General features: G+C 62.6%; 46 protein-coding genes and 1 tRNA gene (2 of these 47 running past the window's edge). 27 read left to right on the forward strand and 20 right to left on the reverse strand.

Annotated elements, in window-relative coordinates; all coding sequences use genetic code 11:
- Window positions 1–112: the beginning of an ABC transporter permease gene (locus tag BPNPMPFG_RS31990; protein ID WP_258592525.1), read on the reverse strand. Its footprint begins 680 nt before the window's first position; the window shows 112 of its 792 coding nt (coding positions 1–112); its start codon is at window positions 110–112; its stop codon lies beyond the left edge, outside the window.
- Window positions 113–528: 416 nt separating this feature from the next.
- On the opposite strand from BPNPMPFG_RS31990, the gene BPNPMPFG_RS31995 reads away from it, so the two are divergent.
- The 3 genes from BPNPMPFG_RS31995 (at window position 529) to BPNPMPFG_RS32005 (ending at window position 4183) form a co-directional block, all read left to right on the forward strand.
- Window positions 529–2517: a nucleoside-diphosphate sugar epimerase/dehydratase gene (locus tag BPNPMPFG_RS31995; RefSeq protein WP_258592526.1), complete on the forward strand. Its 1989-nt coding sequence runs from the start codon at window positions 529–531 to the stop codon at window positions 2515–2517.
- Window positions 2518–2595: 78 nt separating this feature from the next.
- A complete protein-coding gene (locus tag BPNPMPFG_RS32000; protein ID WP_258592527.1) occupies window positions 2596–3528 on the forward strand; it encodes a glycosyltransferase family 2 protein in 933 nt (310 codons plus the stop codon).
- Window positions 3529–3643: 115 nt separating this feature from the next.
- Window positions 3644–4183 (forward strand): sugar transferase, encoded by a 540-nt coding sequence (locus BPNPMPFG_RS32005; RefSeq protein WP_258592528.1) that lies wholly within the window; start codon window positions 3644–3646, stop codon window positions 4181–4183.
- Window positions 4184–4203: 20 nt separating this feature from the next.
- Here the strand turns inward: BPNPMPFG_RS32005 and BPNPMPFG_RS32010 are convergent, their stop codons facing one another.
- Window positions 4204–5178 (reverse strand): NAD-dependent epimerase/dehydratase family protein, encoded by a 975-nt coding sequence (locus BPNPMPFG_RS32010; RefSeq protein ID WP_258592529.1) that lies wholly within the window; start codon window positions 5176–5178, stop codon window positions 4204–4206.
- Entirely contained in the window at window positions 5175–6530 is a 1356-nt protein-coding gene (locus BPNPMPFG_RS32015; RefSeq protein WP_258592530.1) for an O-antigen ligase family protein, read from the reverse strand. The genes BPNPMPFG_RS32010 and BPNPMPFG_RS32015 overlap by 4 nt, the downstream gene beginning before the upstream one ends.
- A 476-nt stretch (window positions 6531–7006) precedes the next feature.
- Between BPNPMPFG_RS32015 and cysD the strand changes: the two genes are divergently transcribed.
- The 3 genes from cysD to cysQ are packed head-to-tail and all read left to right on the forward strand — an operon-like array spanning window position 7007 to window position 10693.
- A complete protein-coding gene (gene cysD, locus BPNPMPFG_RS32020; protein WP_258592531.1) occupies window positions 7007–7912 on the forward strand; it encodes a sulfate adenylyltransferase subunit CysD in 906 nt (301 codons plus the stop codon).
- Window positions 7913–7914: 2 nt separating this feature from the next.
- Window positions 7915–9852, forward strand: a complete 1938-nt coding sequence (cysN, locus tag BPNPMPFG_RS32025) for a sulfate adenylyltransferase subunit CysN (protein ID WP_258592532.1) — start codon at window positions 7915–7917, stop codon at window positions 9850–9852.
- Window positions 9853–9862: 10 nt separating this feature from the next.
- Window positions 9863–10693 (forward strand): 3'(2'),5'-bisphosphate nucleotidase CysQ, encoded by an 831-nt coding sequence (gene cysQ, locus BPNPMPFG_RS32030; RefSeq protein ID WP_258597008.1) that lies wholly within the window; start codon window positions 9863–9865, stop codon window positions 10691–10693.
- A 13-nt stretch (window positions 10694–10706) separates the two neighbouring features.
- Here cysQ and BPNPMPFG_RS32035 read toward each other — a convergent pair whose 3' ends face one another.
- The 4 genes from BPNPMPFG_RS32035 to BPNPMPFG_RS32050 all read right to left on the reverse strand — a co-directional run bounded on the left by BPNPMPFG_RS32035 (window position 10707) and on the right by BPNPMPFG_RS32050 (window position 14697).
- On the reverse strand, window positions 10707–11849 hold the full coding sequence (locus BPNPMPFG_RS32035; protein ID WP_258592533.1) for a DegT/DnrJ/EryC1/StrS family aminotransferase: 1143 nt from the start codon (window positions 11847–11849) through the stop codon (window positions 10707–10709).
- Between the two features lie 254 nt (window positions 11850–12103).
- The gene (locus BPNPMPFG_RS32040) at window positions 12104–13027 is read right to left on the reverse strand and encodes a carbohydrate kinase family protein (RefSeq protein ID WP_258592534.1); all 924 of its coding nucleotides are present in this window, start codon (window positions 13025–13027) and stop codon (window positions 12104–12106) included.
- On the reverse strand, window positions 13024–13470 hold the full coding sequence (locus BPNPMPFG_RS32045; RefSeq protein ID WP_258592535.1) for an RbsD/FucU family protein: 447 nt from the start codon (window positions 13468–13470) through the stop codon (window positions 13024–13026). Before BPNPMPFG_RS32045 ends, BPNPMPFG_RS32040 begins: the two co-directional genes overlap by 4 nt.
- Window positions 13471–14697: an ROK family transcriptional regulator gene (locus BPNPMPFG_RS32050; protein ID WP_258592536.1), complete on the reverse strand. Its 1227-nt coding sequence runs from the start codon at window positions 14695–14697 to the stop codon at window positions 13471–13473.
- A 270-nt stretch (window positions 14698–14967) separates the two neighbouring features.
- Between BPNPMPFG_RS32050 and BPNPMPFG_RS32055 the strand changes: the two genes are divergently transcribed.
- The 10 genes from BPNPMPFG_RS32055 to bglA all read left to right on the forward strand — a co-directional run bounded on the left by BPNPMPFG_RS32055 (window position 14968) and on the right by bglA (window position 31015).
- Window positions 14968–15939, forward strand: coding sequence for a sugar ABC transporter substrate-binding protein (locus BPNPMPFG_RS32055; protein ID WP_258597010.1), 972 nt, complete (start codon window positions 14968–14970; stop codon window positions 15937–15939).
- Between the two features lie 148 nt (window positions 15940–16087).
- Window positions 16088–17164 carry an ABC transporter permease gene (locus BPNPMPFG_RS32060; protein WP_258592537.1) on the forward strand — a complete coding sequence of 359 codons (1077 nt, stop codon included), beginning with the start codon at window positions 16088–16090 and terminating at the stop codon, window positions 17162–17164.
- Window positions 17161–17958 carry an ATP-binding cassette domain-containing protein gene (locus BPNPMPFG_RS32065; RefSeq protein ID WP_258592538.1) on the forward strand — a complete coding sequence of 266 codons (798 nt, stop codon included), beginning with the start codon at window positions 17161–17163 and terminating at the stop codon, window positions 17956–17958. Before BPNPMPFG_RS32060 ends, BPNPMPFG_RS32065 begins: the two co-directional genes overlap by 4 nt.
- Window positions 17959–18090: 132 nt before the next feature.
- Window positions 18091–20559: a glycogen/starch/alpha-glucan phosphorylase gene (locus tag BPNPMPFG_RS32070; protein ID WP_258592539.1), complete on the forward strand. Its 2469-nt coding sequence runs from the start codon at window positions 18091–18093 to the stop codon at window positions 20557–20559.
- A 122-nt stretch (window positions 20560–20681) separates the two neighbouring features.
- Window positions 20682–22895, forward strand: a complete 2214-nt coding sequence (gene glgB, locus BPNPMPFG_RS32075) for a 1,4-alpha-glucan branching protein GlgB (protein WP_258592540.1) — start codon at window positions 20682–20684, stop codon at window positions 22893–22895.
- Between the two features lie 100 nt (window positions 22896–22995).
- Window positions 22996–24261 (forward strand): glucose-1-phosphate adenylyltransferase, encoded by a 1266-nt coding sequence (gene glgC / locus BPNPMPFG_RS32080; RefSeq protein ID WP_258592541.1) that lies wholly within the window; start codon window positions 22996–22998, stop codon window positions 24259–24261.
- A gap of 16 nt (window positions 24262–24277) precedes the next feature.
- On the forward strand, window positions 24278–25723 hold the full coding sequence (gene glgA / locus BPNPMPFG_RS32085; RefSeq protein WP_258592542.1) for a glycogen synthase GlgA: 1446 nt from the start codon (window positions 24278–24280) through the stop codon (window positions 25721–25723).
- 3 nt (window positions 25724–25726) lie between these two features.
- The gene (locus BPNPMPFG_RS32090; protein ID WP_258592543.1) at window positions 25727–27355 is read left to right on the forward strand and encodes an alpha-D-glucose phosphate-specific phosphoglucomutase; all 1629 of its coding nucleotides are present in this window, start codon (window positions 25727–25729) and stop codon (window positions 27353–27355) included.
- 11 nt (window positions 27356–27366) lie between these two features.
- Window positions 27367–29403: a glycogen debranching protein GlgX gene (gene glgX / locus BPNPMPFG_RS32095; RefSeq protein ID WP_258592544.1), complete on the forward strand. Its 2037-nt coding sequence runs from the start codon at window positions 27367–27369 to the stop codon at window positions 29401–29403.
- Entirely contained in the window at window positions 29390–31015 is a 1626-nt protein-coding gene (gene bglA, locus BPNPMPFG_RS32100; RefSeq protein WP_258592545.1) for a beta-galactosidase BglA, read from the forward strand. The genes glgX and bglA overlap by 14 nt, the downstream gene beginning before the upstream one ends.
- An 18-nt stretch (window positions 31016–31033) precedes the next feature.
- Here bglA and BPNPMPFG_RS32105 read toward each other — a convergent pair whose 3' ends face one another.
- Window positions 31034–32788 carry a Tad domain-containing protein gene (locus BPNPMPFG_RS32105; RefSeq protein WP_258592546.1) on the reverse strand — a complete coding sequence of 585 codons (1755 nt, stop codon included), beginning with the start codon at window positions 32786–32788 and terminating at the stop codon, window positions 31034–31036.
- Window positions 32789–33235 (reverse strand): TadE/TadG family type IV pilus assembly protein, encoded by a 447-nt coding sequence (locus BPNPMPFG_RS32110; RefSeq protein WP_258597012.1) that lies wholly within the window; start codon window positions 33233–33235, stop codon window positions 32789–32791.
- Window positions 33236–33519: 284 nt separating this feature from the next.
- Here BPNPMPFG_RS32110 and BPNPMPFG_RS32115 point away from each other — a divergent pair, with 284 nt between their 5' ends.
- From BPNPMPFG_RS32115 to BPNPMPFG_RS32140, 6 genes are all read left to right on the forward strand, one after another.
- Window positions 33520–35112, forward strand: a complete 1593-nt coding sequence (locus tag BPNPMPFG_RS32115) for a peptide ABC transporter substrate-binding protein (protein WP_258592547.1) — start codon at window positions 33520–33522, stop codon at window positions 35110–35112.
- Window positions 35113–35278: 166 nt separating this feature from the next.
- The gene (locus BPNPMPFG_RS32120; protein WP_258592548.1) at window positions 35279–36202 is read left to right on the forward strand and encodes an ABC transporter permease subunit; all 924 of its coding nucleotides are present in this window, start codon (window positions 35279–35281) and stop codon (window positions 36200–36202) included.
- On the forward strand, window positions 36195–37316 hold the full coding sequence (locus BPNPMPFG_RS32125) for an ABC transporter permease (protein ID WP_258592549.1): 1122 nt from the start codon (window positions 36195–36197) through the stop codon (window positions 37314–37316). The genes BPNPMPFG_RS32120 and BPNPMPFG_RS32125 overlap by 8 nt, the downstream gene beginning before the upstream one ends.
- Before the next feature lie 17 nt (window positions 37317–37333).
- Window positions 37334–38953, forward strand: a complete 1620-nt coding sequence (locus BPNPMPFG_RS32130) for an ABC transporter ATP-binding protein (RefSeq protein WP_258592550.1) — start codon at window positions 37334–37336, stop codon at window positions 38951–38953.
- A 61-nt stretch (window positions 38954–39014) separates the two neighbouring features.
- Window positions 39015–39263: a type II toxin-antitoxin system RelE family toxin gene (locus BPNPMPFG_RS32135; protein WP_258592551.1), complete on the forward strand. Its 249-nt coding sequence runs from the start codon at window positions 39015–39017 to the stop codon at window positions 39261–39263.
- Between the two features lie 8 nt (window positions 39264–39271).
- Window positions 39272–39631, forward strand: a complete 360-nt coding sequence (locus tag BPNPMPFG_RS32140) for a helix-turn-helix transcriptional regulator (protein ID WP_258592552.1) — start codon at window positions 39272–39274, stop codon at window positions 39629–39631.
- A gap of 33 nt (window positions 39632–39664) precedes the next feature.
- Here the strand turns inward: BPNPMPFG_RS32140 and BPNPMPFG_RS32145 are convergent, their stop codons facing one another.
- From BPNPMPFG_RS32145 to BPNPMPFG_RS32155, 3 genes are all read right to left on the reverse strand, one after another.
- Window positions 39665–40006, reverse strand: coding sequence for a hypothetical protein (locus BPNPMPFG_RS32145; protein WP_258592553.1), 342 nt, complete (start codon window positions 40004–40006; stop codon window positions 39665–39667).
- Between the two features lie 269 nt (window positions 40007–40275).
- Window positions 40276–40560 (reverse strand): hypothetical protein, encoded by a 285-nt coding sequence (locus BPNPMPFG_RS32150; RefSeq protein WP_258592554.1) that lies wholly within the window; start codon window positions 40558–40560, stop codon window positions 40276–40278.
- 478 nt (window positions 40561–41038) lie between these two features.
- Window positions 41039–41115, reverse strand: a tRNA-Pro gene (locus BPNPMPFG_RS32155).
- Window positions 41116–41330: 215 nt separating this feature from the next.
- Here BPNPMPFG_RS32155 and BPNPMPFG_RS32160 point away from each other — a divergent pair.
- On the forward strand, window positions 41331–42851 hold the full coding sequence (locus BPNPMPFG_RS32160; RefSeq protein WP_258592555.1) for a phosphomannomutase/phosphoglucomutase: 1521 nt from the start codon (window positions 41331–41333) through the stop codon (window positions 42849–42851).
- On the opposite strand, the gene BPNPMPFG_RS32165 is transcribed toward BPNPMPFG_RS32160, so the two are convergent.
- Window positions 42848–43738, reverse strand: a complete 891-nt coding sequence (locus BPNPMPFG_RS32165) for an NmrA/HSCARG family protein (protein ID WP_258592556.1) — start codon at window positions 43736–43738, stop codon at window positions 42848–42850. The genes BPNPMPFG_RS32160 and BPNPMPFG_RS32165 overlap by 4 nt on opposite strands.
- A gap of 100 nt (window positions 43739–43838) precedes the next feature.
- Here BPNPMPFG_RS32165 and BPNPMPFG_RS32170 point away from each other — a divergent pair, with 100 nt between their 5' ends.
- Window positions 43839–44738: a LysR family transcriptional regulator gene (locus BPNPMPFG_RS32170; protein WP_258592557.1), complete on the forward strand. Its 900-nt coding sequence runs from the start codon at window positions 43839–43841 to the stop codon at window positions 44736–44738.
- 51 nt (window positions 44739–44789) lie between these two features.
- Complete coding sequence (locus BPNPMPFG_RS32175) at window positions 44790–47030, forward strand: AGE family epimerase/isomerase (protein ID WP_258592558.1); 2241 nt, start codon at window positions 44790–44792, stop codon at window positions 47028–47030.
- A gap of 37 nt (window positions 47031–47067) precedes the next feature.
- On the opposite strand, the gene BPNPMPFG_RS32180 is transcribed toward BPNPMPFG_RS32175, so the two are convergent.
- From BPNPMPFG_RS32180 to betI, 6 genes are all read right to left on the reverse strand, one after another.
- The gene (locus tag BPNPMPFG_RS32180; RefSeq protein ID WP_258592559.1) at window positions 47068–48162 is read right to left on the reverse strand and encodes an ISAs1 family transposase; all 1095 of its coding nucleotides are present in this window, start codon (window positions 48160–48162) and stop codon (window positions 47068–47070) included.
- Window positions 48163–48453: 291 nt separating this feature from the next.
- Window positions 48454–49917: a betaine-aldehyde dehydrogenase gene (gene betB / locus BPNPMPFG_RS32185; RefSeq protein WP_258592560.1), complete on the reverse strand. Its 1464-nt coding sequence runs from the start codon at window positions 49915–49917 to the stop codon at window positions 48454–48456.
- Between the two features lie 52 nt (window positions 49918–49969).
- A complete protein-coding gene (gene betA, locus BPNPMPFG_RS32190; protein ID WP_258592561.1) occupies window positions 49970–51622 on the reverse strand; it encodes a choline dehydrogenase in 1653 nt (550 codons plus the stop codon).
- Between the two features lie 3 nt (window positions 51623–51625).
- Complete coding sequence (locus BPNPMPFG_RS32195) at window positions 51626–52636, reverse strand: threonine/serine dehydratase family protein (protein WP_258592562.1); 1011 nt, start codon at window positions 52634–52636, stop codon at window positions 51626–51628.
- Window positions 52633–54162: a choline-sulfatase gene (betC, locus tag BPNPMPFG_RS32200; RefSeq protein WP_258592563.1), complete on the reverse strand. Its 1530-nt coding sequence runs from the start codon at window positions 54160–54162 to the stop codon at window positions 52633–52635. The genes BPNPMPFG_RS32195 and betC overlap by 4 nt, the downstream gene beginning before the upstream one ends.
- Complete coding sequence (gene betI, locus BPNPMPFG_RS32205) at window positions 54159–54749, reverse strand: choline-binding transcriptional repressor BetI (protein WP_258592564.1); 591 nt, start codon at window positions 54747–54749, stop codon at window positions 54159–54161. Before betI ends, betC begins: the two co-directional genes overlap by 4 nt.
- A gap of 200 nt (window positions 54750–54949) precedes the next feature.
- On the opposite strand from betI, the gene BPNPMPFG_RS32210 reads away from it, so the two are divergent.
- Both BPNPMPFG_RS32210 and BPNPMPFG_RS32215 read left to right on the forward strand, forming a co-directional pair.
- On the forward strand, window positions 54950–56116 hold the full coding sequence (locus tag BPNPMPFG_RS32210; RefSeq protein WP_258592565.1) for an acetyl-CoA acetyltransferase: 1167 nt from the start codon (window positions 54950–54952) through the stop codon (window positions 56114–56116).
- A gap of 123 nt (window positions 56117–56239) precedes the next feature.
- Window positions 56240–57244 carry an asparaginase gene (locus tag BPNPMPFG_RS32215; protein WP_258592566.1) on the forward strand — a complete coding sequence of 335 codons (1005 nt, stop codon included), beginning with the start codon at window positions 56240–56242 and terminating at the stop codon, window positions 57242–57244.
- A gap of 10 nt (window positions 57245–57254) precedes the next feature.
- On the opposite strand, the gene BPNPMPFG_RS32220 is transcribed toward BPNPMPFG_RS32215, so the two are convergent.
- Window positions 57255–57671, reverse strand: the final stretch of a protein-coding gene (locus BPNPMPFG_RS32220; protein ID WP_258592567.1) for a TIGR03808 family TAT-translocated repetitive protein. 960 nt of this gene lie beyond the right edge of the window; only the last 417 of its 1377 coding nucleotides appear in the window; its start codon lies off the right edge, out of view — the gene reads right to left on this strand; its stop codon occupies window positions 57255–57257.

Here is a 57671-nt window from a genome sequence, read left to right on the forward strand (position 1 = left end):
TCGTGCGTCTGTGCTGGTCGCCGATGTCCTCATGGGCAAGCGCAACCCAGACCCGGTGCAGCCGCATGGCATTGGAGATGTCGTCAAGGGCGCCGTTTAATGCCGCAATCATCAGGAGTGTCACATCTTTGTTTTGTGCGTCATGTCCAGACGGCTCTGATGAACCGTCAAAGACCTGTTCACAGTCATTGTGATGATCATATGGCAACACACTGCGTCACAATGGCGTTGAAAACGGAGCTTCTCACGGCAGGGTTGAATACCGCCCCTGTATCCTGCTGACCTGTCCCTTGCAAGGGGGCGGTTCCTAAGGAACTGGCATCATTCACGAATTAGCGGTAAACATAAGCGGCGGCTTAACTAACCGCCGTTTGGAAAAAACATCTGGCTATGACCTCAAGCCCGCAGTATGCGATACAGGGCGGGGGCCAGGGATGGCACTTTGAAAAGGTGATCGGCCACGAAGTATCTTTGTGTTCGCACTTTGGTGATATCCACGTCAGCGAGCCTGGAGTCTAGTGCCGTCCAATGAATTCTTACCTCGAAGCTGTATTCGGACTCAGGCCGGAAACACGGCGCGCCTTGATCATGGTCCAGGACGTGGTCATGGTCCTGGTAGCGGTGGCGCTCAGCCTTGTGCTTTCGCGTTCGAATCTTTCGTTCGACCCGCTCTCCAACCAGGGTTTGGCAACCTGGGCGGGCATTGTTGTCATCAGCCATTTCCTGTTCAGATATTGTGGTCTCTACAAGACCGTCTGGCGCTTCGCCTCGACGCCCGACTTTTTCAATATCCTGAAGAGTTGCGCGATTTTGACGGTCGCTCTGTATGCCGCTTCGATGCTGGTTCGTTCTTTCCAGCCTGTGCAGGGGCTCAACGAGCGTCAGTTCATCGTCTTCTTCCTCGTCTCCTTCACGATCATATCGGCGCCCCGGCTGTTCTACCGCTTCCTGCGTGACGGTGCGAGTTGGGGCATTCTAAGCAACAAGGCCAACAGGACACTGGCCAAGCGCGCGTTGTTCGTTGGCCGGCTCGGCGAAGCCGACCTGATCATTCGCTTCACGCGCACGGCGGAGCCTGCGGACTATTCGATCGCCGGGATCATGGCCACCGAGCGTGGCGTACCATTGGGCACGCGGATACAAGGTGTCCCCGTGGTGGCGACGGCGTCGCGGCTGATCGACGTCCTGGAAGACTATACGACCGGCACCAAAAGCCTGGACTTGCTGATTTTCGGCAGTGGCGCCGAGCACGAGATCGAGGAGTATTCGGAACTCGTCCGCGTCGCCAGGCACGGCGACATAACGGTCGTGCAGTTCTCCGGTCTTTCGGAATTGGAGCGGCAGGGAAAGCTGGTTCTCGACGCCGTCGAGATGGAAACGATCCTGCGCCGCCCGACAGTCCCGTCCGATCTCGAGCGTATCGGTGCCTTTGTCGGCGGCAAGCGTGTTCTGGTGACGGGTGGCGCGGGATCGATCGGCCGAACGCTGGTCAAACGTTCGCTGGAACTGGGGGCAGTGGCGGTGCTGGTCGCCGACAACTCCGAGTTCGGCATTTTCCAGTTGAGCCAATACATTGACGAGAAGGACCATGACCGTCTCAAGGTCCGCATCGTCGATGTCGCGGACCGGCGCCAGATAACGCGTGTCGTCACGGAATTCGGGCCGGACATCGTCTTTCATGCCGCCGCGCTCAAGCACGTTCCACTGCTCGAGGAAAACTGGGATTCGGCCATCCAGACCAATATTTTCGGAACGCTTGTCTGTGCCGAGGTCGCCGCCAAATGCGGGGTCGCGCAGTTTGTCCTGATATCGAGCGACAAGGCGGTGGATCCGTCATCGGTGCTTGGCGTGACAAAGCGGGCCGCCGAACAGATCGTCAGCGCCTTGCATGGGACGCCCGCGAGCGAGCCGGGCGCGCGTCGATCGGTTACCAAGTTCGTCGCCGTCCGGTTCGGCAATGTCTTTGGCAGCAACGGTTCGGTGGCGACCATATTCCAGGCGCAGATCGAAGCCGGGGGGCCTGTCACCATCACGGACCAGCGCATGACACGCTATTTCATGACAGTGGCCGAAGCCGTCGATCTCGTCATCATGTCGGCGGCCGATGCCTCATCGCGACAAAGCGGGCAAGATCATGCCGTCTATATGCTCGACATGGGCAAGCCGGTGCCGATCCTTCAAGTGGCCGAAACGATGATCCGCCTGTCCGGCAAGATCCCACACACGGACATTCCTATCCGGTTCACCGGTATAAGGCCGGGCGAGAAACTCCACGAAACGTTGCACGGCGAGGATGAGGAAGTCGTCGAACTCGGCATTTCGAAGATCTTTGGCCTGAGCACGGATGTCGTGGAATGGTCGGATGTTCAGGCCGCGCTCACGGCGCTGCAGCAGGCGGTGAAGAACCAGGACAAGACTGCCGCGCTCGCCGTGCTGGCAGGCCTCGACCGCGCCAAGAAGGCCAGGGGGAGCATTCATCAGGACGCGATCCCGAAAACGGCCAGGCAGGCGACCTAACCAAATTCAGAAGGCGATCTTGATCGTGGATCGGACAATTCAAGCCATTCCCAGGCTTTTGCAGGGTATTTGAAGCTCGTGAGCAAAGAAGATCCGCGCATTGCAGTCCTGATGGGCACGAGAGACGGCGCCGCCTTCATCGATGAGCAGCTGCAATCCCTGCTCGTACAGTCGCACCCTCTGGTCGACCTGTGGATCTCGGACGATGGCTCCGTCGATGGCACGATCGCCATTATCGAGACATGGAAATCCCGCTGGCCCAAGGGTCGAATGACCCTGGTGGAGGGGCCGCGGCAAGGGTTCGCTGCCAATTTCCGGTCGATGATCGTTGATCGGCGCATCGATGCGGACTGCTATGCCTTCTGCGATCAGGACGATATCTGGGAGTCTGACAGGCTGGAAAGCGCCATTGGCTGGATGCAGGCTCATGATGCAAAAACCCCGCTGATGTTTTGCTCGCGAACCGCGACTATGACCGAAGCCGGAAGCCTTGTCGGCCATTCGCCGCTGTTTCGCCGGCCGCCATCCTTTCGCAATGCGCTTGTGCAAAGCATCGCCGGCGGCAACACCATCCTGCTCAACGCCGCCGCACGCGATCTGCTGGCCAGGGCTTCCGCGCGGAGCGGGTTCGTCAGCCACGACTGGTGGGCCTATCTCATCGTGACCGCCACCGGCGGCGTCGTCCACTACGATCCGCGGCCGCTGGTGCGCTACCGGCAGCATGCGGCAAACCTGGTTGGCGCCAACGCGTCGTGGAGGGCAAGGTTTTCCCGGCTTGGCCGTTTGTTCAAGGGCGATTTTGCCGACTGGACCGATCTCAATCTTGACGGCCTCGCCGTCAATCGAGACCTGCTCACATCAGATGCGGCGGCATGCCTCGACCTGTTCACAAACGGACGACGGGGCAATCTTTTCCAGCGTTTGGGTGCCTTGCGCAAAAGCGGCGTCTATCGGCAGACCCTTCCCGGGACCCTGGGGCTCTATCTGGCATTCACGCTGGGACGCATCTGAGCATCGAACGGCTGCATGGCGCGCTTGGTCAAGGGACGGCCTCATGCTACCGGAATGACGGCTTCGTCCGCGGCGTTGCCGCGGGAGCTTTGGCAGGGAGCACTATCGGCCGTTCATGAAGATAGCCAAGCAAATCTTCGACTTTGCCGGCGCGGCTCTGCTGCTGGTGGTCACATCGCCTGTTCTGATGCTCGCCTTCCTTGCCGTTCGGGCATCGTCGCCCGGTCCGGCTATTTTTTCGCAAACGCGGGTCGGCCGCGACGGCCTGCTTTTTCGCTGTCACAAGTTGCGTACGATGTATCAGGGAACACCGTCATTACCCACGCATGAGGCGCCGGCGAGTTCCGTGACATCGGTTGGCAAGGTGCTGCGGAAGTTCAAGCTCGATGAGCTGCCGCAGTTCTGGAACGTCCTGAAGGGCGAGATGAGCCTGGTCGGGCCGCGCCCTTGTCTGCCCACTCAAGCGGAATTGATCGAGTGTCGCAGGCGGCTGGGGGTCTTGGCGGCACTTCCGGGCATAACCGGCCTGGCTCAGATCAGGGGCATCGACATGTCGAACCCGGAGCTTTTGGCCGAAACGGATGCCGCCTATCTCAGGACGGCATCCTTCTGGCTCGACCTTCGGATCCTGTTTGGAACGCTCTATCGAAGCTGAGCAGGCCAAGATCCCAGACTTTAAAGCGCGTCGCCCGAATCCGTTTCAACGCGATGCGCTTTAGGTTCGCGGAGCCGCGCCAGCTCGGCCAGCCGCTCCAGCGTGGCGGTTTCAGGTGCCCACCCCTGCGATATCAGCAGGGAAGGGTCGCATATCTGTGTCGCGGTCATGCTGTCCCAAAACGCCCGCCTGCCCAACACGGCCGCGGCCGGCCGCATCAGGCCGGCCGGTACGGCGATCAGGCGCATCGGCCGTCCGAAACCCCTGCGAAACGCGGCGAGGATGGCCGCGACGGCGACCGGCGGCACATCGGCGCCAACATAGATCGGGCGAAGTGGCCCCGAATGGCTCAACAGGTGCGACACCGCTCGCGCGGCGGCCCCGGCGGACATCAGCGAGCGGATTCCGCTCAGGGCGCCCGTTGGCAGTGGCAGTGCCGTATCGGCCAGGCGCATCAGGGTCGCCAGGTTTCCCTTCATGCCGCGTCCATAGACCGGAGGCAGGCGCAGTACGGCGGCATCGGAACGGCCGTGCGATGCATAAGCATCCAGAACCTTGATCTCGCCTTCGAGCTTTGAGCGCCCATAAATGCATTGCGGGGCAGGACGCGTGTTCTCGTCGATCGTTGCGCTGACGCGCGCGCCGATCACGGCCCGGATCGAGGAGAGATGGATGAAACGTCCGCTTGCCTGCGTGGCCGCTGCAAGCGCCAGCCGCGCGCTCAACTCCACATTGGCCGCCCGATAATCGGCTTCGGTGGCGTCGCCCCGATCGTTGTTGAGGCCGGCACAATGGACGACATGGGTCACATCCCTGGTGAGGTCCAGGAAGGCCGTGGCCGGCGCGTCGAAACCGGGCATCCGCACAGCCTCGTTTCCCGAACCAAGCCGCTCCGGGTGACGGGAGGCGAGGCGAAGCTCGGCACCGGCCTCGCGAAGCTGGTGCACGACATGACGCCCGATGAAACCCGTCGCGCCTGTCACCAAGACTTTCATTTGCCTTGCCCCACAACTGTTATTGGGCGGGCTGGTCGAAGTGCCTGCACTTCCATCACTGATGGAAGTGCTTGCTTTTCCATCGCTGATGGAGGTGCTTGCTCTCCCGTCAACGGAACCTGACGTCCAGAAGCAAGATATGTTCCACACACCAGGAAGACCATCAGGACCGAGTCCAGAATGTCATGGCCGATCAGGATGCCGGTCATTCCGGCCGTGAGATAGGTGATCACCACGATGACGATCATGGTGGCGCCAAACCGCTCGACCGGATCGTTGCTGTTTCGCAAGACCCGGGCGGCATTTCCGGCCGCAACGACAAAGATTGCCGCCAGCGTCACGGCGCCCAGAATTCCGGCTTGCACCAAGGCGGTCAGGAAGCCGTTGTGGAAATGGTTGAAGCCCGCGTCCATTGCGAACTGATCATGGAAGCCCTGCTTGATCAGAAGCTGGGTCGCACCCACACCATGCCCGAACACTGGCATGTCATCGAATGCCCTGAGGCCGATCTCCCAGAGTGCGACACGAAATCCCAACGAGTTGTCGTAGTTGCCGTGAGTCCCAAGCGCATCCCAGTCGGAGTGCAGGAAGTCGACGCGCCCGGATATCGCCTGGAAGCCGAAAGCAGCGATCACGATGCCGACTGCCACCAGCAGCCACAGCAGGCGAACGGCATTCCTGCCTCTGAGCCTCCGTTGGTTGATCAGCAGAACAGCGATGCCGGCAATCAGCAGCGCCAGCCAGACAATACGCGAACCGGAATAGATGATGGCGATCGTACCGGCCAATGCGGCGTAGAAGAGGGGGCTGCGGGCTCGCTCTATGCCTGACAAGGCGCCGGCTACACTGACCACCACGGCAAGGCAGAGGACCTCCGCGAACACGATCGCATTGCCGGCCCCGCCCTTGGCTCTCATCCCCAGCCAATATTGCTGAAAGATCGCCAGCATCAGTGCGACAAAACAGGCCGCTATGCTGCTGAGCACGATGATGCGGGCAAGCGTGCTTTTCTGCGTGATGCTCCAGGTGGAATAGGAGATCGGGAAAAGCAGGAAGGTGACGAGTGGGATAAGGTGTGGCGCATCTCTGATGAACGAGTTGTTGACGATGGAAGCCACGAGATTGGCCGCGCAGTAGGCATAGATCGCGGCCGTCAGCCAGATCATGGGCCGGTCGGCGTTGAAGCGCCTTTTCCCCTTGGCAATCAGCACGGCGGACCAAAGGCCGCCGCCATTGAAAACAAAACTGACCAGCGATCCCAGAACCGGTGGAAAAAAGAAGCAGAGGATGGAGAAGTAGATATTCGCCCGCGAGGGTGTGAACTGCTGTCTCAGGGATGAAAACCGGTTCAATGCTCTAGGTCACAATTCTATGGGAGCGATAGGTGTCACTGGCGGAAACGGATGTGACCGCGTCGAAATAGCACGTGTTCCATTCTGCGTCGTGCTCGTCTTCAACGGCCGGTATAGCGGCTGAGGTCTTTTTTCGATAGTGCGGCCAGGCGGGGTTGCCATCAGAAATCGACGGCCACCGGCGGCCGCCTGGCGAAGGCATGCGGATGGCAATTTATGTGTTAATCTGGGCATATTTTTCCCGACTTTTCTTGTCGGCTCGCCATGTGAGCAGGAATTTGCGCATTTTGCAGCGCACATGGAAAATTCATTCCCGAACCGTGCGCCGCCGGGCCAGTCTTGCATTGTTCTCGACAATGGCGATCTGCTAGAAGGCCGACACGAAAGAGATTGTCCAGAAGCAAGGCTTGAATCGGGCCCAAAAGGCTCGATGATCTGGTCTTCTGTCGGAAGGCACGAGAGAACGCCCAAAGTCCATGACAACAGCGCTTACGCATCTTCAGCGGCTTGAAGCCGAGTCCATCCATATCTTCCGCGAAGTTGCGGCCGCCTTCGCCAAGCCGGTCATGCTTTATTCGGTCGGCAAGGATTCGTCCGTGCTGCTGCATCTGGCGATGAAGGCGTTTTATCCGGCCAAGCCGCCGTTCCCCTTTCTTCACGTCGACACGACGTGGAAATTCCGCGAGATGATCGCCTTTCGCGACCAGATGGCGCAGAAACTCGGCTTCGATCTGCTGGTCCATGTCAACGAAGACGGCGTGCGCGACAACATCAATCCGTTCGATCATGGTTCGAACACCCACACCCACGTGATGAAGACCGTGGCACTGCGCCAGGCGCTCGACAAATACGGTTTCGACGCCGCCTTTGGCGGTGCCCGTCGGGACGAGGAGAAATCACGCGCCAAGGAACGCATTTTCTCCTTCCGCAACGCTCAGCATGTGTGGGATCCCAAGAACCAGCGCCCCGAGATGTGGAAGATATTCAACACCCGCATCGCGTCGGGTGAATCGATCCGCGTCTTTCCGCTGTCGAATTGGACCGAACTCGACATCTGGCAGTACATTCTTCAGGAGAACATTCCAATCGTGCCGCTCTATTTCGCCAAGCAGCGGCCGGTGGTCGAGCGCGACGGCATGCTGATCCTGCGGGATGACGAGCGCATGAAACTGCGCCCGGGTGAGGTCGTGGAAGATCGGCTTGTGCGGTTTCGCACGCTGGGCTGCTATCCGCTGACCGGCGCCATTGAATCGGATGCCGACACGCTGGAAGCCATCGTCGGCGAAATGCTGACCGCGCGCACCTCCGAACGGCAAGGTCGCCTGATCGACCGCGATGAAGCCGGCTCGATGGAAAAGAAGAAGCGCGAGGGGTACTTTTGACCATGCGCCACATCATGGCAAAGAGCCTCGCGCCCACCGACGGCGTCCGCGATTATCTGGCGGCGCAGGAGAAGAAGTCGCTGCTGCGCTTCCTGACCTGCGGTTCGGTCGATGATGGCAAGTCGACGCTGATCGGGCGCCTGCTGTCTGACACCAAGCAGATTTTCGAGGATCAGCTCGCCGCGCTCGAACGCGATTCGCGCAAACACGGCACGACCGGCGACGACATCGATTTCGCTTTGCTGGTCGACGGCCTGGAGGCCGAGCGCGAGCAAGGCATCACCATCGACGTCGCTTACCGCTTCTTCGCCACGCCGAAGCGCAAGTTCATCGTCGCCGACACGCCCGGCCACGAACAATACACCCGCAACATGGCCACCGGCGCCTCGACCGCTGACCTGGCCATCGTGCTGATCGACGCCCGGCAAGGGGTATTGCCGCAGACCAGACGCCATTCGATCATCGCCTCGCTGCTCGGCATCCGGCACGTAGTGCTGGCCGTCAACAAGATCGATCTCGTCGGGTTCGACCAGGCGGTCTTCGAACGCATCACCGAGTCCTACCGGCAATTCTCGCGCGATCTCGGCTTCCAGACCATCGTGCCGATCCCGATGTCCGCCCGCTACGGCGACAACGTCACCAGCCGCTCGGAAAGCATGGATTGGTATTCCGGCCCGACGCTGATCGAGCATCTTGAAACCGTGTCGGTCGACGAAGCAGTGGTCGAACTGCCGTTCCGTTTCCCGGTCCAGTATGTCAATCGCCCCAATCTCGATTTTCGCGGCTTTGCCGGCACGATCGCGTCCGGTTCGGTGGCGCCCGGCGACGAGGTGGTTGTAGCCAAGTCCGGCAAATCCTCGCGCGTCAAGCGGATCGTCTTCCATGGCGGCGACCTGGCCCAAGCTGCGGCCGGCCAGGCTGTCACGCTCGTCCTTGACGACGAGGTCGAGATATCACGCGGCAACATGCTGGTTTCGCCGGCCGCACGGCCGCAGGTCGCCGACCAGTTCGCCGCCAACATCGTCTGGTTCGACGAGCACGCGCTGCTGCCCGGCCGTTCCTATATCCTGCGCACCGAGACCGATCAGAGCAGCGCCACCATCACCGACCTGAAATACCGGATCAACGTTAACGACTTCGCCCATGAGGCGGCCAAGTCGCTCGAAATGAACGAAGTCGGCATCTGCAACATCTCAACCCGGACGCCGATCGCCTTCGATCCCTTCGCCGAAAACCGCACCACCGGCGCCTTCATCCTGATTGACCGCATCAGCAACGCCACGGTCGGCGCCGGCATGATCCTGCATTCGCTGCGCCGGGCCGAAAACATCCATTGGCAATCGCTCGATGTCGGCAAGCGCGTCCGCGCCGACATGAAGAACCAGCGGCCCGCCGTATTCTGGTTCACCGGGCTGTCGGGCTCCGGCAAGTCGACCATCGCCAACCTGTTCGAAAAGAAACTTTTCGCCACCGGCCGGCATACTTATATCCTGGACGGCGACAACGTCCGTCACGGTCTCAACCGCGATCTGGGTTTCACCGACGCCGATCGCGTCGAGAACATCCGGCGCGTCGCCGAAGTGGCGCGCTTGATGGCCGATGCCGGACTGATCGTCATTGTTTCGTTCATTTCGCCGTTCAGCGCCGAGCGGCGCATGGCGCGCGAATTGATGGCCGACGGCGAATTCATCGAGGTGTTTGTCGATACCCCCTTCGAGGAATGCGCCAGGCGTGACCCGAAGGGCCTCTATGCCCGGGCGCTGAATGGCGAGATCAAGAATTTCACCGGCGTCGATTCGCCTTACGAAGCGCCGGAGAAACCCGAAATCCATCTGAAGACGCTCGGCAAATCGGCCGAGGAGATGGTAGACGCCCTGGAACACTGGCTGAACGAGCGCGACATTGCCGAAGACCAATACGACAACGGCGGCGGCATCTGACGACAGGCTGATGCTCGAAATCTTCGAGCGGCTGGCCCTGGCGGCCGGCCGCGAGGTGATGCGTGTCTTCCACGCCGGCTGTGCGGTCGACCGCAAGTCCGATGCCTCGCCGGTGACCGAGGCGGACCGCGAGAGCGAGAAGATCATTCTCGCCGGACTGCGTGCCGCATTTCCCGACATTCCCTGCGTCGCCGAGGAGGAAGCGTCCGCCGGCATCGTGCCGCCCGATCTGGATGGCGCCTTCTTTCTCATCGATCCGCTCGACGGCACCAAGGAATTCGTCAACCGCCGCACCGATTTCACCGTCAACATCGCGCTTGTCCGTCATGGCGTGCCGGAAGTCGGCGTTGTCTTCGCGCCCTGCAGCGGCCGATTTTTTTCGGGCCGGCCGGGCAGGGCGGAAGCGCTCGAGATCGATGGCGACTACCAGGTCACAGGCCGCCGGCCGATCTCGGTCAGAACAGCCGTTGCGCCGCTGGCGGTGGTTGCCAGCCGCTCCCACAACACACCGGAAACCGAGGCCTATATTCGCGATCTCGGTGCCGCCGAAATCGTTTCGGTCGGTTCGTCCTTGAAATTCTGTCTTCTCGCCAGCGCCGAAGCGGATGTCTATCCGCGCTTCGGCCGCACCATGGAGTGGGATACCGCAGCGGGCGATGCCGTGCTGCGCGCGGCCGGCGGCATGACGCGCACGCTGGATGGCCAACCCTTGCTCTATGGCAAGCGCCAGCAGAGCGACGACGAGGATTTTGCCAACCCGCATTTCATTGCCAGCGGGAAGGGCGGGGCCAGCGGCAAGAGCGGGACCAGCGGCAAGGCAGGCGAGGCGAGCCCCGCCTGAGACGGGCCGAAATCTACTCGGCTGCCGCCTGCGCCGAATTCGAGCCGATATAGTTGCGGATCGTTTCGATGATGCGATCCTGGTCGGCTTCGCCGAGATACGGGTGCATTGGCAGGCACAGGATCCGCTTCGGCAGGTCCTCCGACACGGCAAGGCCGGTCGGCGTGCGCGGATAGTCGCGATAAGCGACCTGGGCGTGCAACGGCTTCACATAGTAGATGACCGACGGAATGCCCTTTTCGCCGAGATGTGCCTTCAGCCCGTCGCGCTTCGGCGTCTCGATTGCGTACTGTGCCCAGGCTGAACGGCTGCCGTCCAGATTGCGGGCCGCCGTGACAATGTCGCCAAGCCCTTCGGCGTAGCGGTTGGCCACCACCTGGCGGGCCACCATCTCTTCTTCCAGGATGGCGAGCTTCTCGATCAGGATCGCCGCCTGAATCGTGTCGAGCCGCGAATTGATGCCGACCCGGACATTGTCGTACTGCGTCTCACCCTTGCCGTGGAAGGCGAACGATCTGAGCTGCTCGGCCAGCGCATCGTCATTGGTGAACATCGCGCCGCCGTCGCCGTAGCAGCCAAGCGGCTTTGCCGGGTAGAAGCTGGTCGAGCCCACGGCACCGAACGAGCCGCACATCTTGCCGTCGCTTGAGCCGCCCATCGACTGGGCGGCATCTTCGATCACCATCAGCCCCTCGCGGTTGGCGATCGCCATGATCGAATCGTAGTCGGCGGCGAGGCCGAACAGATCGACGGGAATGATTGCCTTGGGCTGCAGCCGGCCTTCCTTCTTGATCATGGCGATGGCCGCCTCGAGGCTGGCAATGTCGATGTTGTAGCTATGCGGATCGACATCGACGAACACCGGCTCTGCCTTGGCCAGTGCCACCACTTCGGCGGTCGCGGCGAACGTGAAGCTCGGCACGAACACCGCGTCGCCCGGACCGACACCGGCCGCAAACAGCGGCAACAGCAGCGCGTCGGTGCCGTTGGCGCAGGCCACGACATGCTTAGTGCCGATATAGGCGGCGAGCTTGTTTTCGAATTCGGTGACTTGCGGGCCGAGGATATAGCGGCCTTCTTCGACGACACGGTCGATCGCGGCCTTCAGCCGGTCGCGGATTCGTTCGCGCTGCGCGCCAAGATCGATGAACTGCATGTCGGCCTCAAACGGGTTAGCCAGATAACCGGCCGCTGGTATCAGAGTTGCGCCAGCCGAGAAAGCCGCCGGAGCAAAACCGCGAATTGCGCAAGTGTCGCAGTCTGTTACCTCGAATTTCCGGCTCAATCGTGCGAGATGCCTGAAATCCGGGCTTCGGCAGCTGCCGCCTGCGGATTATACAAAATCCGCGCGGTCAGGCGAAACATAAAGTGATCGACGATCCCGGCGCTTTCCAGGCGGTTTGCCGTCTGTCAGGCAATCTCATGCCGCCAGGGCGGATTGGCGCCCGCCCGCGACACGGTCACGGCCGCTGCCTTGGCGCCAAGCGCCAGCGCCTTGCCGATGGCGTCCTGCGAAAGGCCGGCGATCGCCGTCTTCGTCAGCAGGCCTTGCTCGTGTAACGAGGCGAGGATGCCGGCGTTGAACGTGTCGCCGGCGCCGACCGTGTCGACCACCTTGACCTTCTCCGGCATCACCGTGACGGCATGTTCCCTGGTGTAGCCGACGGCGCCTTCGCTGCCATGCGTGACGACGATCAGCTTGGGGCCGCGGTCGAGCCAGTTGCGGATGACGTCCTCGTGCGAACCGGCTTCGCCGAACCAGTTCAGGTCTTCATCCGACAGTTTCACGATGTCGGCCATCGCCATCATGGCGCGGATACGCCTGAGATGCTTTGCCTTGTCCGGGATGAAGTTAGGCCGGATGTTGGGATCGATCATCATGACGCGGCTTTCATGCTCGCGCTTCATGAATTCCTCATAGGCACTGCCGGCGGGCTCGGAGATCAGGCTGATGGCGCCGAACAGCATGGCCTCGATCTCGTTGCCGAGTTCCGGCAGGTCGTCGATGGTCAGCATGCGGCCGGCGGTGTTCTCGTCGTAGAATGTGTAGGTCGCCTGGCCATTGTCCAGCTTGACGAAGGCAAGCGTCGTCGGCCTTGGCGAGGTGTGTGCATAGGTGGAACTGACCTTGCTGGCCCCAAGCGCGTCCCGGAACTGGCCGCCGAACAGATCCGACGACAGGCCCGAAAAGAAACCTGCCGGCGCGCCCAGCCGCCCAAGCGCGATCGCCGTGTTGAAGACGGCGCCGCCGACATAGGGGGCAAAGGCCGGCTCGCCGTTGGTCGTCGTGCGCGGCAGCATGTCGATCAGGGCTTCGCCGCAGCAGAGGATCATGGCTTCTTGGTCTCCGGCGGATAGATCACGCCCTTGCGGATGATGATGTTGGCGTAGAGCCGCGGCTCGCTTGTCGCGACGATGGCATGCGCCGATTTGACCCGTGCATAGAAGTCGGCTCCGGCCAGCGCAACCACCTTGCGGCCGGGAGCGCGTTTTGCACACAGCGCCTCGATCTCATGATGCACGGGATCGGCAAGCGAGGGGTCGCCCCTGACCGAGGCGCGAAACAGCGCCTCCGGCACGGCATCGTCGACCGGCAGCACGCTCAAGATCGCATCGAGCACCGGCAGGAGATGATGACCATCGGCTCGGATGAGCCGGTTGGCCTGTTCCTCGGCCGGGTAGTTTCCGTCGACAAGGGCGATCTCGTCGCCATGGCCCATGGCGCGCAACGTCGCCAGAAGCTCCGGACCAAGCAGCGCCGGGATGCCGATCAGCATTCAGGCGCTCCTGGAAATCGTCGTCGAACCGATCAGGAAGCGTTCGGAAAGCGGCAGGCTGGCGCCGCCGAGCGCCCGGGCATGAATGCCGACGGTTCCCTCGCGGACGGCGGGAAGCTTCAGGCCCTCGCCGTCGACCGTGGCGATGGCCGCGATGACGGCATCAACCAGCCGGCGGCGCACGGCCTTCGGCATCCATCCGTCGATCACCGCCGCCTCGAAATCGATAACCGAGGATGCGGCGACGATGGCATAGGCGAGCGCCTGGGAGGCGCTGGCGATCCAGTCATCGAGTTCGGGGCCGATCTCGCCCCAGTCTTCCGGCGATGTCCACAGATGCGAAGCCTCGACGCCGCGCGCATTGAGCGCTTTTTCGAGCATGGCGATGGACGCCACGTCGATCAATTGAGCCGGCTTGCCGTCCGGCCCGGGCACGGGCATGGATCCGAGCGCACCGGCATTGCCGGTTGGGCCACCAAAAAGCCGGCCATTCAGCACGATGCCGCCGCCGGCGAAGGCGCCGATGTAGAAATAGACGAAATCACGCGCGGCACCGGTCTGGCCAAAGACGAGTTCGGCGCCGCAGGCCGAAGTGGCATCGTTCTGCAGATAGACCGGAAAATCGCATTGCGCCTGGATGTCGGCCCTGATGTCGCGGTGACGCCATTCGTCCATGACGTCGCGCGGGGCGCCGGCGGTATCGGCCCAGTTCCACAATTCGAACGGCATGGCGATGCCCAGGCCGGCGATGTGCTTGTCCTGTACGGGCGTCAGTTCGCCGCGCATCTGCCGCATGCCGTTGGTGACGAAATCCACCGTCTCGCGCGGCGCCGGGTAACGATAGGAATGCTGCAGCATCGAGCGGACATGGCCAAGGAAATCGATCAGCACCAGTTCAGCGCTGCGGCGGCCGATCTTCAGGCCGATGAAGAAGGCGCCTTCGGCATTGAGCGCCATCGGGATGGAGGGTTGGCCGATCTTGCCGCGCAGCGGCGCCTGGCGCAGCAGAAGCCCTTCTTCCTCCAGTTCGCGCATGATGACCGACACCGTCTGCGCCGAAAGCCCGGTCATGCGGGCAATGTCGGATTTCGCCAGGCTGCCGTGCTGGCGCACCAGCGAGAGCACGAGCCGCTCGTTGTGATCCCGCATGCCGCTCTGGTTGGTGCCACGGTGAATGAGGCTGTCATTCGCCTCGGGCGAGCCGTGCCTCGCAATGGCGGTCTCCACCCTGTTCCTCCCGTCGTTTCCCCGCAATGCTTTTGGGCCAGAATGGGTGAATGAAGCGAGGCTGTCAATAATAAATAAGAGTGATTTAATTATTGACAGAGACTTCGCTCTGGTGTCTGTTTGGAGCAAGCGTCCACGCTGGGAAGAGCTTGTTCGGATGCTTGTGCGGATGCCGGTTGGCCGGCTTCCGATATGGTCTACTGGGAGGAAGTCATGGGTAAATGGACTGTTCTGAAGGCGGCCGTTGCCGGCCTTGCCTTTTATGGCGCGATGGTCTCGGCCTCGCATGCGGCTGACATTGTCGGCCTGATCACCAAGACCGAAGGCAATCCGTTCTTCGTCAAGATGCGCGAGGGTGCGCAGGCCAAGGCGAAGGAACTCGGCCTTACGCTGCAGACCTTCGCCGGCAAGTTCGACGGCGACAATGACAGCCAGGTGGCTGCCATCGAGAACCTGATTTCGGCTGGTGCGAAGGGTTTTGCGATCGTGCCAAGCGATTCCAGCGCCATCGTGCCGACGATCAAGAAGGCGCGCGATGCCGGCCTGCTGGTCATCGTGCTCGACACGCCGCTTGATCCGATCGGCGCCGCCGACGCGACGTTTGCGACCGACAATTTCAAGGCCGGCGAGCTGATCGGCCAGTGGGCCAAGGGTACGCTGGGTGACAAGGCTTCGAGCGCCAAGATCGCCTTCCTCGACCTCGCCACCAATCAGCCGACGGTCGACTATCTTCGCGATCAGGGCTTCATGCAGGGCTTCGGCATCGACATCAAGGATCCGAAGAAATATGGCGACGAGACTGATGCGCGTATCTGCGGACACGAGATGACTGGCGGCGCCGAGGACGGCGGTCGCACCGCGATGGAAACGCTGCTGCAGAAGTGCCCCGATGTGAACGTCATGTACACGATCAACGAACCGGCGGCGGCGGGTGGTTATCAGGCCCTCAAGGCGGCCGGCAAGGATGATGGCTCGGTGCTGGTGGTGTCGATCGACGGCGGCTGCCCGGGCGTCAAGAACGTCGCGGCCGGCGTCATCGGCGCGACCTCGCAGCAATATCCGCTGAAGATGGCGGCCATGGCGATGGAAGCGATCGAGAAATTCGCCAAGACCGGCGAAAAGCCGAAGCCCACGCCCGGCAAGGAGTTCTTCGACACTGGCGCGACGCTGATCACCAACAAGCCGGTCAAGGGCGTCGAATCCATCGACACCAAGAAGGGCCTCGAGCTGTGCTGGGGCTGATGCCTTCCTAGAGCAATGGAACGGTTCGGCGTTTCCGTGAAACGATGGACCGTTCCAACACCCGTCAGAAGGGTTTAAACTCCAACGGAAAGGGCGGCGCTGGCCGCTCTTTCCCGAAACACGGGATCCTTGGGAGGGGATATTAGAGATGAGCGACGACACAACCGGTTCGGCCGTTGCCGAACGCGGCCTCCAGGGCAGCGATCAGTCGGTGGCGAGTTTCGAGGAAGATCGCCGTTCCGGGCTGAAGAGCCTCCAGAGATTTCTGCACGAATATCCCACCGCAATCCCTTTCATCGTGCTCGTCGTCGGCGTCCTGATTTTTTCGGTGGCCGCCGGAGGCCGGTTCTTTGCGCCGTTCAATCTGTCGCTCGTCCTCCAGCAGGTCACCATCATTGCCTTTCTGGGCATCGCCCAGACTCTCGTCATCCTGACTGCCGGCATTGACCTGTCGGTCGGCGCGATGATGGTGCTGTCATCCATCGTCATGGGTCGGTTGACTGTCACCTTCGGTGTCCCGGTCGAAATCGCCTTTATTCTGGGAATGCTTACGGGCCTGCTCTGCGGTCTCATCAATGGCGTCCTCGTTGCCATCATCAAACTGCCGCCCTTTATCGTGACGCTGGGGACTTGGAGCGTTTACGGCGCCATGGTCATCTATGTCTCGCACTCCGAGACGGTGAGGGCGCAGGACATCGAGACGATGGGGCCGCTGCTGCAGTGGCTCGGCCATACGATCAGGCTGGGCGGCGGAGCCGTGCTGACCTATGGCACCATCGCCATGATCCTGACGGCGATCATCATCTGGTATGCGCTCAATCGGACGGCTTTCGGGCGGCACGTCTATGCGACGGGCGACGACGCGGAGTCGGCAAGGCTTGCCGGCATCAACACGCGCGGCACGCTGATTGCCGTTTACACACTGGCCGGCGTCATTTGCGCCATCGCCAGCTGGGCGCTGATCGGCCGTATCGGGGCCGCCAGTCCGCTCGGCAACCAGACCGCGAATCTCGATGCGATCACGGCCGTGGTCATTGGCGGGACGTCGCTGTTCGGCGGCCGCGGCTCGATCGTCGGAACGCTGTTCGGTGCGTTGATCGTCGGCGTGTTCCGCAACGGCCTCGCTTTGGCCGGCGTCGACTCGCTCTGGCAGGAATTCACTGTTGGTATCCTCATCATCCTCGCCGTCACCATCGACCAGTGGATCAGGAAGATCTCGGCATGAGCACCCAGCCCATTCCCCAAACCCCAATCCTTCAGGCAAAAAGCCTCAACAAGCGCTACGGCAGGGTTGTGGCGCTCGACAATGCCGATTTTGACCTGATGCATGGCGAGATACTCGCCGTGATCGGCGACAACGGCGCCGGCAAATCGACCCTGGTCAAGGCGTTGTGCGGCGCGGTGATACCCGATTCCGGCACCATCGAACTCGACGGCAAGGCGGTCCATTTCCGCTCGCCGATCGAGGCGCGGCTGGCCGGGATCGAAACCGTGTACCAGAATCTGGCGCTGTCGCCGGCGCTTTCCATCGCCGACAACATGTTCCTCGGACGCGAAATCCGCAAACCGGGCTTTGTCGGACAATGGCTGCGCATGCTCGACCGTTCGGCGATGCAAAGGAAAGCCCGCGAAAAACTGTCCGAACTTGGCCTGATGACCATCCAGAACATCAACCAGTCGGTCGAAACGCTGTCAGGCGGCCAGCGCCAGGGTGTTGCGGTGGCGCGCGCCGCCGCATTCGGCAGCCGCGTGGTGATCATGGACGAACCGACGGCGGCGCTTGGCGTCAAGGAGAGCCGCCGCGTGCTCGAGCTGATGCTTGACGTCAAGCGGCGCGGCCTGCCGATCGTGCTGATCTCGCACAACATGCCGCATGTCTTCGAAGTGGCCGACCGCATTCACATCCATCGGCTCGGCCGTCGCCTCGCCGTCATCGATCCCAAGCAATATACAATGTCCGATGCCGTCGCCTTCATGACCGGAGCAAAGGCTCCGCCCGAGGCGGCGCTGGCGGCTTGAACTGTCAAATTGCCGCAGGGTAAGCTGGCCCAGGTTCATCTAAATCGATTGAATACGCAGCGGTATCGGCTAGCATGGGCTGGGAGGAACGATGAAAGCCGGTATGATCATGGCAACCGCACGAGAGGCATCATGACGAGCGCGATGATATCCGAACCCCTCCCGCCACTGCTCGAAAATCCTGACCCACAGACGCTCGCAAGAGAAGTCTTGGTGGCCCTCAAATACCGGGTCGGCAAGGATACCACCGTCGCGACCCAGTACGACTGGCTGACCGCATCGATCAAGGTCGTGCGCGACCGCATTGTCGATCACTGGATGCAGGCGACGAAAGAGGCCTACGACCAGCAGGAAAAGCGCGTCTACTACCTGTCGCTGGAGTTCCTCATCGGCCGCCTGATGCGCGACGCCTTCTCCAATCTCGGCCTGATGGACAATATGCGCGAGGCGCTGTCGTCGCTGGGTGTCGACCTCGACCTCATCGCGGCACTCGAGCCGGATGCCGCACTTGGCAATGGCGGTCTCGGCCGGCTCGCCGCCTGCTTCATGGAAAGCATGGCCACCGTCGACATTCCCGCGCATGGCTATGGCATCCGCTATGCCAATGGCATGTTCCGCCAGGAGATCCACGACGGCTGGCAGGTCGAACTGCCCGAGACCTGGCTCGATCACGGCAACCCGTGGGAATTCGAACGGCGCGAACGCTCCTTCGAGGTCGGTTTCGGCGGTTCGGTGGAATCGATCACGTCGAAGGACGGAAGGCTCGAGCGCCATGTCTGGAAGCCGACCGAGCATGTTCTGGCCGTCGCCTATGACACGCCCGTCGTTGGCTGGCGGGCCAACCGCGTCAACACGCTGCGGCTGTGGTCCGGCATGCCGGTCGACCCGATCCTGCTCGACAAGTTCAATGCCGGCGACCACATCGGCGCGCTTGCCGAAAGCAACAAGGCCGACGCCCTGTCGCGCGTGCTCTATCCAGCGGATTCGCACAAGGCCGGGCAGGAACTGCGGCTGCGGCAAGAGTATTTCTTCTCCACCGCCTCGCTGCAGGACATCGTCCAGCGCCATCTCAGCCAGTATGGCGACCTGAAGTCGCTGCCCGAGAAGGCGGCGATCCATCTCAACGATACCCATCCGGCCATCGCGGTGCCCGAACTGATGCGCCTGTTGATGGATGTCCACGGCATGGATTTCGACCTTGCCTGGAGCGTCACCAAGCGCACCTTCGGCTACACCAACCACACGCTGCTGCCCGAGGCGCTGGAAAGCTGGCCGGTGCCGCTGTTCGAGCGGCTTTTGCCGCGCCATATGCAGATCGTCTACGCGATCAACGCCGAGGTGCTTCTGGAAGCGCGTGCCTCCGACCAGTTCTCCGACGAGCAGATCAGTCGTATCTCGCTGATCCAGGAAAATGGCGACCGCCGGGTGCGCATGGGCAATCTGGCCTTTGTCGGCTCGCACTCGATCAATGGCGTTTCTGCCCTTCACACCGATCTGATGAAGGAGACGGTGTTCGCCGACCTGCACAGGCTCTATCCCGATCGCATCAACAACAAGACCAACGGCATCACGCCGCGGCGCTGGCTGATCCAGTGCAACCCCGGGCTGACGGCGCTCGCCCGCGAGGCGATCGGCGACCGCTTTCTCGACGACATCGACGCCATCAAGGGCCTCGACGCTTTCGCCGGCGATGCCGCCTTTCGCGACAAGTTCGCCGCCGTCAAGCGCGCCAACAAGGCGCGGCTGGCCAACCTCGTCGCCGACCGGCTCGGCATCAAGGTGGATCCCTCGGCCTTGTTCGACATCCAGATCAAGCGCATCCACGAATACAAGCGGCAGCTCCTGAACATCCTCGAAGCGATCGCGCTCTACGACCAGATCCGCTCGCATCCCGAACGCGACTGGATGCCGCGCGTGAAATTCTTCGGCGGCAAGGCGGCGCCCAGCTACCACAACGCCAAGCTTATCATCAAACTCGCCAACGACGTCGCCAAGGTCATCAACGGCGACCCAGCCGTTCGCGGTTTGCTGAAGATGGTGTTCGTGCCGAACTACAATGTCAGTCTGGCCGAGATCATGATGCCGGCCGCCGACCTTTCCGAGCAGATTTCGACCGCCGGCATGGAAGCGTCGGGCACCGGCAACATGAAGTTCGCGCTGAATGGCGCGCTCACCATCGGCACGCTCGACGGCGCCAATGTCGAGATCAAGGAGTGCGTCGGCGACGACAACATCTTCATCTTCGGCCTGACTACGGCCGAGGTCGCCGAGCGGCGCAACAATGGCTACAATCCGCGCGGTGTGATCGAAGCATCGCCCGAACTGGCACAAGCGGTTGCCGCCGTTTCGTCGGGCGTCTTCTCGCCGGACGATCCGGAACGCTACCGCGACCTCATCAATGGTCTCTATGAGAGCGACTGGTTCATGGTCGCCGCCGATTTCGACGCCTACGCCGCCGCCCAGCGCGAGGTCGATGCGGTCTGGCGCAACAGCCCCGACTGGTATGCCAGGGCAATCCGCAACGTTGCGCGTGTCGGCTGGTTCTCCTCCGATCGCACGATCCGCCAATATGCGAAAGAAATCTGGAACGTGCCTGTCTGATGTGATTGCATGAGGCCACGAACAAATGTGGTCCTGTGCATGTCGCCCAAAAGTGCATAGCGGTTTTGGGACAACGAGATGCACACGAACAAAGAGTCGTGCCCGGGGAGGGACACTGCCTGATGAAGAAGCCGCGCGCGACCGCTGCGACAAGCGGGCCGGACGGACTGGCGGCAGCCAGCGATGTCGAGGCGATTGTTGCCGGCACGCACGGCGATCCGTTCGCGGTCCTTGGCGTCCATGAGATCGGCAAGAGCCTGTTTGCCCGTTGCTTCGTTCCGCATGCGGAGTCCGTCACCGCCTACACGCTGACCGGCATCATCGCCGGTGAACTGTCCAGGCGCGACGATGGCGGGTTTTTCGAAGGCAAGCTCTCGATCAAGAAGCGGCAGCCCCTGCGCTATCACGCACGCAATGCGGGTGGCGACTGGTGGCTGACGGATCCGTATTCGTTCGGTCCGGTGCTCGGGCCGATGGACGACTATTATATCGCCCAAGGCTCGCACCTCAGGCTGTTCGACAAGCTCGGCGCGCATGTCATCGAGCACGAAGGTGCGTCGGGCGTGCATTTCGCCGTCTGGGCTCCCAATGCCAAGCGCGTTTCGGTGGTCGGCGATTTCAACGAATGGGACGGCCGCCGGCACTCGATGCGCGACCGTCGCGACACCGGCATCTGGGAGGTGTTCATTCCCGACATCGGCGCCGGCCGGCCCTACAAATACGAGATCATTGGCCCCGATGGCGTCAGGTTGCCGCTGAAGGCCGATCCGTTCGCCTTCAAGTCCGAGCTGCGGCCGGCCACGGCTTCAGTGACGGCGGTGCCGCCGGCGCATCCGTGGGGCGACGAGGCCCATCGCAGTTACTGGCGCAACGCCGATCCCCGGCGCGAAGCCATCTCGATCTACGAGGTCCATGCCGGCTCCTGGCAGCTTCGCGACGACGGCACCTTCCTGTCATGGGACGATCTGGCCGACCGGCTGATCCCCTATGTCGTCGAGACCGGCTTCACCCACATCGAATTCATGCCGATCTCCGAACACCCCTATGACCCGTCCTGGGGCTATCAGACGACCGGACTCTATGCGCCGTCGGCCCGCTTCGGCGACCCGGACGGCTTTGCTCGTTTCGTCGATGGCGCCCACCGCGCCGGCGTCGGCGTCATCCTCGACTGGGTACCGGCGCATTTCCCGGTCGACGAACACGGTCTGGTCCATTTCGACGGCACCGCCCTCTATGAGCATGCCGACCCGCGCAAGGGTTTTCATCCCGACTGGAACACCGCGATCTACAATTTCGGCCGCCGCGAGGTGGTGTCGTTCCTCGTCAACAACGCGTTGTTCTGGGCCGAGAAATATCATGTCGACGGGCTTCGCGTCGATGCGGTCGCCTCGATGCTCTACCTCGATTATTCGCGCAAGCAGGGCGAATGGATCCCCAACGAGAAGGGCGGCCGCGAGAACCTCGAAGCGGTCAGCTTCCTGCAGAAGATGAACAAGGAGCTTTACGGTCACCACCCCGGCGTCATGACGATCGCCGAGGAATCGACCTCATGGCCAAAAGTCTCGGCACCTGTGCATGAAGGCGGGCTGGGCTTCGGCTTCAAGTGGAACATGGGCTTCATGCACGACACGCTGGAGTATTTCTCCAAGGAGCCGATCTTCCGAAAGCACCATCACAACGACCTTACCTTCGGCCTGACCTACGCCTTCTCGGAGAATTTCGTACTGCCGCTCTCGCATGACGAGGTCGTGCACGGCAAAGGCACGCTGCTCGGCAAGATGGCCGGCGACGACTGGCAGAAATTCGCGACGCTACGCGCCTATTACGCCTTCATGTGGGGGTATCCCGGCAAGAAGCTGCTGTTCATGGGACAGGAGTTCGCACAGCGCCGCGAATGGAGCGAGGCGCGCGCGCTCGACTGGAACCTGCTTGAGTCCCGGCCGCATCGCGGCGTCTGGCAGACGGTGCGCGATCTCAACTATCTCTATCGTTCGCGTCCGGCGCTGCACGGCCGTGATTGCGAACCGGAAGGGTTTTCCTGGCTGATCGTCGACGACAGCCAGAATTCGGTTTTTGCCTGGCTGCGCAGCGCACCGGGCGGCAGCCCGGTGGCCGTCATCTCCAATTTCACGCCGGTGCCGCGCGACAATTATCGCGTGCCGTTGCCGAAGGCGGGAAACTGGCGCGAAATCATCAACACAGACGCTTCGGAGTATGGCGGTTCCGGCAAGGGCAATGGCGGCATGATCGAGGCGCGGGCGGAGGGAGGAGGCATCTCTGCAACGATGCTTTTGCCACCGCTGTCGACGATCATGCTTGAACTCGTTGTGGACTGAGTCCGTCAACTCGTTGCGGACCGAGTCCGTCAACTGGTTGCCGACCGAGCCCGTCGAGACTGACTAACAGGTCGCGAAAGAGTAACTTGGGAGGGTAGAAATGGCAGACTTGAAACGGACCCAGCCGCTGGCGCGCGATGCCATGGCCTATATACTGGCCGGCGGCCGCGGCAGCCGCCTCAAGGAATTGACCGACCGGCGGGCCAAGCCGGCCGTCTATTTCGGCGGCAAGACGCGCATCATCGACTTCGCACTCTCCAACGCGCTCAACTCGGGCATTCGCCGCCTTGGTGTCGCCACCCAGTACAAGGCGCATTCGCTGATCCGCCACCTGCAGCGCGGCTGGAACTTCCTGCGGCCCGAACGAAACGAGAGTTTTGACATCCTGCCGGCCAGCCAGCGCGTCTCGGAAACGCAGTGGTATGAGGGCACCGCCGACGCCGTCTACCAGAACATCGACATCATCGAGGCCTACGGGCCCGAATACATGGTCATCCTGGCCGGCGACCACATCTACAAGATGGACTACGAGATGATGCTGCGGCAGCACGTCGACGCCAATGCCGATGTCACCGTCGGCTGCCTCGAAGTGCCGCGCATGGAAGCCACCGGCTTCGGCGTCATGCATGTCGATGCCAAGGACAACATCATCGCCTTCGTCGAAAAGCCCGCCGATCCGCCCGGCATTCCCGACAAGCCGGAGTTCGCCCTGGCCTCGATGGGCATCTATGTCTTCAAGACCAAGTTCCTGATGGAGCAGCTGCGCCGTGATGCCGCCGAGCCGGGCTCGAGCCGAGACTTCGGCAAGGACATCATCCCCTACATCGTCCAGCACGGTAAGGCGATCGCCCACCGCTTTGCCAAGTCCTGCGTCCGCTCGACCGCCGAGAACGAAGCCTACTGGCGCGACGTCGGAACGGTCGACGCCTATTGGGAAGCCAACATCGATTTGACCGACATCACGCCGGAACTCGACCTCTACGACCGCGACTGGCCGATCTGGACCTATGCCGAACTGAAGCCGCCGGCAAAATTTGTGCATGACGAGGATGGCCGCCGTGGCTCCGCCGTCTCCTCGCTTGTTTCGGGCGATTGCATCGTCTCGGGAGCTTCGCTGAAAAGAAGCCTGATCTTCACCGGCGCGCGCATCAATTCCTATTCGACGCTCGAAGAAGTGGTCATGCTGCCCGACGTTCATGTCGGCCGGAACGCAAAGTTGAAGCGCGTCGTCATCGACCATGGTGTTAGGATACCGGAAGGGCTGGTGGTTGGCGAAGACCCCGTTCTCGACGCCAAGCGTTTCCGCGTTTCCGAAAAGGGCATCTGCCTGGTCACCCAGGACATGATCGACAAGCTGAAGCTTTAGAACGGACAACAAGCGCATGCAGGTTCTGTCGGTCACGCCCGAGATCTTCCCGCTGATCAAGACCGGCGGGCTTGCCGACGTGACCGGCGCGCTGCCCGTCGCGCTGGCGGCCAAGGGCGTGACGATGCGCACGCTCATGCCGGGCTTTCCAACGGTGATGGCCGCCTTCAAGAAGAAGAGGGCGGTCCTGCAATATCCCTTGCTGCAGGGCGGCAAGGCTGGCGTCCATTCCGTCCAACTCGCCGGGCTCGAACTGTTCGTGCTCGACGCGCCGCATCTGTTCGACCGTCCCGGCGGCCCCTATGGCAATGCGACCGGCGTCGACTGGCCGGACAATTGGCGGCGCTTCGCCGCGCTGAGCCAGGTCGGCGGCGATATCGCAGGCGGGGCTATCTCTGGCTACCAGCCTGACATCGTCCATGCCCATGACTGGCAGTCGGCGATGACGCTGGCCTATATGCGTTACGGCAAGGCGGTCGGCGTGCCATCGATGATGACCGTCCACAACCTGGCCTTCCAGGGCCAGTTCGGCGCCGGCATCTTCGGCGAGCTTGGCTTGCCGGCGGTGGCGATGGCGCTCGACGGCGTCGAATATTATGGTGGCGTCGGCTTCCTCAAGGCCGGCCTGCAGGCGGCATGGGCAATCACCACGGTCAGTCCGACTTACGCGCAGGAGATCCGCTCGCCGGAATTCGGCATGGGTCTCGACGGCCTCATCAACATGCGCTCCAGCGATCTCCATGGCATCGTCAACGGCATCGACACCGGCATCTGGGATCCGGAAACCGATAAGCATCTGATCTCCCCCTACACGGCCAGCACGCTGAACGCGCGCGCGTCCAACCGGGCCGCCGTCGAGGACCGCTTCGGCCTCGATCGCGACGACAGCCCGATCGTTTGCGTCATCAGCCGGCTGACCTGGCAAAAGGGCATGGACATATTGGCGCTGGTGGTCGACGGCATCGTCGCGACGGGCGCGCGGCTGGCCATCCTGGGTTCAGGCGATGCCGGCCTCGAAGGTGCGCTGCTTGCCGCCGCGGCCAGGCATCGCGGCCGCATCGGGGTCGTCGTCGGCTATGACGAGGGGCTTTCGCACATCATGCAAGGCGGTTGCGACGCCATCGTCGTTCCCTCGCGCTTCGAGCCGTGCGGGCTGACGCAGCTTTACGGCCTGCGCTATGGCTGCGTGCCGGTGGTCGCCCGCACCGGCGGCCTGGCCGATACCGTCATCGATGCCAACGAGGCTGCCGTTTCGGCTGGCGTTGCCACCGGCTTCCAGTTCGCGCCCAACAATGGCGGCGCCTTGCAGCACGCCATGCGCCGTCTCGTCGATGCCCATGCCCGTCCGGCGGTCTGGGAATCGCTGCAGCGCCAAGGCATGAAGGCCGATGTGTCGTGGGACAAGAGCGCCGAAAAATACGTTGAACTCTATCGCTCGCTGCTTTCGAAAAGGGTTGCCTGAAGCATGATACGCACCGTTCCCACCAAACCCTATTCCGATCAGAAACCCGGCACGTCCGGCCTGCGCAAGAAAGTGCCGGTGTTCCAGCAGGAGCACTATGCCGAGAACTTCATCCAGTCGATCTTCGACGCGCTGGATGGGTTCAAGGGCAAGACACTGGTGATCGGCGGCGACGGCCGCTTCTACAACCGAGAGGTCATCCAGAAGGCCATCGCCATGGCCGCCGCCAACGGCTTCGGCAAGGTGATGGTCGGGCAGGGCGGCATCCTGTCGACGCCGGCCGCCTCGCATGTCATCCGCAAATACAAGACCTTCGGCGGCATCATCCTGTCGGCCAGCCACAATCCGGGCGGTCCGCACGAGGATTTCGGCATCAAGTACAATGCCGGCAATGGCGGCCCGGCGCCGGAAAAGCTGACCGACGCCATCTTCGAAAAGACCAAGGCGATCTCGAGCTTCAAGACCGCCGACATCGAGCCGATCGACATCGACACGGTGGGCACGGTCGAGGCCGCCGGCATGACGGTCGAGATCATCGATCCGGTCACCGACTATGCCGAGCTGATGGAAAGCCTGTTCGATTTCGACGCGCTGCGTAAACTGTTCAAGTCGGGTTTCCGCATGCGCTTCGACGCCATGCACGCGGTGACAGGTCCCTACGCCAAGGAGATCCTCGAGAACCGGCTGGGCGCGCCCAACGGCACCTGCCGCAACTTCAAGCCGCTGCCGGATTTCGGCGGCCACCATCCGGACCCGAACCTCGTCCATGCCAAGCATCTCTATGACGAGATGATGGGAGCGGACGCGCCGGATTTCGGTGCTGCTTCCGATGGCGACGGCGACCGCAATTTGATCATCGGCAAGGGCATCTTCGTCACCCCCTCGGATTCGGTCGCCATGCTTGCCGCCAACGCCCGCCTGGCGCCCGGCTACAAGGCCGGCCTGAAAGGCATCGCCCGCTCGATGCCGACCAGCGGCGCGGCCGATCGTGTTGCTCACAAACTCGGCATCGGCATCTATGAAACGCCGACCGGCTGGAAGTTCTTCGGCAACCTGCTCGACGCCGACATGGCGACGATCTGCGGCGAGGAGAGCGCCGGCACCGGTTCCAATCATGTCCGCGAAAAGGACGGCCTGTGGGCGGTGCTGCTATGGCTCAACATCCTTGCCGCGCGCGACGAAAGCTGCAAGCAGATCGTCACCGAGCATTGGGCGACCTATGGGCGCAATTACTATTCGCGCCACGACTACGAGGACGTCGACACCGACCGCGCCAACGCGCTGGTCGATGAACTGCGCGCTAAGCTCGGCTCCTTGCCGGGCACCAGCGTGCGCGGCATGACAATCGCCAGCGCCGACGACTTCGCCTATCACGATCCGGTCGACGGATCGACCAGCGAACATCAGGGCATCCGGGTGTTGTTCGAAGGCGGTTCGCGCGTCGTTTTCCGCCTTTCCGGCACCGGCACGTCTGGTGCGACCTTGCGCGTCTACATCGAGCGTTACGAGCCGGACAAGTCCAGGCACGATCTCGACACGCAGGCCGCCCTTGCCGATCTGATTGCCGCGGCCGATGATATTGCCGGGATTCGCAGCCATACCGGCCGCGCCAAGCCGAGCGTCATCACTTAATGAAATCTGCGATGCCGGCTGCTCATCAGCCGCGATTTGGCGGGCTTGTTTCGGAGGGTGGCATTCGCTTTGCCGCCTGGTCGCAAGCGGCTCGCCGCCTCTGGGTCTCGATTTTCGACGGTGAGCGCAACCGGGAAATCGAACGGCTTGAACTGCAGCCGGAAGGCGATGGCGTGCATGCGCTGTTCGTCGTGGGTCTTGGCCCTGGCACCCGCTACGGCTTTCGCGCCGATGGCGACTACGCGCCGGAGCGCGGTCTGTGGTTCGACCCCGACAAATTGCTGACCGATCCCTACGCTCTGGAGATCGACAGGCCCTACGCGCATGACTGGCGGCTGGCCCAGCGCCGGAGCGAGGGGGCAGACACCGCCGCCCTGATGCCGAAGACGATTGCCGCCACCTCACTGAAGCCGGTACAGGCTTCGCCGCCGCTCTTTCAGCCTGGCGGTCTGATCTATGAAGTGCCGGTGCGCGCTTTCACCATGCTGCATCCGGACATTCCCGAAAAGCTGCGCGGGACGGTTGCGGCGCTTGCTCATCCCGTTGTTGTCGAGCATCTGAAAAAACTCGGCGTCGGCGCTGTCGAGCTGATGCCGGTGACCGCTTCGATCGACGAGCGGCATCTGCCGCCGCTCGGTCTGCGCAACGCCTGGGGCTACAATCCGGTCACCTTCATGGCGCTCGATCCGCGCCTGGCGCCTGGCGGTGTCACGGAATTGCGAAACACGGTCGCCGCGCTGCGTGAGGCCGGCATCGGCGTCATCCTCGACCTGGTCTTCAACCACACCGGCGAGAGCGACCGGCTTGGGCCGACGCTGTCGCTGCGCGGCCTCGACAACCAGGCCTATTACCGGCACACATCGGACGGCAGGCTGGCCAACGATACCGGGACGGGCAATACGGTCGCTTGCGACCACCCGATCGTCGGCGAAATGATCCTCGACACGCTTCGCCATTTTGTCCGTGACGCCGGCGTCGATGGTTTTCGCTTCGATCTCGCACCCATTCTGGGACGTGTTGAGGGAACATTCGATGCCAACGCGCTCTTGCTGACGGCAATGCGCGAAAATGCACTGCTGGCCGATCGCGTGTTGATCGCCGAACCGTGGGACATCGGGCCTGATGGTTATCAGCTCGGCAATTTCCCGCCGCCCTTCCTCGAATGGAACGACAAGTATCGCGACGATGTCAGGCGCTTCTGGCGCGGCGACGCCGGCATGGTCGGCGCGCTGGCGACCCGGCTTGCCGGTTCATCCGATGTGTTTGCGACGAAGGGACAAAGCGCCAGCCGCACGGTCAATTTCATTGCCGCCCATGACGGCATGACGCTGGCCGACATCGTGCGCTACGAGCGCAAGCACAACGAAGCCAATGGCGAGCAGAACCGCGATGGCCACAATGAAAACCTGTCGTGGAACAACGGGGTGGAAGGTGAGGCGGTCGACCCGGCCATAGCCGTGGCGCGCCTCAACGATCAGCAGGCGCTGCTGGCCACGCTGTTTGCCTCGCGCGGCACCATCATGCTGACGGCCGGCGACGAATTCGGCCGTACCCAGCACGGCAACAACAACGCCTATGCGCAGGACAACGAGATCACCTGGCTCGACTGGGCCGGGCGCAACGAGGCGCTGGAGCATTACACCGCGCTGCTCTCGAGGCTGCGCCGAGCGGTGCCGGGGCTTTCCGATACGCGCTTTCTCTCCGGCCAGCCGCTGGCGGGTTCCAACATGCCTGATGTCGCGTGGCTGGCCGAGACAGGCGCCCCGCTCGACGAACAGAGCTGGCAGGATCCGCAGCGGCACCGCCTTGTCATGATCCTGGCTGGCGCCGGCGATGATGAGCGCCGTCTAGCGATCCTCATCAACGGCGATCGCCGGGCCTGCATGTTCACGTTGCCCGAGCGCGAGGGATTTTTCTGGGCGCCAGCCCTGGAAACAGGCGAGGCGGCCGACATCTCGCGGCCGGTATCGGGGCGCACGGTGATCTTCATGATCGAACGCACCGACGCGCAGGCCGGCACAAGGGAGAAGCGCAATGGCGGCAGGTGACAAGAACGGTTGGTGGCGGGGCTGCGTTATCTATCAGATCTATCCGCGCTCCTTCCAGGATACGACCGGCGACGGCAGCGGCGATCTGCGCGGCATCACCAACCGTCTGGAGCATGTCGCCTCCCTTGGCGTCGACGCCATCTGGCTGTCGCCCTTCTTCAAGTCGCCGATGGCCGACATGGGTTACGACGTGTCCGACTATCAGGACGTCGATCCGATGTTCGGCACCATCGCGGACTTTGACGCACTGGTGACCGAGGCGCACCGTCTTGGCCTGAAGATCATCATCGACCAGGTGCTCTCGCATTCATCCGACAAGCACGACTGGTTCGTCGAAAGCCGCGCCAGCCGCGACAACCCCAAGGCCGACTGGTATGTCTGGGCCGATACGAAGCCCGATGGCGGCGCGCCCAACAACTGGCTGTCCGTCTTCGGCGGCCCGGCATGGGAGTGGGATTCGACCCGCCGGCAGTACTACATGCACAATTTCCTCGCCTCTCAGCCGGATTTGAATTTCCACAATGCGGAGGTTCAGGACGCGCTTCTCGAAACGGTGCGGTTCTGGCTGGAGCGCGGCGTCGACGGTTTCCGGCTCGATACGGTCAACTACTATGTCCATGACCGCTGGCTGCGCAGCAATCCACCCTTGGCCTCAAGCGTCGCCGGCACCAATTGCGAGACCAACACCTACCTCTACCAGGAGCATCTGTTCGACAAGACGCAGCCGGAGAACCTGGTGTTCCTCAGGCGCTTCAGGGCACTGCTCGACGAATATGAGGACCGCGCGGCTGTCGGCGAGATCGGCGACGAGGGCCGCTCGCTGCAGACGCTCGCCGCCTACACCTCCGGCGGCGACAGGCTCCATATGTGCTACACGTTCGATCTGCTTGGCCCACAATTCTCGGCGGCGCATGTGCGCGGCTGCGTCGAAGCCTTCGAGGCGGCCGTCTCCGACGGCTGGGTCTGCTGGGCATTCTCCAACCATGACGTGGTGCGCCATGTCAGCCGCTGGACAAGGCCGGGCGGCGATCCCGACGCGGTCGCAAGATTCTCGATCATGCTGCTCTCCTGCCTGCGCGGATCGATCTGTCTCTACGAGGGCGAGGAACTCGGCCTGGAGGAGGCGGAACTCGCGTACGAGGATCTGCGCGATCCCGTTGGCATCCGCTTCTGGCCGGGTGTGAAGGGCAGGGATGGTTGTCGCACGCCGATGGTCTGGGAGGCCGGCGCCGACAATGCGGGTTTCTCGGCGGGCAGGCCGTGGCTGCCGATACCGGCCAGCCATCGCGCCCGCGCCGTCGACGTCCAGAACGCCGACACGGCTTCGGTGCTGGCGTCCTATCGGGCCACGCTCGCGTTGCGCAAAGTGCACCCGGCGCTGGTCGCCGGCTCGATCCGGTTTCTCGATGCAGAGGGCGAAATTCTCGCCTTCATCCGCGAAGGCGGCGATGAAAGACTGCTCTGTATCTTCAATTTCGCGGGAGAGCCGGCGAATTGGCCGTTGCCGGAGGATATCGGAGTGGTCGCAAGGCTTGAAGGTGATGCCGTGGTCATCGATGAGACCGGGCTTTCGCTGCCCGCGCTTGGGTGCTTCCTCGGCCGGCTCGACTGATTCGGCGTGTTGGTCGCCTTACTGGACAAGCACGGAACGCCCACATGTCGCCCCGGTGACCCGGACATCGGCTTCGCCGACGCGCACGCCAAGGGTTCCGAGCAGATCGGTAAGCAACGAGTCGACCGGAGCCGCCACACCGTTCAGGAGCGCCACCACCGGAGGCTTCACGAACCCGAGAAGGGTGTTCAGATTCAACGGCAGACCCAGCAAATTCGCCGTCAGTGACAGATTGCTGACCAGTGACGTGGTCAAGGATTGTGTCAGGTTTTGTGTGTAAGCGGTCTTTATCGTCTTGGCGTCGATCTCCGCCTTGTTGAAAGTCAAAGTGGTCGCCGTGTTGTTGGCCATCTCAAACGCCGCTGAGCCCACCACGGACAGCAAGGGGATAATCAGAAGACTCACGCCCGCGATTTCGGTGTTGGAGAACGTCTCCTCCTTGGTGAAATCGGCAAAGCCGGCGCTGCTGCTGTCGCCGAGATGCCCTTCGACGATACCGGGACGTGTGGCGATGCTGACCTTGATGCTGTCAGGGCCTGTCGGACAACTTATGTCGGTAAGCTTGGCCTCGGCGTAGGCGACTTCCAGATGCAGCGGCAGGCTGACCGACAACAGCGTAATGCCGCCTCCGATGCCGGTGTTGCCGGCGCCGATCTTGGTCACCAGCTTGATGCGGGTCTGGGCCGTCCGCACAATGGTGCCGACCTCGTCGACTGCCAGCCAAGGGGAGGACTGCGGCGGTTCGCCCACGGCGATGGCGAGCGTGGTCGACAGCGCCCCCGGAATGGTGACGCCGACATTGAGGTCGATCTGCTTCGAACCGTTTGCGAGCCCGGCGGCGGTCGTCAGCATCCCCAAGGCGTTTGCGTCAACGCCAAGGCCGGCCGGCTTTTGCCCGAGGCCCAGACTGCCGACCGAGCCGAGATCGATCAGATGGCTGAGCGGGATCTTGACCGTGCTGGTCGCCTTGGAGGCGATTGTCTGCAGGGCGACCTTGGCCGTATTGCCAAGTCCGGGCACGTTGGCCATGGCGGTGGCGATCTGGCCGATGGTTGCCTTCGATGCCAGCACATCCGAATAGGACACGCCGGTCAGGTTCAACTGTGTGGCAAGGCCGTCCACGAAGGAAAGCACGCTCACATCCGCGGAGACGAGCGAGTTGTAGTCCATGACGCTGAGCGAGATGTTGCCGCCGATGAGCCCGCTGAGAAGCGCGTTGAGGATGCCGCCATTGAGGCTGAGCAGCCTCGACCCGACCGAGAACGTCGCCTGCGGCGTCATGCTGGCGGTAGCCTGGGTGCCGATGACGGGAGTGGGGATCAGCGAACTCGCGAAATAGCGGGCAGGGATTTTCTTCAGGGTGACGCGGACGGCATTGTAGGGTGTGACGCCGGCCTGGAAGCGTTGGGTGACATCGGTGGTTGATGCTGCGTATCGCCCCGGCGTGACCGACACGACGGTTTTCCCGACGGCCGGCGCGATCGTCTGTCCCGAGCCTTGAACGACGACATTTGGCATGCCGTTGTCGGTGAGCGTGGTCACGACAGCGGTCTGGACGTTGGTGATGTTCGAGGCAGCGGTGATCGCCGCCAGGTCCACCATTGCCTGCGCTTCGCGGCGCTCGGTGTAGATCGAGGCTTCGTCGATGGCCACTGCGGCCAGCGCCAGTGCGACCGGCGCGCTCAATGCCACCATGACGGTGAAATTCGCCCGTCTGTCGCCCAACATCAATCGGGCAAGCCGGCCGATCTCATTGGACACATGCAGCAGCATTCAGATGCCCCCGACCCTGATCGTTGACTGGCGCGTGATCGTGGTGGCGGGCATGGCGACGCCCGGAAAGAGGCTCCAGATCGGCAGGTTGCGGGCGTCGTATTGGATCGACACCACGAACTGGCTTCCATCGGCCGCGCTGTCGTTGGCCTGGTAGGTCAACTTGCTGGCATCCACGAAGGGGTATCCGCCTGCATTGTTGGTGACAAAAGCGGCCACGAGGGTCTGCCGCTCGGTCTGGTTCAACCCGGCGATGGCCGTCCGGGCAGCGTCGGCCGCGATCTGTTGGATCGAGTTGGCGGCCCCGAAATATATGCCGTATGCAACCATTCCGAGCAGCAGAAGGATGAAGATCGGCGACAATAGCGCGAATTCAACAGCCGAAGTTCCCGAAGTGTTTGTTCGGAATCGGCGCCCTTGGACCCTGAGAATGAGGTTCCGAACCATGATGCCGAGCATGCCAAAGTTCGCATGCAAAAAGCGAAAACTCTGGGTGCAACCCATGGGTGTGTACAATTGAAAAGTCGTTCTAATTTAGCAGTTGCTTCTTTGGCCGCTGATTATTGACTTAAGGTCAATCAGTACTCGGTTGAAAAGAGCTTTCCTCCTGTCTAGTCTCCTGCCACCAGCCGCCGGAGGGAACCGGCGACGCGCTCAAAGGGGCCAGATATCGGCCTCGGGGCGTCAACACGTAAAGGCGCGCCGACGGCAGCGCCGACAGGGAGAACTTCATGCTGAAAAACATGCTGAAGGCGACGGTGTTCGCCACCACCATGACGCTGGCCGCCGGCACGTTCTACACGCCGGCTTTCGCCGAGACCGTGTACAATCGTGGCACCGCCGCCGAATCGGAATCGGTCGATCCGCACAAGACCTCGACGGTTTACGAAGCCAATGTCTTGCGCGACCTGTTCCAGGGCCTGGTCATGCAAGACGAGAAGGCGAACCTCATTCCGGGCGCTGCCGAAAGCTGGACGGTTTCGGATGACGGCACCGTCTACACGTTCAAGCTGCGCAAGGACGGCCAGTGGTCGGATGGCAGCCCCGTGACGGCGGATGACTTCGTCTACGCTTTCCACCGGCTGGAAGATCCGGCAACCGGCGCCGAGTACGCCTCCATGCTGTATCCCGTGAAGAACGCCGAGGAAGTCAACACCAAGAAGGGCAAGCCGGAGGATATGGGCGTCAAGGCGATTGACGCAAATACTCTGGAAGTCACGCTCAAGGCGCCGACGCCTTATTTTCTGGAGATGCTGACCCACCAGGCGACCTATCCGGTCAGCAAGGCATCCATTGAAAAGCTTGGCGCCGAATGGATCAAGCCGGGCAAACTGGCGTCCAACGGCGCCTATACGCTCGCCGAGTGGGTTCCCAACGACCACATGAAACTGGTCAAGAATCCGAAATTCTGGGACGCCGCGAGCGTCAAGTTCGACGTGGTCAACTACATTCCGACCGAGGATCGTTCATCGGCGATGAAGCGCTTCGAGGCCGGCGAACTCGACAGCTACGACGATCTCCCGACAGAACAGCTCGCCGACCTCAAGACGAAGTTTGGCGACCAGATCCGCGTCGGGCCGTATCTCGGCACCTACTACTTTGCGATCAAGACCGACAAGGCGCCTTGGGACAATGTCGAGTTGCGCAACGCCATCTCGATGGCGATCGACCGCGATTTCATCGCCGAAAAGGTCTGGCAGAACTCGATGCTGCCCGGCTATTCGATGGTGCCTCCCGGCATCGAGGGCTACACGCCGGCAATGGCCAAATATGCCGACATGCCGCAGATTGACCGCGAGGATGCAGCCAAGAAGATCCTTGAGAAACTCGGCTATACGCCCGAGCATCCCTTGAAGATGGAGATCCGCTACAACACCTCGGAAAACCACAAGAACACCGCCGTGGCCATCCAGGAGCAGTTGAAGCCGCTCGGCGTCAACGTCACGCTGCTCAACACCGACACCAAGACCCACTACTCCTTCCTCCAGCAGAAGGGCGACTATGACGTGGCGCGTGCCGCCTGGATCGCCGACTACAAGGATCCGGAGACCTTCCTTGGTATCTCGCGCGGGGCCAGCGGCAACAACTATTCGAGCTACAACAGCCCGCAATACGAAGCGGCCATGGACAAGGCCGCCGCCGCCGGCGGCAAGCCCGAAGAGCGCATGAAGGAACTCGCTGTAGCCGAGCGCATCCTCGTCGACGATGTCGGCGAGATACCGCTTCTCTACTACAGCTACCACGATATCGTTTCCTCGAAGCTGCATGGCTTCGTCAACAACGTGATGGACGTGCATCCGTCGCGCTTCATCAGCAAGGACTGATCCGCTGGCCGCGCCGCCGCGCACCTGAATGCGCGGCGGCGCTGGTTTGCCATCGCATCGGCCCGGGAACCGGAACCGATTTTCGGCAATGTCGGTGCGAAGATTTGAAGGCTAGAGCGCAATCGTCCAGCTGGACGCGCGCGGCTCTGGATCAAGCGGGGCGCCGATGCTGCGATATGTACTAAGGCGGCTTCTGACCGCCATCCCGACGCTGTTCGTCATCGTGACGATGGCGTTCTTCCTGATGCGCGTCGCGCCAGGCGGCCCATTCAACCAGGAGCGGGGGCTGAGCCCGGAGATCAAGGCCAATCTCGAAGCGCAGTTCGGCTTGGGCGACCCGCTTTGGCTGCAATATGTCCACTATCTCGGCAATCTGTTACGCGGCAATTTCGGTCCAAGCTACAACATGCCGGATTTCACCGTCACCGAACTGTTCGCCAAGGGCCTGCCCATTTCAGTCCAACTCGGCGCCTCGGCGCTGATCCTGGCGCTGCTGCTCGGCTCCGTGCTCGGCACCATAGCTGCGCTCAATCAGAACAAGCTTGGCGATTATGCGGTGATTGCGCTGGCGACCGCCGGCAGCACCATCCCGACCTTCGTCATCGCCCCGCTGATCCAGCTTCTGTTCGGGCTGACATGGAAACTCTTGCCGGTCGGTGGCTGGGGCGATGGCGCGTTCCTCAACAAGGTCGGCCCGGTGCTGACGCTGGCCTTGCCGCAGATCGCCATCGTCGCACGCCTGATGCGTGGCTCGATGATCGAATCGCTGCGCTCTCATCATATCCGCACCGCCCGTGCGCTCGGCCTCTCCGACTGGTCGGTGGTGGTCAAGCACGCATTGCGCGGCGCCATCCTGCCGATCGTCTCCTTCACCGGCCCGGCCGCCGCGGCCCTTTTGACCGGCTCGGTCATCGTCGAGACGATCTTCTCCATTCCGGGCGTCGGCCGCTATTTCGTCGACGCCGCGCTCAACCGCGACTACACGCTGGTGATGGGAACGGTGGTGGTCATCGCCATCTTCACCATCGTCTTCAACCTGATCGTCGACGTCATGTACGCGGTCGTCGACCCGAGGGTGCGCTATGACTGACATCGCAGCCACAGCTCCCGCCATCGTCGGCCGCTCTCTGTGGGGTGATGCCTGGGCACGCCTCAAGGCCAATCGCGCCGCCATGTTCAGCCTCTACTACCTTGCCGCGATTGCGGTCATCAGCGTGTTCGGGCCCTGGTTCGTGCCGCATCAATACACGACCATCTATGCCGACTATGTGCGCATGCCGCCAAGCCTTTCGGCCTACCCGAAGCCCGACATGATCGAGACGACGCTGACCGAGGCGATCAAGCGCATGCGGGTCGACATCAAGGAATGGCGCCAGGAAGGCAACAAGATCTTCGTTACCGTCAAGTCGACCAAGCCGATCGACGACCGCAACATCCGCTATCTCGACCGTTCCGACGCCTTTGACGACACCAAGATCGAAAGCAAGTCGCCCGACGGCCTCGAAGTGACGATGAGCGCGTCGGTCAAGCAGCAGTATTTCCTGTTCGGCACCGACAACACCGGCCGCGATCTTCTCTCGCGCACGCTGATGGCCGGGCGCATCTCATTGGCCATCGGCCTGCTCGCCGGCGTCGTGGCGGTGGTCATCGGTGTGGTCTATGGCGCCGCGGCCGGCTTTTCCGGCGGCAAGATCGACGAGGTGATGATGCGCATCGTCGACGTGCTCTATTCCTTGCCCTTCATCTTCTTCGTCATCATGCTGGTGGTGTTCTTCGGCCGCAACTTCGTGCTGATGTTCCTGGCCGTCGGCGCGGTGCTGTGGCTCGACATGGCCCGCATCGTGCGCGGCCAGGCGCTGTCGATCCGCCGCCAGGAATATGTCCAGGCGGCCGAGGCGATGGGCGTCGGCCAGCGTGGCATCCTGCTGCGCCACGTCATTCCCAACCTGCTCGGCCCGGTGGTCATCTACATGACGCTGCTGGTGCCGCAGGTCATCATCCTGGAGAGTTTCCTGTCGTTCCTCGGTCTTGGCGTGCAGGAACCGATGACCAGCTGGGGTGTGCTGATCTCGGTCGGAGCCAAGAACATCGGCACCGCCAACTGGCTGCTCCTGTTTCCCGCCTTCTTCCTCGTCTCGACGCTGTTCGCCCTGAATTTCGTCGGCGACGGACTGCGCGACGCGCTCGACCCAAGGGATCGATAAAGATGGGGATCGCTAAGATGGCTGCTTCCGAAACGATCCTCAGCGTCAAGGACCTGCGCGTCCGCTTCCGCACGCTCGACGGCGCGGTCGAGGCGGTGAAGGGCATCAACATCCATGTCAATGCGGGCGAGACCGTTGCCGTGGTCGGCGAATCCGGATCCGGCAAGAGCCAGACGATGATGGCGGCGATGAGCCTGCTGGCATCGAATGGCGAAGCCACCGGCAGCGTCGACTATCGCGGCCGCAACCTGCTGACACTGAGCAAATCCGAGCTCAACAAGGTCCGCGGCGCCAAGATCAGCATGATCTTCCAGGAGCCGATGACCTCGCTCGATCCGCTGTATTCGATCGGCAACCAGCTGATCGAGCCGATCCGCCGGCATCGCGGCCTGAGTGCCGCCGAGGCACGCGAAGAGGCGCTCAAGTTGCTGCGGCTTGTGCATATTCCAGATCCGGAACGGCGGATGAAATCCTATCCGCACGAGATGTCCGGCGGCCAGCGCCAGCGCGTCATGATCGCCATGGCGCTCGCCAACGACCCCGACATCCTGATCGCAGACGAGCCGACGACGGCGCTCGACGTGACCATTCAGGCGCAGATCCTGATGCTTCTGGCAGAATTGCAGCGCAAGCTCGGCATGGCGATCGTCTTCATCACCCACGATCTCGGTATCGTGCGGCGCTTCGCCGACCGGGTCTATGTCATGCGCCAGGGCGAGGTCGTCGAGGAGGGCGAGGCGGAAGCCATCTTCGTCAACCCACGGCATGCCTATACGAAAATGCTCTTGGCGGCCGAGCCGACGGGAACCAAGGCGCCACCGCCCGCCAATGCCCCGGTGCTGCTCGAAGGCAAGAATGTCGAAGTGACGTTCAGGATCGGCGGCGGCTTTCTCGCCGGCGAGCCGCTGATGCTGCGTGCCGTCGACCACATTTCGATCCGGCTGCAACGCAACCAGACCATCGGCATCGTCGGCGAATCCGGCTCGGGCAAATCGACACTTGGCCGCGCGCTGCTGCGGCTGTTGCCGAGCGACGGCCTCATTCGTTTCGGCGATCGCGACATTTCCCAGGCTGATCGACAGGCGATGCGGCCGCTGCGGCGCGAGATGCAGCTCGTCTTCCAGGATCCGTTCGGCTCGCTGTCGCCGCGCATGACCGTCGGCCAGGTCATCACCGAAGGGCTGCTGGTGCATGAACCGAACCTTTCGGGCAAGCAGCGCGATCAGCGCGCGGTCGAAGCCCTGCGCGAAGTCGGCCTCGATCCCAACGCGCGCAACCGCTACCCGCACGAATTCTCCGGCGGGCAACGCCAGCGCATCGCCATCGCGCGAGCTATGATCCTGAAGCCCAAGCTGGTGGTGCTGGACGAGCCGACCTCGGCGCTTGACCGTTCGGTGCAGAAACAGATCGTCGAACTGCTGCGCAAGCTGCAGGCCGACAACGAACTGTCCTACCTCTTCATCAGCCACGATCTGACGGTCGTGCGCGCCATGGCCGACTACATCATCGTCATGAAGCAGGGCAAGATCGTCGAGGAGGGGCAGACCGAGGCGATCTTCAGCAATCCACAGCACGCTTACACGCAGACGCTGATGGCAGCGGCGATCGATGTCACGCGGTTTCGGTTGAGCGCGTGATGGCGTACTCCATTTCGTGATTTCTTGTTGATTGAAATATCTCAATATGAGATATTGAGATGTGAAGCAGGTCATTTACCTCGCGGCCGCAATCAAATCGCTTCGCAAGCACCAATCCGATGCCGCCCGCATCGTTGCCAAGATCGCGATCTATGCTGAAACCCCGGAAGCCATGGCTAACAACATCAAGAAGCTGGTCGGTTCCGACGAAATGCGGCTGCGGGTCGGCGATTACCGCATCATCTTCACCGAAACCGAAAATGAGATCATTGTAAGCAGGATCGGGCCGCGCGGCTCCATCTACGAATAGGAGCGACAGTGAGCATTCACTATTTCACCACGCCCAAGGGTGACGAGATGGCTGTCCTGCCGCGCGCTGAGCTCAATGCGCTACAGGATCGTGCCGCCCGTGCCCGTGAGGTGGCGAGTTACAGGGCCGGCGAGGCGCCTGGCTTCACCGCTGAGGAGGCACTAGCCTTCGCCAATGCAGTGTCGCCGCTCGCTTTCTGGAGAGCCAGGAAAGGAAGGACGCAGGCGGCGCTAGCCTCGGAAGTCGGCATTTCACAAAACATGCTTTCGGCGGTTGAAAACGGCAAGCGGGGTGGGGATGTCGGCCTGTGGCTGCGGCTGTCGCGCGCGCTTGACGTACCGGTCGATCAATTGGTTGACGAAGACTGAGACGATCTGCTCACGCGCTTAATGAAGCGCTATTTATTTTGGCGACGTCGAGCATCTGCGCGCTCTCGCCGCGACAAGAGCCTCTTCCTGCTGCTTCAGCCGGTCGATCCTGGCCGTTTCACGCTCGGCGACCGCGCCCTTCACCCGCGAGCCGCCCAGCAGCCAGCGCGGAATACTGGTGTTCGCCACCTTGCCGCGAGTGATTGCGGTTTGCGAGATGTCGCGGGCGATGCCTCCCATAGCGCTGTTGAGTTCCGTGCAGGTCATCGAGTCGTATTTCGCCGGATCGACGGTTCTGCCGATCGATGAACAGCCGGCGAGAAACAGCGCAATCGCGAGAACCGGTCGCGAGGCTGCCGTTGAATTCAAATTCATATCCGCACCCCGGCATCGCCAGTTTCACTGGCTCTATCTTATGCATCAAACTACCTAGATGCCGACGGCCATCTTCGTCAAAGTTTCCGATCGCCACGGAACCCATCGCTGAGCCGAGCCCATGGCCGCATTAACGCACGCGGATTCCTGCAATGCAGGAACGTTCTGGGGGTCATCACTGCTAGCTAAACGGAGAGCGCCCGTCTCGGTTGATGCCGGTGCCGGTTAACGCTGGCCCGACTCCCAAGAGCCGGGCCGACGGTCGGTGATCAGTAACCGTTGTTTTCGATCACCACGGGGTGGTTCCGATGGTGGTGGGTGGAGGCGGAGCGTGTCACGACGACCGTGTCTCCACGATGATGACGGCGCCCCTGGTCATAGAACGCAACCGCGCCGTGGTGACGGTGGTGCAAGCGCTGGCCGTCCTCGTTGATGATCCTGACGTTGTCGTGGTGTCGATGGTGAGTTCTGATAACGACGTCGGCCTCGGCTGCCGACGCTATAGCCGGCAATCCCATGGAAAGCGCCAACGCGCACATGATCATTGTTTTCATTGCAGTTTCTCCATTTCCTTTTTTAGCCCTTCGTTGGGATAACTGCCCATGGTCTCTTTGGTTCCGGTCTTCCCAAAGGCCAGCCCGAACACTTACGGCAAGTCGAAGAACGAGCGATCGCACCGCCTAGGGCTGGGAAGGGGCTGCCTCTCGCTGATGGTGCTTGCAAAGAACGATGTGTCTCGACGGGGCGATAGGCGCGACGCGAGTTCTGCTCTTCGCCTTTGTCTAGATGGTATCAGTCGAAGCGGACACTGCCAAAGCGCCGCGGGCTTTCGGCCGAAGATCGATACGATGGCAGGAAGATCATTGCTCCTGTGCCATTCAAGGCACTGCGTAGCGCTCTCAAGCTCATTGGCGATGGATATGCGAGTCACGGGACAACGGCTCTCAGCCGGTGTCATCTGGGAAGCCGCTCATCTCGCCATTGTTTCAGGTGGAGCGCCAAAGTCGGGATGCGCTAACACGTTGTTTTTTCTGGTCGGAGTGGCAGGATTTGAACCTGCGACCCCCTCGTCCCGAACGAGGTGCGCTACCAGGCTGCGCTACACTCCGTGACCAGACGCGGGCTTATAGCCGCCGCACTTCGTTCCTGCAAGCGGCAATGGCAGCACTTCTGTCGCATTTCGTCCGCTTTCGTCGGGCATTCCCGGAAAGTCCGGATTTCCACCTCGGAAGATTTGCACTCCGGGATAAACCTGGCTTAAAGCCTTGTGTGCTAAGCCGCTGCCTCGATAGATCGTATTTCTGCCGCCTGGAGCCCTGTTGTCTTGCCCCCAAAAATCGTTGGTGAAGCCCGGCCCAACAGCTTCGAATTCGAAACCGAGGCGCTGATCAAGGCGTCCGGCTTTCGCGAGTATGATGCCCGCTGGTGGTTCGGCCATCCGGGCTCGGCGCAACCGCCGGAGCTCAATCTGATCGGCGTTCAGGCGCTTGGCATGGGGCTCGGCACGCTGATCCGCCACCTTGGCGCCGGGCCCGATATCGTCACCGGGCACGACTTCCGTTCCTATTCGCTGTCGATCAAGCTGGCGCTGGTGTCCGGGCTGATGGCCGTCGGTGCAAAGGTGAGGGACATCGGCCTGGCCTTGTCGCCGATGGCCTATTTCGCTCAGTTTGCGCTGGATACGCCGTCCGTCGCCATGGTCACCGCCTCGCACAATGAGAATGGCTGGACCGGCGTAAAAATGGGCGCGGCGCGGCCGCTGACCTTCGGTCCGGAAGAGATGAGCACGCTGAAAGCGATCGTGCTGGCCGGCGATTTTGATCTTATCGGCGGCGGTTCCTATGATTTCATCCGCGATTTTCGCGCCACCTATCTCGACGATGTGACCCGCGACAAGCGCATCGCGAGAAAGCTGAAGGTGGTCGCCGCCTGCGGCAATGGAACCGCCGGCGCTTTCGCGCCGGAAGCGCTGGAACGCATCGGCTGCGAGGTCATCCCGCTCGACGTCGAGCTTGATCATACTTTCCCGCGCTACAACCCCAATCCGGAAGACATGCAAATGCTGCATGCCATCAGGGACAAGGTGCTCGAAACCGGCGCCGATGTCGGGTTGGGCTTCGACGGCGATGGCGACCGTTGCGGCGTCGTCGACAATGAGGGCAACGAGATCTTCGCCGACAAGGTCGGCGTCATGCTCGCGCGCGATATTTCTCTGCTGCATCCCGGCTCGACCTTTGTCGTCGACGTCAAGTCGACCGGCCTGTTCAACACCGACAGTGTGCTGCGCGCCAATGGCGCCGTCACCGATTACTGGAAGACCGGCCACTCCTACATCAAGCGCCGCGTTGCCGAGCTCGGCGCAGTCGCCGGCTTCGAAAAGTCAGGCCATTTCTTCTTCAATCCGCCGATCGGGCGCGGCTACGACGACGGGCTGGTCACCGCCATCGCCATCTGCCAGATGCTGGATCGCAGCCCCGGCAGTTCGATGGCTGATCTCTACCGCGCCCTGCCGCTGACTTTCGGCACGCCGACCATGTCGCCGCACTGCGCGGACGATGTGAAGTATGGCGTGGTCGAGCGGGTGGTTGCCGATTTTCAGGCCATGCAACGCGATGGCGCCAGCATCGCCGGCCAGAAGATCGTCGATCTGATCACCGTCAACGGCGTGCGCGTCGTTGCCGAGGACGGCACCTGGGGGCTGGTGCGCGCCTCGTCGAACAAGCCGGAGCTTGTCGTGGTCGTCGAAAGCCCGGTGTCGTCGGATCGCCGCCGGCAGATGTTCGACGCCGTCGACGCGGTGCTGCGCCGCAGCCCGGAAGTCGGCGCCTACAACCAGACTTTCTAACGGCCAGTCGCCGAAGCTGTCTGCAGGGTGCTCCAGTCGAACGCTCGCGCCCAGTCGGCAAAATTGTGCCAGCCGACCTCCGGGAATTCCTTGCGTAAGGCGGCGATATCGGCATCGTAGCCGACGCGGTCGAACCATTCGAACATCAGGGCCGCATCCTCGCTTTGCTGGCGAGCCACGGCAATTGGGATTTCCTGATAGCCAATCGGACGGCCGATGGCCTCGGACAGGATTTTCGCCTGCGCTTCGCCTGACAATTCGTCGCCTGCGAAATCGAAGCGCTTGCCGAACACCTGGTCTCGCCGCTCGGCCAAGGCGGCAACGAAGCCCCCGATGTCGGCCAGGGAGACCAGTTGGAGGACGCGTTTGGGAGGCATCGCGAAGGCATAGGTGCCCTGGCTGAGTGCGCCGATCGACCACGGCGCCGCGACATTCTCCATGAACGCGACCGGAGCGCTGATCGTGTAGGGGATGCCCAGCCCCGCAACATGTTTCTCGACGAGATATTTGCTTTCGAAATGCGGGATGCCGGTCTTCTTGTCAGCGTCGGCAACGGATGAATAGATCAGGTGTCCGACGCCGGCAGCCTTGGCCGCATCGGCGGCGATGATCCCCTGACGGGTTTCCTCCTGCAGGCCAACTTCATAGCTGTTGCCCATCAGGAACATGGTGTCGACGTCTTTTGCGGCCCTCACGACGGAGGCTGCATCAGCGAGATCGCCGGCCACGATATCGGCGCCCGCGGAGGCCAGTTGCCGCGCAGCCTCACTGTCCGGCTTGCGCGTCAGTGCCTTGACGCGATGTCCTCTCGACAACAGGGCGCGCGCAACCGCGCCGCCTTGCTGGCCCGTAGCGCCGGTCACCAGAATGCTTCGTTTGCTGGTCATGGTGTCTGCTCCTTCTTGTTTGGCTGGAGCAAAGTTAGGACCTTTCACATTGATGCATAATTGGCTATAGTTGGAAAATATCGTCCCAATTTTGGAAACAATGCTCGACCTCAACGATATCGTCGTGTTTGCTCGCGTCGTCGAAGCCGGCAGCTTCACGGCTGCCGCGCGCCTGCTGGCCATGCCCAAGACCACCGTCAGCCGCCGCATTGCCGCGCTCGAGCGCGAGGTCGGCGTCCGTCTGCTGCAGCGCACGACACGCAGCCTCAACATGACGGCTGCCGGGCGTCTCTACTATGAGCAGAGCAGCCAGGGGCTGCGCACCATCGAGGAGGCAAATCTGCGCCTCGCGGAGGCGAGGGCGGAGCCGTCAGGCACAATACGCATTTCGGGCCCGGTCGGCTTTGGCGGCCATTTTCTCATCCGCACCGTGATCGACCTTCTCGCACTCTATCCGAAAACCAATGTCGAGCTCCGCCTTACCGACGACAGACTCAACCTGGTCGAGGACGGTATAGACCTCGCTTTCCGCACCGGGATCCTTCAGGATTCGACGCTGATCGCCCGCAAGCTCGGCTCCACGCACAGGCTACTCTGCGCCAGCCCGGACTATCTCGCCCGGCACGGCACACCGGAAAGCCCGGCGGACCTCACGCACCATCAATGCGTCATCGCAGGCCCTTCGGCCTCAGGCGTTCATTGGCTGCTGGCCGGGCCTCGCGGCCAGGAAACGGTCGTGGTGGCCGGGCGCTTTGCCGCCAATGAAATGCAGGCGGTCGTTGCCGCCGCGCTCGCCGGCTTCGGCATCGCCCAGTTGCCCCAGGCGATCGCCGAAGGGCTGATCAATGACGGGCGGCTGCTGCGCGTTCTCGGGGACTACACGACACCGGCCGGCGGCTTGCATGTCGTCTATCCGAACAGCCGCCACCTCTCGCCTCTGGTCAGGGCATTCATCGAGCTTGCATCCGAGCGCATTTCCAATGGGATTAACACCGCTTAAGGCTTGTGTGGTAGCAACCGGCCAACACTACCTTGTGAGCGCGAGACCCGAATGACCGAGCGGATTGTCAGTTTTGTCATGAGCGGCGGCGTCGGCTCGCGGCTTTGGCCGCTGTCGCGCGAGGACAATCCCAAGCAGTTCCACGATCTGTCCGGTGACGGCTCGATGCTGGCCAAGACCTTGCGTCGATTGACGGCGCGGCCGGAAGGCGAAACGCCGATCTTCCTGATCGCCTCGGAGCGTCATGCCGACCGCGTCCATGCGGATATTGCCGGCCTCGATCTCGCCGGCGGCGGCCCGCTGTTCGAGCCGACAGGCCGCAACACAGCCGCGGCGGTAGCGCTGGCCACACTGCGCACGCTCTCCGAATTCGGCGACAGCTTGGTGCTGGTGGTGCCGTCCGACCATGAGATATCAACCCCGTGCCAATTCTGGCAGAGCGTCGAGGCAGGCTGCGAGGCGGCGCGCGCCGGCCGGCTGGTGGTGTTCGGCATCAAGCCGATGCAGCCCGAGACCGGCTACGGCTACATCGAAGTCGCGGCCGAAAGCGGCGGCACCTTCGACGTGTCGCGCTTTGTCGAAAAGCCGGACCTTGCGACCGCGCAGAGCTATCTCCAGGCCGGAAATTTCTATTGGAACACCGGCATCTTCCTGTTTAGCGCCGGCGCCATGCGCGATGCCTTCGCGGCGTTCCAGCCTGATATCTGGCAGGCCACCGAGGCGGCCTACCAAGCGGCGACATCGGATCTGTCCGGCCTTTATATGCCGCTGGTGCTATACGCCGCCATCCCGTCGAACTCGATCGACTACGCCATCATGGAGCGGGCGAAAGACATCGCCATGGTGCCGGCCGGCTTCCGCTGGAACGATCTCGGCTCCTGGCAGTCGCTGCTCGATGTCGGCCCTGCCGACGATCACGGCAATGTCGTCATCGGCGACGTCGTCGCCATCGACTGCGAGAACTCCTACATCCGCAGCGACGGCCGCCTGCTGTCGGCGATCGGCATGAAGGATGTCGCCATCGTCTCGACATCGGACGCCACCTTCGTCGCCCCGGTCAGCCACAGCCAGCATGTCAAGAAGATCGTCGAACAGCTCGAAAAGTCGGGCCGGCTGGAAACCCGGTTCACGCCGGCGCATGACCGTGTCATCGAAAGCGGCGCGTGGCGGCGGCGCGTGCATCACTGGCTGTTTCAGGAGACCTTGCCACTGTGGTCGACATCAGGCGTCGACGAGCGCCATGGCGGTTTTCACGAAGCGCTTGGCCTCGATGCCTCGCCGCTGATGAAGCCCAAGCGCATGCGCACCATGGCAAGGCAGGTCTATGCCTTCGCCGTTGCCAAGGCGCGCGGCTGGGACGGCCCGGCCGACCGGCTGATCAGCCATGGCATCGACTTCATGGCCGGGAACGGCCGCACCGACAAAGGCGGCTGGGTGCGCACGCTGAACGTCGATGGCTCGGTCGCCGATGCCACAGAGGATGCCTACGATCATTCCTGTGTGCTGCTGGCACTGGCGCATGCGCATATGTCGGGCAATCCGGACGCCTTGAGGCTCGGCGAGGAAACCTTCGCCTTTCTCGATGCGTATCTCGAGGACAGCCGCATGAGAGGCTTCCTCGAAACATCAGATGGGGAAGGCGAGCGGCGCTCCAACCCGCATATGCATCTGCTCGAGGCCTTTCTCGCCTGGCACCAGGCGACCGGCGAGCGCGCCCATCTGCGCCGCGCGGCGCGCATCATCGACCTGTTCCGCAGCCATTTCTTCGACGCCGAAAGCTGGACGCTCGGCGAATATTTCGATGCCGAATGGAAACCGTCAGCCGGCGAGAAAGGCTCCTGGACCGAGCCAGGCCATCACTTCGAATGGGCCTCGCTGCTGGTCGATTTCGCCGGACGCAGCGGCCAGGCCGAGCTGAGCGGTTTTGCTCGGAAACTCTATGCGTCGGCCATCGCCAACGGCCTCAACCGCGCCACCGGTCTTGCCTATGGCGCCGTCTCACGGCAGGGCCTGCCGCTCGATCTTGTCTCGCGCAGCTGGCCGCAGGCCGAAGCGGTCAAGGCGGCGATTGCACTCGATGGTTCGGGCGGGCCCGACCTCAAGCCCGAGATCGAGGCGCGAGTCGGCCGGCTGTTCCGCTGGCATATCGACCCGGCGCCGGTCGGCCTGTGGATCGACCGCATCGACGAGCGCGGCCGCTCGCTGGCGACGGATGTTCCGGCCAGCATCTTCTATCATCTGGTCTGCGCGCTGACCCAGTATCTGGATGGGACGGCGGAGAAGGGAAGCTGAGCGGCTGAAGCTGCCAATCTCCCCCTTGCGGGCAGGGCTATCGCATATGAGTAAAGAGCTGGAAGAAGAAGTCTTTGTTCCATCTGGCTCTGCGCATTTTGCTTGCAATGGGTTTGTCGAGAGGATGGGCTTGCAAGATGTTTTGCGCGAGGCGTCTGATGACGGCGAGGTTTTGCGGGGCGTTGTCCTTGCGGGAGCGAGCGTCGTCCTCATGGAAGACGACGTCGAGGCTCCAATGCAACTGGTTCTCGATTGTCCAATGTGCTCTGAGCGTCTCGGCCAGTCTTTTGGGGGTAAGCACTTTGGAGAGCGCGACATAGCGCACGGAGGTACTGGATTTGCCGCCTGCCACGCTGCGAGAGGCCTCAATGCGTCCGATCGCCTTGAGGCCGGGAAAGCCCGGCAGGTCGAGCAGCCGCTTGAGCGGCAGGACCGAAGCCCTTCGCGTCTCGGTGCGGCCATGCGCGCTGTCGCTGGTCTCAAAGAACGCGATCTCGCCGGCTTGGGCGAAGCTTCGTTCGGCCGCGGCAAACAGCTTGGGACGATTGGGCTTCAGCCCCAGCGCATAATGCGCCTTCTTGCCGATCAGCGCCTTGGCGGTGTCGGGGCGGCAGTGCAGCGCATCGGCCGTCACTGTACAGCCCTTCAAATCCAAGCTCTTCAGAAGATCCAGCGTGGCTTTGACCTCGTCGCCCTCAGGCGCGCGGGCAGCGGCAATCGACAGCCTCGTCTCGGCGTCCCACACGCTCACCACCAAAGGTGGCATGAAAGCCCGCCCCTTCGCATAGCCGCGCCGCAACGCCTTGCCGTCGACGGCCACCACGCCGCGTGGCGGCGAAAGTCCGAGCGTTTGGCGCAGCGCCGCCATGAAGCTGGCAAAGCTGCGCGCAAGCTCATCGGCATCGAGAAGTCGAAACACCCGGCTGAACGTGTCGTGGCTCGGACAGCCATGCTCCAGCACCACGATCTCTTTCAGCTCTTCTTCCTGACCCTCGACGAAATCGGCAATATCCACGCAGCTTTTGGCGCCGCACAACGTCGCAGCCAAGGCCAAAAACAGAAGCTCCGCCAGATCATGACGCGCGTTGACGTCACGCGGGTCTTGAACTTCCCGCAAAATCGAAAGCAGCAATTATTGGGCCTCTCCTTCAAAGACAAAGCCCCTAAAGAATCAACCTTTCCACAGCCCGCAAGACCTACATTTACTCAAATGCGATTCCCCTGCCCTTGTGGGGGGAGATGGCCAGCAGGCCAGAGGGGGGCGCTGTCCCTCCAGCCTATCAAACCAACATGGTTGGCCCTCCCGTAATGTGAAGCGATCAGCGGGGAACGTCGGCGATCCTTCCCACCCCCTCTGTCCTGCCGGACATCTCCCCCGCAAGGGGGAGCTGGGTCGTCACGTCGGTTTTCGCCAATCGTTAAATCAATACGGGCTCGCCACATCCCCAGTCTCGACATAGATCGACTTCAGCTGCGAATAGAGCGCCAGCGCCGCCAGCGAATTCTCCCGGCCGATGCCGGACTGCTTGAAGCCGCCGAACGGAATCTCGACTGGCGTAAGATTGTAGGCGTTGATCCAGCAAGTGCCGGCCTGCAGTTCGGCGATGACGCGGTGGGCGCGCGGCAGGTCGCGGGTGAAGACGCCTGCGGCGAGGCCGAACTCGGTGTCGTTGGCGCGGTCGATCACCTCGTCCTCGCCGTCGAATTTCAGCACGCTCATCACCGGTCCGAAAATCTCTTCGCGCGCGATGCGCATCGTGTCGGTGACGCCGGTGAAGACCGTCGGCTCGACGAAGAAACCGCCGTCAAAACCCTGCAGCGAAGGCACGTTGCCACCACAGGCCAGAACAGCGCCATCATGCTTACCGATCTCGATATAGCCGACCACCTTCTCATGCTGAGCCTTGGAAACCAGCGGACCCATCTGGGTCTCCGGGTCGAGCGGGTCGCCGATGCGGATTTTTTTGGTCCGCTCTATCAAGCGATCGACGAAGCGGTCGTGAATGCCGCTCTGCACGAAGACACGCGTGCCGTTGGAGCAGATCTGGCCGGTCGAATAGAAATTGCCGAGCATGGCGCCGCCAATGGCGTTTTCGATGTCGGCATCGTCGAAAACGATCAGCGGCGACTTGCCGCCGAGCTCCATCGTCGCGTGCTTCATCTTCGAGCCGGAAAGCGACAGCACCTTGCGGCCGGTCGGCACCGAGCCGGTCACCGAAACCTTGGCGACGACATCGTGGCCGACGAGCCCGGCGCCGACATCGCCATAACCCTGCACGACGTTGAACAGCCCGTCGGGCAGGCCGGCTTCGCTGTAGATTTCGGCGAGTGCCAGTGCTGAAAGCGGCGTGTTTTCCGACGGTTTGAACACCATGGCATTGCCCATGGCGAGTGCCGGTGCCGATTTCCAGCCGGCGATCTGGATCGGATAGTTCCAGGCGCCGATGCCGACACAGACGCCGAGCGCTTCGCGCCGCGTGTAGGCGAAGGGTCCGCCGAGGTCTATCGCCTCGCCATTATAGGCGGCGACCGCGCCGCCGAAATATTCCAGGCAGTCCGCGGCCGACGGCGCATCCGCCACCAGCGTCTCCTGGATCGCCTTGCCGGTATCGAGCGTCTCGATGCGGGCGAGGTCGGCGTTGCGGGCGCGCAAGATGTCGGCGGCACGGCGCAGGATGCGGCCGCGCTCGACCGGCTTCAGCCGTGCCCATGCGGGCTGCGCGGCACGTGCGGCCTCGATGGCGAGTTCCAGCACGTTCGGCGTCGCCGAACGCAGCATGGCGATCGTCTCGCCGGTGGCCGGATAGATGACCGGCAGCGGCGCGCCTTGCTCGTCGTCGATGTAGCGTCCGTTGACATAGTGCGATGCCGTGGGCTGGGCGCGCATGGGAGGTCTCCAAATCGTCTTCGCTTGGGCGGAACGTTCGCCGGATCATGCTCTATCTGTCGGACGCCTGCCAGCGCGGATTGATCCATGGTTCCTGGTTGGACGGCGCCAGCGGCGTGCGGCCAAGAATGTGGTCGGAGGCTTTCTCGCCGGTCATGATCGACGGCGCATTGAGATTGCCGTTGGTGACGCGCGGGAAGATCGAGGAATCGGCGACCCGCAAGCCGTCGACGCCGATGACCCGGCACTCCGGATCGACGACGCTCATCATGTCGTCGGCGCGGCCCATTTTACAGGTGCCGCAAGGATGGTAGGCGCTCTCGGCGTGATCCCTGATGAAGACATCGAGATCGTCGTCCGACTGCACGTGCGAACCCGGCGAGATTTCCTTGCCGCGATAGGGGTCGAAGGCCGACTGGCCGAAGATCTCACGCGTCAGCCGGATGCAGTGGCGGAACTCTGTCCAGTCGTCCGGATGCGACATGTAATTGAAGCGGATCACCGGCGTCGACTTCGGGTCCGGCGAGCGCAGCGTCACCGAGCCACGCGACTTCGAGCGCATCGGCCCGACATGCGCCTGGAAGCCGTGCGACTTCGCCGCCGCCTTGCCGTCATAGCGGACCGCCGCCGGGATGAAGTGGTACTGGATATCAGGGTAGTCGACGCCAGCGCGCGAGCGCACAAAGGCGGCCGCCTCGAAATGGTTGGTGGCGCCAAGCCCCGTCTTGAAGAGCAGCCATTGCGCTCCGATCAGCGCCTTCGAGAATGGGTTGAGCACCGAGTTCAGCGTGATCGGCAGCAATGATTCCTGCTGGATGTAGAGCTCCATATGATCCTGCAGATTGCGGCCGACGCCGGGCCGGTCGGCCACGACGGCAATACCGTTTTCGCGCAAATGCTCGGCCGGGCCGATGCCGGACAGCATCAGGAGCTTGGGCGAATTGATCGACGAGGCGGCAACGATCACCTCACGTCGTGCCTTAACGACCTGAATCTGTTTGTGAGCTTCGATCTCGACGCCGATGGCGCGTTGATTCTCGATGATCACCCGGCGGGCAAAGCCCTTGACCAGACTCACGTTTTTTCGCCTGAGCGCCGGCTTGAGATAGGCGCTGGCCGCCGACCAGCGTCGGCCGCCGCGGATGGTCTGTTCCATCGGCCCGAAGCCTTCCTGCTTGGAGCCGTTATAGTCGTCGGTCAGTTCGAACCCGGCCTGGCGGCCGGCCTCGACAAAGGCGCCGTAGAACGGATTCTTCCGCGGGCCGCGTTGCACGTGCAATGGCCCGCCGTGACCGCGCCAGCCATCCTCGCCGCCGTCATTGTCCTCCATGCGCTTGAAGTAGGGAAGTACGTCGGCAAAGCCCCAGCCGACCGCGCCGTCTTCGGCCCAATGGTCGAAGTCGCGGGCGTGGCCGCGCACATAGACCATGCCGTTGATCGAGGACGAGCCGCCGATCACCTTGCCGCGCGGCGTTGCCAGCACACGGCCGCCGAGATGCGGTTCCGGCTCGCTGGCGAAACCCCAGTCGTAGAGGCTCATGTTGAGCGGGATGGACAGCGCCGACGGCATCTGGATCAGCGGTCCGATATCGGTGCCGCCGAATTCGATGACGATGACCGAATGCTTGCCGTCCTCCGACAGCCGGTAGGCCATGGCCGAGCCGGCCGAGCCGGAGCCGATGATGACGAAATCCGCTTCAAGCATGGTTCATATGCGCCCATCGTTCATATGCGTGATGAAATCGGCGAGCGAAACATTGCCGCCAGTTGCCACCACGAGCACGGTCTTGCCAGTCACATCCACCTTGCCGCCGAGCAGCGCCGCCAGCGAAGCAGCCCCCGATGGTTCGAGCACCAGCTTCATCCGCTCGAAGGCGATCCGCATGGCGCTGCGCACCGATTGATCGTCGACCGTAATGCCGCGCACGCCGGCGGTCTTGACCGCCGCGAACGGCGCGTCGCCCGGCCGCCGCGACATCAGCCCGTCGCAGATCGACTTCGGGCCGATCGGCATGGTCTCGATGCTGCCATGCGCGAGCGACGAGCCCATGCCATTGAAACCTTCCGGCTCGACGCCAATGATCTCGGTAGCCGGCGACAGATAGTGGAAGGCGAGCGAAACACCGCCGATCAGTCCACCGCCGCCGACCGAGCAGAACAACAGGTCGGCGCTGGCGTCCTTGGCAGCAAGCTGGTCGAGTGCTTCGAGACCGGCGCCGGCCTGGCCGGCGACGATCTCCGGATCGTCGAACGGATGCAGCAAGGCCAGCCCCTCAGTCTCGGCGATCTCGCGAGCCTTGGCGGCCGCGACTTCCTCGCGCGCACGCTCGCCATGGTCGGTCAGCACGACGCGGGCGCCATAGCCTGCGGTGGCATCGCGCTTGGCGGCCGGCGCATCGATCGGCATGACAATGGTGACCGGAATGCCGAGCGCCTGGCCGGCGGCCGCCAGCCCTTGCGCGAAATTGCCGGAGGAATAGGCGACGACGCCCTTCCTTGCCTCATCGGCCGAAAGCTGCTTCAGCCGCCAATAGGCGCCGCGCACCTTGAAAGAGCCGGCCCATTGCAGCGATTCCGCCTTGATGAACACGCGGGCCGCGCCTGTCTCACGCGCGAGTGCTGCCGATTCCAGCAGTGGCGTGATCTGAGTCGCCCGGGAGGTGACGGCATAGGCCTGCTTGAGATGGTCAAGGGTGGGAACGAGAAGGTCTGCCATCATTCGCCTCGTGGATACCGTTTGCTCTCCTCGAGATTGTCGAGGTTCATGTGGTTGCGCATGTAACGTTCCGAAGCCTTCTGCAACGGCTGGAAATCCCAGGGGTAATAGGCGCCGTTGCGCAGCGCCGGATAGACCACCCAGCGGCGCGCCTGGCTTTCGCGAACTGCGGCGTCGAAGCCGGCCATGTCCCAGCGCGCCCGAACCTTGTCCATGAAGGTTGCCACCAGACCCGCATTGGCCGGGTCGTCGGCCAAATTGTCTCGCTCGAGCGGGTCGGCGTCGAGATCGAACAGTTGCGGCGGGTCAAGCTCGCAATGGACGAATTTGTATCTGCTGTCGCGGATCGCCACCAGGGGCGCGTAGGAGCCTTCGGCTGCATACTCGATCAACACCGGCGCGGTACGCGGCTTGCCCTCGGTCAGCGGCAGCAGCGACTGGCCGTCGGTCCATGGCGCGATCGCCTCGATATCGATGCCGGCGAGGTCGCAAAGCGTTGGCGCCACGTCAAGATTGGAGACCGGCGTCTTGATCAGCCCGGCGGAAATGCCCTTGCCGGCAATCATCAACGGCACCCGTGCCGAGCCTTCGAAGAAGCTCATCTTGAACCACAGACCGCGCTCGCCGAGCATGTCGCCGTGATCCGAGCAGAACAGGATGACGGTGTCGTCGAGCATACGCGTGCGCTTCAGAACGTCCAGAAGCTCGCCGAGCTTGTCGTCGATGTAGGAAATGTTGGCGAAATAGCCGCGCCGCGAACGACGCACCTGTTCCGGAGTGATCTCGAAGGACGGATAATCGCTGGCGAGATACAGCCGCTGCGAATGCGTGTCCTGCTCGTCATGCGCGACGGCCCCCGTTTCCGGGTCTAGCGCCTGGCAATGCTCATAGAGGTCCCAATACTGCTTGCGCGCGACATAGGGATCGTGCGGATGCGAGAGAGAAACAGTAAGGCACCAAGGCCGGTGGTTCGCATCGTCCTGGTCGCGCGAAAGCTGATAGAGCTTCTGCGTGGCCAGGAACACGACCTCGTCGTCATACTCCATCTGGTTGGTGGTCTCGGCGACGCCGGCGCCGGTCACCGAACCCAGATTGTGATACCACCAGTCGATGCGCTCGCCGGGCTTGCGGTAATCCGGCGTCCAGCCGAAATCGGCCGGGTAGATGTCGGTGGTCATCCGTTCCTCGAAGCCATGCAACTGGTCCGGCCCGACGAAATGCATCTTGCCCGACAGGCAGGTGTAGTAGCCGGCGGCGCGCAGATGATGGGCGAAGGTCGGGATCGACGAGGCGAATTCCGCCGCATTGTCATAGACCCCGGTGCGCGACGGCAGTTGCCCGCTCATGAATGAGGCCCGGCCCGGCGCGCAAAGCGGCGATGCGGTGTAGTTGTTGGCAAAGCGCGCCGAGCGGGCTGCCAGTGCCCTGAGATGCGGCACGTGCAGAAAGTCCGCCGGCCCGTCCGGAAACAAGGTCCCGTTGAGCTGATCGACCATGACGATCAGGAAATTGGGTCGCTTCGGTGTCACTGTTTGCGCCGCTCGCCGAGTTTGGTTTCGAGATAGTCCTCGACCAGCGCGATCGCGGTCGCGGCGTCGGGCACGCCGTCCTTCAGCGCTCGCCTGATGTAGAGCCCGTCGATCATCGCCGCTGTCGCTTCGGCGACACGGTCGGCTTCGGCTCTGGGCAGGATGCCGGTCAGACCGCTCATCAGGTTCGAATGCAGCCGCCGCGCATAGACCCTGAGCAGCCGGCGCAAGGCCGATGATTTCTGCGCCTCGACATAGAAGGCGAGCCATGCCGCGATGGTTTCGGGCTGGAACTGGATGTCGGAGAAGTTGACGGCGACCACGGCCGAGACGCGTTCGCGCGCGGTGCCGGCGGTCTGAAGCGCGCGCCGCATGTCGGTCGTCAGCTCGGCCAAGATGTGCCGCATCGTTGCCAGCAACAGCTCATCCTTGGCGCCGAAATAATGATGGGCAAGGGCCGACGACACGCCGGCGCGACCGGCGATCTCGGACATGGTCACGTCGAGCGAGCCGCGTTCGCCGATCGCCGAGATCGTCGCGTCGATGAGCGCCTTGCGGCGCAGGAGTTCCATTCCGACTTTCGGCATTTTGCTAAGGTCCTTTGAAGCAGGATTATTTTTTATTGACGGGTCAATCAACAAAAAAATCGCCGGCGGCTCGGCCTGTACCAAGCGATTGTCTGCTTTCGGCCCTTCACGAAGCGAGCACGATTGTTTATATTTGAACAATAAATGCGAGGTGCGCCGTGAGCCCACATGCTAGGCTGGCGCCAAGGATGGAGACCGCCATGACCGCATGCATTGTTGGCTGGGCGCATTCGCGTTTCGGCAAGCTCGAGGGCGAGACGCTCGAAAACCTGATTGTCAAGGTGGCCACGGACGCGCTCGACCATGCCGGCATCGGTCCCGACGAGGTCGACGAGATCGTGCTCGGTCATTTCAACGCCGGCTTTTCGGCGCAGGATTTCACCTCGAGCCTGGTGCTTCAGGCCGACGACCGGCTGCGCTTCAAGCCGGCGACGCGCGTCGAGAACGCTTGTGCCACCGGCTCGGCGGCGGTCAGGCAAGGCATCCGCGCCATCGACGCCAATGCCGCCCGTATCGTGCTGGTGGTCGGCGCCGAGCAGATGACGACGACGCCTGGTCCCGAGATCGGCAAGAACCTGCTCAAGGCCTCCTATCTGCCCGAGGACGGCGACACGCCGGCGGGTTTCGCAGGCGTCTTCGGCAAGATCGCGCAGGCCTATTTCCAGCGCTATGGCGACCAGTCCGACGCGCTGGCGATGATCGCCGCCAAGAACCACAAGAACGGCGTCGACAATCCCTATGCGCAGATGCGCAAGGATTTCGGCTATGAATTCTGCCGCCAGGAGAGCGAGAAGAACCCCTTCGTCGCCGGTCCCCTGAAGCGCACCGACTGCTCGCTGGTCTCCGATGGCGCCGCCGCCCTGATCCTTGCCGACACTGCGACCGCGCTGAAGATGCGCCGCGCCGTTGCCTTCCGCGCCAACGAGCATGTGCAGGATTTCCTGCCCATGTCGAAGCGCGATATCCTTGCGTTCGAAGGCTGTGAACAGGCTTGGGGCAGGGCGCTGAAGAATGCCGGCGTGACGCTTGACGATCTCTCCTTCGTCGAGACGCATGACTGCTTCACCATCGCCGAACTGATCGAATATGAGGCGATGGGTCTGGCCAGGCCGGGCGAGGGTGCGAAGCTCGCCATGAGCGGCGAGACCGCCAAGGATGGCCGCCTGCCGGTCAACCCGTCGGGCGGGTTGAAGTCCAAGGGCCACCCGATCGGCGCCACCGGTGTCTCCATGCATGTCCTGACCGCCATGCAGCTTGTCGGCGAAGCCGGTGGCATCCAGGTGCCGGGCGCAAAACTCGGAGGCATCTTCAACATGGGCGGTGCTGCGGTCGCCAACTACGTTTCCATTCTCGACCGGATCAGATAAACCGCCGCATTACAGCGCCGCGCGCCTTTTGAGGCGCGCAAAGGACGCTGTAACACTTTGATTTTGCGCATGACCTCGAAAATCGGGTCTGATTTTCGAGGTCATGCGCTGGCGGGAGGTGACATGACAAATCCGGTTCTGATCGAGGTCCTGCGCGGCGCGATCGTCGAGAGCGCGCATCGCGGCGCTGTCGCGGTCTTCGATGCCGACGGCAAGCCGGTCTGGGAAATCGGCGACACCTCGAAGCCGGTGTTTCCGCGCTCCGCGGTCAAGGCGATCCAGGCATTGCCGCTGGTCGAAAGCGGCGCGGCCGATGCCTATGGCTTCGGCAACCGCGAACTGGCGCTTGCCTGTGCCTCCCATTCGGGCGAGCCGGGGCATGTCGAACTGGCGCGATCCATGCTGGCCAAGGCCGGGCTTGACGGCTCAGCGCTCGAATGCGGCGCGCATTGGCCGTCCAATCATGACGCGGAGATCGCGCTTGCCCGCGCCGGTGGTTTGCCGAACGCATTGCACAACAATTGCTCCGGCAAGCATTCCGGCTTCCTCTGCACCTGCGTCCACGCGGGCATTGCGCATCGCGGCTATATCAGGCCGGACCACGCCTTGCAGGAGATGGTGCGCGACGCCATGCAGGCGGTCACGGGCGCTGTCCATGGTGCCGACGAGCGAGCAACCGATGGCTGCTCGATCCCGACCTATGCGGTGCCACTCAGGAGTTTTGCTCTCGGCTTTGCCCGCATGGCCACCACAAATGGTTTTGGTCCCGAGCGCGCCAAGGCCGCGAGGCGTCTGCTGGCCGCCTGCATGGCAGAACCGTTCTTTGTCGCCGGTACCGGCCGCGCCGATGTCGCTTTGATGGAGGCCGCACCCGGGCGGATTTTTACGAAAGGCGGCGCCGAGGGCGTCTATTGCGCGGCACTCCCCGAGCTTGGTCTCGGCATAGCGCTCAAATGCGATGATGGTGCCGGCCGCGCTGGCGAAGCCATGGTTGCCGCCGTACTTGCCAGGCTGCTGCACGCGGACGAGGCCGTGGCGGCGAGGCTGCTTGAACTGGCGAACACGCCGATCGAAAGCCGGAACGGCGTGAAGGTCGGATCGCTCAGGCCCACCACTGCCTTGAACTGAAGATCAGCACTCAGCTGACGTGATTGCGCTCGACGGTCAGATGCGCATAGCCGCTCTTGTCCGACGAGGTCAGGTCGCCCGTTGCCGGCTCGGCCCAGCGCTGGCCGACAACGGCGCCGTTCAGCGCGCCGTCGATGACATTGTCCGAGATGACGGCCGTGCCGGCACCCTCGACCACGCTGACGACGATGCCGGTTCCAGTCTTGCGGATGATGTTGCTCGTGGCCACGACATTGCGCAGGTATGGCCCCCAGCCGATCTGCATGCCGTAGAGCGGCGCGTTCTCGATGACATTGTTGGAAACGGTGGTGTCGGCCTCGACGCCGATGCCGACGCCGAACCCGGGCGGGTCGGCGGGGTAGGGGCCGCTGGTCGACAGATTGCGCACGATGTTGCCCGAGCATACACCCATGCGGCCGCCCTCGTT

This window comes from Mesorhizobium sp. AR07 (genome assembly GCF_024746815.1).
Lineage (GTDB): Bacteria > Pseudomonadota > Alphaproteobacteria > Rhizobiales > Rhizobiaceae > Mesorhizobium.

Excerpts from the sequence above, each read along its gene's own strand:
- BPNPMPFG_RS31995 (WP_258592526.1), top strand. The coding sequence starts at position 529 with ATGAATTCTTACCTCGAAGCTGTATTCGGACTCAGGCCGGAAACACGG.
- BPNPMPFG_RS32005 (WP_258592528.1), top strand. The coding sequence starts at position 3,644 with ATGAAGATAGCCAAGCAAATCTTCGACTTTGCCGGCGCGGCTCTGCTG.
- BPNPMPFG_RS32010 (WP_258592529.1), bottom strand. The coding sequence starts at position 5,178 with ATGAAAGTCTTGGTGACAGGCGCGACGGGTTTCATCGGGCGTCATGTC.
- cysD (WP_258592531.1), top strand. The coding sequence starts at position 7,007 with ATGACAACAGCGCTTACGCATCTTCAGCGGCTTGAAGCCGAGTCCATC.
- cysN (WP_258592532.1), top strand. The coding sequence starts at position 7,915 with ATGCGCCACATCATGGCAAAGAGCCTCGCGCCCACCGACGGCGTCCGC.
- cysQ (WP_258597008.1), top strand. The coding sequence starts at position 9,863 with ATGCTCGAAATCTTCGAGCGGCTGGCCCTGGCGGCCGGCCGCGAGGTG.
- BPNPMPFG_RS32035 (WP_258592533.1), bottom strand. The coding sequence starts at position 11,849 with ATGCAGTTCATCGATCTTGGCGCGCAGCGCGAACGAATCCGCGACCGG.
- BPNPMPFG_RS32040 (WP_258592534.1), bottom strand. The coding sequence starts at position 13,027 with ATGATCCTCTGCTGCGGCGAAGCCCTGATCGACATGCTGCCGCGCACG.
- BPNPMPFG_RS32045 (WP_258592535.1), bottom strand. The coding sequence starts at position 13,470 with ATGCTGATCGGCATCCCGGCGCTGCTTGGTCCGGAGCTTCTGGCGACG.
- BPNPMPFG_RS32055 (WP_258597010.1), top strand. The coding sequence starts at position 14,968 with ATGGTCTCGGCCTCGCATGCGGCTGACATTGTCGGCCTGATCACCAAG.
- BPNPMPFG_RS32060 (WP_258592537.1), top strand. The coding sequence starts at position 16,088 with ATGAGCGACGACACAACCGGTTCGGCCGTTGCCGAACGCGGCCTCCAG.
- BPNPMPFG_RS32065 (WP_258592538.1), top strand. The coding sequence starts at position 17,161 with ATGAGCACCCAGCCCATTCCCCAAACCCCAATCCTTCAGGCAAAAAGC.
- BPNPMPFG_RS32070 (WP_258592539.1), top strand. The coding sequence starts at position 18,091 with ATGACGAGCGCGATGATATCCGAACCCCTCCCGCCACTGCTCGAAAAT.
- glgB (WP_258592540.1), top strand. The coding sequence starts at position 20,682 with ATGAAGAAGCCGCGCGCGACCGCTGCGACAAGCGGGCCGGACGGACTG.
- glgC (WP_258592541.1), top strand. The coding sequence starts at position 22,996 with ATGGCAGACTTGAAACGGACCCAGCCGCTGGCGCGCGATGCCATGGCC.
- glgA (WP_258592542.1), top strand. The coding sequence starts at position 24,278 with ATGCAGGTTCTGTCGGTCACGCCCGAGATCTTCCCGCTGATCAAGACC.
- BPNPMPFG_RS32090 (WP_258592543.1), top strand. The coding sequence starts at position 25,727 with ATGATACGCACCGTTCCCACCAAACCCTATTCCGATCAGAAACCCGGC.
- glgX (WP_258592544.1), top strand. The coding sequence starts at position 27,367 with ATGCCGGCTGCTCATCAGCCGCGATTTGGCGGGCTTGTTTCGGAGGGT.
- bglA (WP_258592545.1), top strand. The coding sequence starts at position 29,390 with ATGGCGGCAGGTGACAAGAACGGTTGGTGGCGGGGCTGCGTTATCTAT.
- BPNPMPFG_RS32105 (WP_258592546.1), bottom strand. The coding sequence starts at position 32,788 with ATGCTGCTGCATGTGTCCAATGAGATCGGCCGGCTTGCCCGATTGATG.
- BPNPMPFG_RS32110 (WP_258597012.1), bottom strand. The coding sequence starts at position 33,235 with ATGGTTCGGAACCTCATTCTCAGGGTCCAAGGGCGCCGATTCCGAACA.
- BPNPMPFG_RS32115 (WP_258592547.1), top strand. The coding sequence starts at position 33,520 with ATGCTGAAAAACATGCTGAAGGCGACGGTGTTCGCCACCACCATGACG.
- BPNPMPFG_RS32120 (WP_258592548.1), top strand. The coding sequence starts at position 35,279 with ATGCTGCGATATGTACTAAGGCGGCTTCTGACCGCCATCCCGACGCTG.
- BPNPMPFG_RS32125 (WP_258592549.1), top strand. The coding sequence starts at position 36,195 with ATGACTGACATCGCAGCCACAGCTCCCGCCATCGTCGGCCGCTCTCTG.
- BPNPMPFG_RS32130 (WP_258592550.1), top strand. The coding sequence starts at position 37,334 with ATGGCTGCTTCCGAAACGATCCTCAGCGTCAAGGACCTGCGCGTCCGC.
- BPNPMPFG_RS32145 (WP_258592553.1), bottom strand. The coding sequence starts at position 40,006 with ATGAATTTGAATTCAACGGCAGCCTCGCGACCGGTTCTCGCGATTGCG.
- BPNPMPFG_RS32150 (WP_258592554.1), bottom strand. The coding sequence starts at position 40,560 with ATGAAAACAATGATCATGTGCGCGTTGGCGCTTTCCATGGGATTGCCG.
- BPNPMPFG_RS32165 (WP_258592556.1), bottom strand. The coding sequence starts at position 43,738 with ATGACCAGCAAACGAAGCATTCTGGTGACCGGCGCTACGGGCCAGCAA.
- BPNPMPFG_RS32170 (WP_258592557.1), top strand. The coding sequence starts at position 43,839 with ATGCTCGACCTCAACGATATCGTCGTGTTTGCTCGCGTCGTCGAAGCC.
- BPNPMPFG_RS32175 (WP_258592558.1), top strand. The coding sequence starts at position 44,790 with ATGACCGAGCGGATTGTCAGTTTTGTCATGAGCGGCGGCGTCGGCTCG.
- betB (WP_258592560.1), bottom strand. The coding sequence starts at position 49,917 with ATGCGCGCCCAGCCCACGGCATCGCACTATGTCAACGGACGCTACATC.
- betA (WP_258592561.1), bottom strand. The coding sequence starts at position 51,622 with ATGCTTGAAGCGGATTTCGTCATCATCGGCTCCGGCTCGGCCGGCTCG.
- BPNPMPFG_RS32195 (WP_258592562.1), bottom strand. The coding sequence starts at position 52,636 with ATGATGGCAGACCTTCTCGTTCCCACCCTTGACCATCTCAAGCAGGCC.
- betI (WP_258592564.1), bottom strand. The coding sequence starts at position 54,749 with ATGCCGAAAGTCGGAATGGAACTCCTGCGCCGCAAGGCGCTCATCGAC.
- BPNPMPFG_RS32210 (WP_258592565.1), top strand. The coding sequence starts at position 54,950 with ATGACCGCATGCATTGTTGGCTGGGCGCATTCGCGTTTCGGCAAGCTC.
- BPNPMPFG_RS32215 (WP_258592566.1), top strand. The coding sequence starts at position 56,240 with ATGACAAATCCGGTTCTGATCGAGGTCCTGCGCGGCGCGATCGTCGAG.